Annotated in this window: 64 protein-coding genes (2 of these 64 running past the window's edge); 39 read left to right on the top strand and 25 right to left on the bottom strand. The window is 68.6% G+C overall.

Annotated elements, in window-relative coordinates; all coding sequences use genetic code 11:
- Window positions 1-1145 carry the 5' portion of an NYN domain-containing protein gene (locus HDA39_RS21070; RefSeq protein ID WP_184797585.1) on the bottom strand. The gene continues 25 nt to the left of window position 1, outside the view, so 1145 of the gene's 1170 nt are visible here — the first part of the coding sequence; the start codon lies at window positions 1143-1145; its stop codon lies beyond the left edge, outside the window.
- Window positions 1146-1554: 409 nt separating this feature from the next.
- On the opposite strand from HDA39_RS21070, the gene HDA39_RS21065 reads away from it, so the two are divergent.
- From HDA39_RS21065 to HDA39_RS21055, 3 genes are all read left to right on the top strand, one after another.
- The gene (locus HDA39_RS21065) at window positions 1555-2889 is read left to right on the top strand and encodes a PhoH family protein (RefSeq protein WP_184797584.1); all 1335 of its coding nucleotides are present in this window, start codon (window positions 1555-1557) and stop codon (window positions 2887-2889) included.
- Window positions 2890-3062: 173 nt separating this feature from the next.
- Entirely contained in the window at window positions 3063-3761 is a 699-nt protein-coding gene (locus HDA39_RS21060; protein WP_184797582.1) for an aggregation-promoting factor C-terminal-like domain-containing protein, read from the top strand.
- 20 nt (window positions 3762-3781) lie between these two features.
- Complete coding sequence (locus HDA39_RS21055) at window positions 3782-4417, top strand: spermidine synthase (RefSeq protein ID WP_337925831.1); 636 nt, start codon at window positions 3782-3784, stop codon at window positions 4415-4417.
- On the opposite strand, the gene HDA39_RS21050 is transcribed toward HDA39_RS21055, so the two are convergent.
- Complete coding sequence (locus tag HDA39_RS21050) at window positions 4402-4779, bottom strand: DUF3224 domain-containing protein (RefSeq protein ID WP_184797580.1); 378 nt, start codon at window positions 4777-4779, stop codon at window positions 4402-4404. The genes HDA39_RS21055 and HDA39_RS21050 overlap by 16 nt on opposite strands.
- A 109-nt stretch (window positions 4780-4888) precedes the next feature.
- Here HDA39_RS21050 and HDA39_RS21045 point away from each other — a divergent pair, with 109 nt between their 5' ends.
- Genes HDA39_RS21045 through HDA39_RS21035 form a run of 3 tightly spaced genes read left to right on the top strand, consistent with a single transcriptional unit; the run spans window position 4889 to window position 7822 of the window.
- Window positions 4889-6292, top strand: a complete 1404-nt coding sequence (locus HDA39_RS21045; protein ID WP_184797578.1) for a class II fumarate hydratase — start codon at window positions 4889-4891, stop codon at window positions 6290-6292.
- Window positions 6293-6351: 59 nt separating this feature from the next.
- Window positions 6352-6978 (top strand): DUF402 domain-containing protein, encoded by a 627-nt coding sequence (locus HDA39_RS21040; RefSeq protein ID WP_337925830.1) that lies wholly within the window; start codon window positions 6352-6354, stop codon window positions 6976-6978.
- Between the two features lie 43 nt (window positions 6979-7021).
- Window positions 7022-7822 (top strand): class I SAM-dependent methyltransferase, encoded by an 801-nt coding sequence (locus tag HDA39_RS21035; RefSeq protein ID WP_184797576.1) that lies wholly within the window; start codon window positions 7022-7024, stop codon window positions 7820-7822.
- On the opposite strand, the gene HDA39_RS21030 is transcribed toward HDA39_RS21035, so the two are convergent.
- The 3 genes from HDA39_RS21030 to HDA39_RS21020 form a co-directional block, all read right to left on the bottom strand.
- The gene (locus tag HDA39_RS21030; protein WP_184797574.1) at window positions 7808-8545 is read right to left on the bottom strand and encodes a dienelactone hydrolase family protein; all 738 of its coding nucleotides are present in this window, start codon (window positions 8543-8545) and stop codon (window positions 7808-7810) included. The two genes, HDA39_RS21035 and HDA39_RS21030, sit on opposite strands and share 15 nt — an antisense overlap.
- A gap of 177 nt (window positions 8546-8722) precedes the next feature.
- Window positions 8723-9217 (bottom strand): hypothetical protein, encoded by a 495-nt coding sequence (locus HDA39_RS21025; RefSeq protein ID WP_184797572.1) that lies wholly within the window; start codon window positions 9215-9217, stop codon window positions 8723-8725.
- Window positions 9218-9357: 140 nt separating this feature from the next.
- Window positions 9358-11028 carry a FumA C-terminus/TtdB family hydratase beta subunit gene (locus tag HDA39_RS21020; protein ID WP_184797570.1) on the bottom strand — a complete coding sequence of 557 codons (1671 nt, stop codon included), beginning with the start codon at window positions 11026-11028 and terminating at the stop codon, window positions 9358-9360.
- 164 nt (window positions 11029-11192) lie between these two features.
- Here HDA39_RS21020 and HDA39_RS21015 point away from each other — a divergent pair, with 164 nt between their 5' ends.
- Window positions 11193-11903 (top strand): DUF1707 domain-containing protein, encoded by a 711-nt coding sequence (locus tag HDA39_RS21015; RefSeq protein ID WP_184797568.1) that lies wholly within the window; start codon window positions 11193-11195, stop codon window positions 11901-11903.
- 137 nt (window positions 11904-12040) lie between these two features.
- Here the strand turns inward: HDA39_RS21015 and HDA39_RS21010 are convergent, their stop codons facing one another.
- The 4 genes from HDA39_RS21010 to glpX all read right to left on the bottom strand — a co-directional run bounded on the left by HDA39_RS21010 (window position 12041) and on the right by glpX (window position 15399).
- A complete protein-coding gene (locus HDA39_RS21010; RefSeq protein WP_337925829.1) occupies window positions 12041-12859 on the bottom strand; it encodes an ABC transporter ATP-binding protein in 819 nt (272 codons plus the stop codon).
- A gap of 65 nt (window positions 12860-12924) precedes the next feature.
- The gene (locus HDA39_RS21005; protein ID WP_184797566.1) at window positions 12925-13428 is read right to left on the bottom strand and encodes a hypothetical protein; all 504 of its coding nucleotides are present in this window, start codon (window positions 13426-13428) and stop codon (window positions 12925-12927) included.
- A gap of 1 nt (window position 13429) precedes the next feature.
- Window positions 13430-14368: a PfkB family carbohydrate kinase gene (locus tag HDA39_RS21000; RefSeq protein WP_184797564.1), complete on the bottom strand. Its 939-nt coding sequence runs from the start codon at window positions 14366-14368 to the stop codon at window positions 13430-13432.
- The gene (gene glpX, locus HDA39_RS20995; RefSeq protein WP_184797562.1) at window positions 14365-15399 is read right to left on the bottom strand and encodes a class II fructose-bisphosphatase; all 1035 of its coding nucleotides are present in this window, start codon (window positions 15397-15399) and stop codon (window positions 14365-14367) included. Before glpX ends, HDA39_RS21000 begins: the two co-directional genes overlap by 4 nt.
- A gap of 68 nt (window positions 15400-15467) precedes the next feature.
- On the opposite strand from glpX, the gene HDA39_RS20990 reads away from it, so the two are divergent.
- Entirely contained in the window at window positions 15468-16313 is an 846-nt protein-coding gene (locus HDA39_RS20990; protein ID WP_238356111.1) for a DUF4245 domain-containing protein, read from the top strand.
- 154 nt (window positions 16314-16467) lie between these two features.
- The gene (locus tag HDA39_RS20985; protein ID WP_184797560.1) at window positions 16468-17112 is read left to right on the top strand and encodes a nucleotidyltransferase family protein; all 645 of its coding nucleotides are present in this window, start codon (window positions 16468-16470) and stop codon (window positions 17110-17112) included.
- Between the two features lie 114 nt (window positions 17113-17226).
- Here the strand turns inward: HDA39_RS20985 and HDA39_RS20980 are convergent, their stop codons facing one another.
- Genes HDA39_RS20980 through HDA39_RS20970 form a run of 3 tightly spaced genes read right to left on the bottom strand, consistent with a single transcriptional unit; the run spans window position 17227 to window position 18909 of the window.
- The gene (locus HDA39_RS20980; protein ID WP_184797558.1) at window positions 17227-17895 is read right to left on the bottom strand and encodes a hypothetical protein; all 669 of its coding nucleotides are present in this window, start codon (window positions 17893-17895) and stop codon (window positions 17227-17229) included.
- A 16-nt stretch (window positions 17896-17911) separates the two neighbouring features.
- Complete coding sequence (locus HDA39_RS20975; protein WP_184797556.1) at window positions 17912-18232, bottom strand: DMT family transporter; 321 nt, start codon at window positions 18230-18232, stop codon at window positions 17912-17914.
- The gene (locus HDA39_RS20970; RefSeq protein WP_238356110.1) at window positions 18232-18909 is read right to left on the bottom strand and encodes a flavodoxin family protein; all 678 of its coding nucleotides are present in this window, start codon (window positions 18907-18909) and stop codon (window positions 18232-18234) included. The genes HDA39_RS20975 and HDA39_RS20970 overlap by 1 nt, the downstream gene beginning before the upstream one ends.
- Window positions 18910-18950: 41 nt before the next feature.
- Between HDA39_RS20970 and HDA39_RS20965 the strand changes: the two genes are divergently transcribed.
- Complete coding sequence (locus HDA39_RS20965) at window positions 18951-19580, top strand: TetR/AcrR family transcriptional regulator (RefSeq protein WP_184797554.1); 630 nt, start codon at window positions 18951-18953, stop codon at window positions 19578-19580.
- Window positions 19581-19705: 125 nt separating this feature from the next.
- On the opposite strand, the gene HDA39_RS20960 is transcribed toward HDA39_RS20965, so the two are convergent.
- Complete coding sequence (locus HDA39_RS20960; protein WP_184797552.1) at window positions 19706-19936, bottom strand: exodeoxyribonuclease VII small subunit; 231 nt, start codon at window positions 19934-19936, stop codon at window positions 19706-19708.
- Window positions 19933-21156 (bottom strand): exodeoxyribonuclease VII large subunit, encoded by a 1224-nt coding sequence (xseA, locus tag HDA39_RS20955; protein WP_184797550.1) that lies wholly within the window; start codon window positions 21154-21156, stop codon window positions 19933-19935. Before xseA ends, HDA39_RS20960 begins: the two co-directional genes overlap by 4 nt.
- 77 nt (window positions 21157-21233) lie before the next feature.
- On the opposite strand from xseA, the gene HDA39_RS20950 reads away from it, so the two are divergent.
- Window positions 21234-21707: an HAD domain-containing protein gene (locus HDA39_RS20950; RefSeq protein WP_184797548.1), complete on the top strand. Its 474-nt coding sequence runs from the start codon at window positions 21234-21236 to the stop codon at window positions 21705-21707.
- Here HDA39_RS20950 and HDA39_RS20945 read toward each other — a convergent pair.
- The gene (locus tag HDA39_RS20945) at window positions 21687-22232 is read right to left on the bottom strand and encodes a TetR/AcrR family transcriptional regulator (RefSeq protein ID WP_184797546.1); all 546 of its coding nucleotides are present in this window, start codon (window positions 22230-22232) and stop codon (window positions 21687-21689) included. The two genes, HDA39_RS20950 and HDA39_RS20945, sit on opposite strands and share 21 nt — an antisense overlap.
- 64 nt (window positions 22233-22296) lie before the next feature.
- Between HDA39_RS20945 and HDA39_RS20940 the strand changes: the two genes are divergently transcribed.
- Entirely contained in the window at window positions 22297-22890 is a 594-nt protein-coding gene (locus tag HDA39_RS20940) for a dihydrofolate reductase family protein (RefSeq protein WP_184797544.1), read from the top strand.
- Between the two features lie 158 nt (window positions 22891-23048).
- Window positions 23049-24077 (top strand): 4-hydroxy-3-methylbut-2-enyl diphosphate reductase, encoded by a 1029-nt coding sequence (locus HDA39_RS20935; RefSeq protein ID WP_184797542.1) that lies wholly within the window; start codon window positions 23049-23051, stop codon window positions 24075-24077.
- A gap of 181 nt (window positions 24078-24258) precedes the next feature.
- On the opposite strand, the gene HDA39_RS20930 is transcribed toward HDA39_RS20935, so the two are convergent.
- From HDA39_RS20930 to HDA39_RS20900, 7 genes are all read right to left on the bottom strand, one after another.
- Window positions 24259-25083, bottom strand: coding sequence for a PKD domain-containing protein (locus HDA39_RS20930; protein ID WP_184797540.1), 825 nt, complete (start codon window positions 25081-25083; stop codon window positions 24259-24261).
- The gene (locus HDA39_RS20925) at window positions 25073-25618 is read right to left on the bottom strand and encodes a SigE family RNA polymerase sigma factor (protein ID WP_184797538.1); all 546 of its coding nucleotides are present in this window, start codon (window positions 25616-25618) and stop codon (window positions 25073-25075) included. The genes HDA39_RS20930 and HDA39_RS20925 overlap by 11 nt, the downstream gene beginning before the upstream one ends.
- An 89-nt stretch (window positions 25619-25707) precedes the next feature.
- Window positions 25708-26382 (bottom strand): SRPBCC domain-containing protein, encoded by a 675-nt coding sequence (locus tag HDA39_RS41855; protein WP_202893079.1) that lies wholly within the window; start codon window positions 26380-26382, stop codon window positions 25708-25710.
- Entirely contained in the window at window positions 26379-26684 is a 306-nt protein-coding gene (locus tag HDA39_RS20915; protein ID WP_337925828.1) for an ArsR/SmtB family transcription factor, read from the bottom strand. Before HDA39_RS20915 ends, HDA39_RS41855 begins: the two co-directional genes overlap by 4 nt.
- Window positions 26685-28074: 1390 nt before the next feature.
- Window positions 28075-29262: a beta-1,3-glucanase family protein gene (locus tag HDA39_RS20910; protein WP_184797536.1), complete on the bottom strand. Its 1188-nt coding sequence runs from the start codon at window positions 29260-29262 to the stop codon at window positions 28075-28077.
- Window positions 29263-29525: 263 nt separating this feature from the next.
- Complete coding sequence (locus tag HDA39_RS20905; RefSeq protein WP_184797534.1) at window positions 29526-30764, bottom strand: DNA recombination protein RmuC; 1239 nt, start codon at window positions 30762-30764, stop codon at window positions 29526-29528.
- Between the two features lie 45 nt (window positions 30765-30809).
- Complete coding sequence (locus tag HDA39_RS20900) at window positions 30810-31586, bottom strand: polysaccharide deacetylase family protein (RefSeq protein WP_184797532.1); 777 nt, start codon at window positions 31584-31586, stop codon at window positions 30810-30812.
- A 227-nt stretch (window positions 31587-31813) separates the two neighbouring features.
- Between HDA39_RS20900 and HDA39_RS20895 the strand changes: the two genes are divergently transcribed.
- The 5 genes from HDA39_RS20895 to HDA39_RS43335 all read left to right on the top strand — a co-directional run bounded on the left by HDA39_RS20895 (window position 31814) and on the right by HDA39_RS43335 (window position 35156).
- Window positions 31814-32338, top strand: coding sequence for a GNAT family N-acetyltransferase (locus tag HDA39_RS20895; protein ID WP_184797530.1), 525 nt, complete (start codon window positions 31814-31816; stop codon window positions 32336-32338).
- A 78-nt stretch (window positions 32339-32416) separates the two neighbouring features.
- The gene (ychF, locus tag HDA39_RS20890) at window positions 32417-33511 is read left to right on the top strand and encodes a redox-regulated ATPase YchF (RefSeq protein ID WP_184797528.1); all 1095 of its coding nucleotides are present in this window, start codon (window positions 32417-32419) and stop codon (window positions 33509-33511) included.
- Between the two features lie 3 nt (window positions 33512-33514).
- A complete protein-coding gene (locus HDA39_RS20885; protein WP_337925827.1) occupies window positions 33515-33832 on the top strand; it encodes a hypothetical protein in 318 nt (105 codons plus the stop codon).
- Window positions 33833-33936: 104 nt separating this feature from the next.
- Complete coding sequence (locus tag HDA39_RS20880) at window positions 33937-34578, top strand: DUF5343 domain-containing protein (protein WP_184797526.1); 642 nt, start codon at window positions 33937-33939, stop codon at window positions 34576-34578.
- Complete coding sequence (locus tag HDA39_RS43335; RefSeq protein ID WP_184797524.1) at window positions 34575-35156, top strand: Swt1 family HEPN domain-containing protein; 582 nt, start codon at window positions 34575-34577, stop codon at window positions 35154-35156. The genes HDA39_RS20880 and HDA39_RS43335 overlap by 4 nt, the downstream gene beginning before the upstream one ends.
- Window positions 35157-35508: 352 nt before the next feature.
- Here HDA39_RS43335 and HDA39_RS20870 read toward each other — a convergent pair whose 3' ends face one another.
- A complete protein-coding gene (locus HDA39_RS20870; RefSeq protein WP_184797522.1) occupies window positions 35509-36084 on the bottom strand; it encodes an HD domain-containing protein in 576 nt (191 codons plus the stop codon).
- Window positions 36085-36099: 15 nt separating this feature from the next.
- Window positions 36100-37170 carry a helix-turn-helix domain-containing protein gene (locus HDA39_RS20865; protein ID WP_238356109.1) on the bottom strand — a complete coding sequence of 357 codons (1071 nt, stop codon included), beginning with the start codon at window positions 37168-37170 and terminating at the stop codon, window positions 36100-36102.
- Between the two features lie 301 nt (window positions 37171-37471).
- On the opposite strand from HDA39_RS20865, the gene HDA39_RS43785 reads away from it, so the two are divergent.
- The 9 genes from HDA39_RS43785 to HDA39_RS20820 all read left to right on the top strand — a co-directional run bounded on the left by HDA39_RS43785 (window position 37472) and on the right by HDA39_RS20820 (window position 44813).
- Window positions 37472-37723 carry a DUF6284 family protein gene (locus HDA39_RS43785; RefSeq protein WP_184797518.1) on the top strand — a complete coding sequence of 84 codons (252 nt, stop codon included), beginning with the start codon at window positions 37472-37474 and terminating at the stop codon, window positions 37721-37723.
- Complete coding sequence (locus tag HDA39_RS20855) at window positions 37720-37959, top strand: hypothetical protein (protein WP_184797516.1); 240 nt, start codon at window positions 37720-37722, stop codon at window positions 37957-37959. Before HDA39_RS43785 ends, HDA39_RS20855 begins: the two co-directional genes overlap by 4 nt.
- The gene (locus HDA39_RS20850) at window positions 37956-38762 is read left to right on the top strand and encodes an ABC transporter permease (RefSeq protein WP_184797514.1); all 807 of its coding nucleotides are present in this window, start codon (window positions 37956-37958) and stop codon (window positions 38760-38762) included. The genes HDA39_RS20855 and HDA39_RS20850 overlap by 4 nt, the downstream gene beginning before the upstream one ends.
- 1 nt (window position 38763) lies before the next feature.
- Complete coding sequence (locus HDA39_RS20845) at window positions 38764-40998, top strand: cell division protein FtsK (protein WP_184797512.1); 2235 nt, start codon at window positions 38764-38766, stop codon at window positions 40996-40998.
- Window positions 40999-41192: 194 nt separating this feature from the next.
- Window positions 41193-41564, top strand: a complete 372-nt coding sequence (locus HDA39_RS20840; protein ID WP_184797510.1) for a hypothetical protein — start codon at window positions 41193-41195, stop codon at window positions 41562-41564.
- Complete coding sequence (locus HDA39_RS20835; protein ID WP_337925826.1) at window positions 41561-41986, top strand: RRQRL motif-containing zinc-binding protein; 426 nt, start codon at window positions 41561-41563, stop codon at window positions 41984-41986. Before HDA39_RS20840 ends, HDA39_RS20835 begins: the two co-directional genes overlap by 4 nt.
- A gap of 26 nt (window positions 41987-42012) precedes the next feature.
- Window positions 42013-42900 carry a bifunctional DNA primase/polymerase gene (locus tag HDA39_RS20830; RefSeq protein WP_184797508.1) on the top strand — a complete coding sequence of 296 codons (888 nt, stop codon included), beginning with the start codon at window positions 42013-42015 and terminating at the stop codon, window positions 42898-42900.
- Entirely contained in the window at window positions 42897-44525 is a 1629-nt protein-coding gene (locus HDA39_RS20825) for a YfjI family protein (RefSeq protein ID WP_184797506.1), read from the top strand. The genes HDA39_RS20830 and HDA39_RS20825 overlap by 4 nt, the downstream gene beginning before the upstream one ends.
- A 99-nt stretch (window positions 44526-44624) precedes the next feature.
- Window positions 44625-44813, top strand: coding sequence for a hypothetical protein (locus tag HDA39_RS20820; RefSeq protein ID WP_184797504.1), 189 nt, complete (start codon window positions 44625-44627; stop codon window positions 44811-44813).
- Window positions 44814-44870: 57 nt separating this feature from the next.
- Here HDA39_RS20820 and HDA39_RS20815 read toward each other — a convergent pair whose 3' ends face one another.
- Window positions 44871-46253 (bottom strand): recombinase family protein, encoded by a 1383-nt coding sequence (locus HDA39_RS20815; protein ID WP_184797502.1) that lies wholly within the window; start codon window positions 46251-46253, stop codon window positions 44871-44873.
- 72 nt (window positions 46254-46325) lie between these two features.
- Here HDA39_RS20815 and HDA39_RS20810 point away from each other — a divergent pair, with 72 nt between their 5' ends.
- The 12 genes from HDA39_RS20810 to HDA39_RS20755 all read left to right on the top strand — a co-directional run.
- Window positions 46326-46970 carry a hypothetical protein gene (locus HDA39_RS20810; RefSeq protein WP_184797500.1) on the top strand — a complete coding sequence of 215 codons (645 nt, stop codon included), beginning with the start codon at window positions 46326-46328 and terminating at the stop codon, window positions 46968-46970.
- Window positions 46967-48181: a DUF6357 family protein gene (locus tag HDA39_RS20805; RefSeq protein WP_184797498.1), complete on the top strand. Its 1215-nt coding sequence runs from the start codon at window positions 46967-46969 to the stop codon at window positions 48179-48181. Before HDA39_RS20810 ends, HDA39_RS20805 begins: the two co-directional genes overlap by 4 nt.
- Before the next feature lie 22 nt (window positions 48182-48203).
- Window positions 48204-48509 (top strand): DUF5984 family protein, encoded by a 306-nt coding sequence (locus tag HDA39_RS20800; protein ID WP_184797497.1) that lies wholly within the window; start codon window positions 48204-48206, stop codon window positions 48507-48509.
- A gap of 106 nt (window positions 48510-48615) precedes the next feature.
- Window positions 48616-49164 carry a CbrC family protein gene (locus tag HDA39_RS20795; protein ID WP_184797495.1) on the top strand — a complete coding sequence of 183 codons (549 nt, stop codon included), beginning with the start codon at window positions 48616-48618 and terminating at the stop codon, window positions 49162-49164.
- 111 nt (window positions 49165-49275) lie between these two features.
- Window positions 49276-50070 (top strand): oxidoreductase, encoded by a 795-nt coding sequence (locus HDA39_RS20790; RefSeq protein ID WP_184797493.1) that lies wholly within the window; start codon window positions 49276-49278, stop codon window positions 50068-50070.
- On the top strand, window positions 50067-51038 hold the full coding sequence (locus tag HDA39_RS20785) for an AraC family transcriptional regulator ligand-binding domain-containing protein (RefSeq protein WP_184797491.1): 972 nt from the start codon (window positions 50067-50069) through the stop codon (window positions 51036-51038). Before HDA39_RS20790 ends, HDA39_RS20785 begins: the two co-directional genes overlap by 4 nt.
- A gap of 112 nt (window positions 51039-51150) precedes the next feature.
- Entirely contained in the window at window positions 51151-51330 is a 180-nt protein-coding gene (locus tag HDA39_RS20780; RefSeq protein ID WP_184797489.1) for a DUF5302 domain-containing protein, read from the top strand.
- A gap of 137 nt (window positions 51331-51467) precedes the next feature.
- On the top strand, window positions 51468-52169 hold the full coding sequence (locus tag HDA39_RS20775) for a UTRA domain-containing protein (protein ID WP_184797487.1): 702 nt from the start codon (window positions 51468-51470) through the stop codon (window positions 52167-52169).
- 127 nt (window positions 52170-52296) lie between these two features.
- On the top strand, window positions 52297-53430 hold the full coding sequence (locus HDA39_RS20770) for a TIGR03364 family FAD-dependent oxidoreductase (RefSeq protein ID WP_184797485.1): 1134 nt from the start codon (window positions 52297-52299) through the stop codon (window positions 53428-53430).
- Entirely contained in the window at window positions 53427-54128 is a 702-nt protein-coding gene (locus tag HDA39_RS20765; protein ID WP_184797483.1) for a phosphonatase-like hydrolase, read from the top strand. Before HDA39_RS20770 ends, HDA39_RS20765 begins: the two co-directional genes overlap by 4 nt.
- Window positions 54125-55147, top strand: coding sequence for a 2-aminoethylphosphonate ABC transporter substrate-binding protein (locus HDA39_RS20760; protein ID WP_184797481.1), 1023 nt, complete (start codon window positions 54125-54127; stop codon window positions 55145-55147). The genes HDA39_RS20765 and HDA39_RS20760 overlap by 4 nt, the downstream gene beginning before the upstream one ends.
- Window positions 55144-55217, top strand: the 5' end (the start) of a protein-coding gene (locus HDA39_RS20755) for an ABC transporter ATP-binding protein (RefSeq protein ID WP_184797479.1). Its footprint extends 952 nt past the window's final position; the window shows 74 of its 1026 coding nt (coding positions 1-74); it begins with the start codon at window positions 55144-55146; its stop codon lies beyond the right edge, outside the window. The genes HDA39_RS20760 and HDA39_RS20755 overlap by 4 nt, the downstream gene beginning before the upstream one ends.

Below are 55217 nucleotides of genomic sequence, written 5' to 3'. Positions count from 1 at the left end.
GCACTCGCCGGCCTGAGGGCCGGCTCGGCGCTCGGCTCCGGGGCCGGCTCGGCGCTCGGCTTCGGGGCCGCCTGCCGGCCCGGTGCGGACAGCAGGTCCCGGCCGGGATCTCCCTGGCCGCACCGGACACACGTCCCCCGCCGACGCAGGTAGTACGCGTACGCCGCGACGCCGAGCGCCGTACCCCAGACGACCCACAGCACCCCGGGCATCACCAGGCCCCAGGCCGACCCCGGGTTGTCGTCGATCAGCCGCAGGTTCATCAGCCCGGCCGGAATCAGCACCACCGCGACGATCGTGGCCGGGACGATCGCCCGCGACGGCGGCACCCGGCGGCCGGCCCGCCACCAGATCCAGCGCGGGTACACCTCACCCCACCGCTGCACCAGCCCGTGCGTGAGGATGCCCCCGCCGGCCCCGAGCAGGGCCATCGCCAGACCGATCTCCAGCATCCACGGGGTGTCGGCCATCTCCTGGCGGAACCCGTCGGAGATCCCCAGCGGCCACCCGAAGTACCAGGCGACGCGGGTGAACTCATACGGCACGTTCGACAGCACCGCGACCCAGACCGCCCGGCGCCCCCACCGCAGCGCCGATTCGGGCGTCGTCCAGGCCACTGGGCGCCCGTGCCGCCGTCCGCAGGACACACAGGCCTCCCGGGCCCGGCGGTGGTACGCGATCGCCGTAGCGGCCCACAGGAGGCCGCCGAGGAAGATCAGCAGCACGTTCACCCGGTGCCAGTACAGGATGTCCTCGAGGCCGCCCTGCGCGCCGGGGATCCCGGTGAACGCGAACACCAGCAACGCGGGGGACAGGGCAAGGACCGCGAGCGGCGTGTAGTCGGGGATCGCCAGCGCCAGCCCGACCGCCAGCACGGCCCCGAATGCCTGCGGCAACCACCCGCGCGGCCGTCGTACCGTCATCAGGATCGCGACCACCGCGCCGGTGAACCCGAGCACGGCCATCACCGGCGCCACGACGTCCACCGGAGCCCCCTCCAGCAGTGACGCCGTGGAGCGATCGTCCTCGACCTTCGCGAAGGGATAGCCCTCGCCGCCGGTCGTCCAGTAAACCCCGAGTACGCCGTACACGAAGGACCACAGGGCTGTCGCGCACCCGGTCCAGACCGGCCAGTTCTTCCGCATACCTCAAGGCTCGTCCGTACGCCGGGTGAGCGGATCCCTCCCGCGGGCGATCGGCCTCCCCCGCACGGGTGAACGGGCGGGTGGCAACGTGTAACAAGCCGTTAACCCCGTGGCCGGGCGTGTCGGGCTGCGGCGTTTCACGGACCGTCCTACTCTCGGTGGTGACGGTCGGAGGGGAAGCCGGCTGTCCTGGGAGGCCCGATCAGATGAGAATCGTTCGCCAGCCGGTTGCCCCATGAGGGGCAGAACGGAGTGCCCGAGACCTACGGTCTCGATCTTGCTGATCCCCGGCCACGTCACGGCGTGCCGGAGGGGGTCTGCACCAGACCTCCGGGCCTGTTCCCGGTCCACTACCTAACCACTGGTGGGCCGGGCGTGGTGCACGCTGCGGCCCGAGAGGACGTGCGACATGGCTGCCACCCACGCCAAGGCGTCAAGCACCTCATCCGTACCGGACCAGCGCACCTACGTGCTGGACACCTCCGTTCTGCTCAGCGATCCGCATGCGATGGAGCGGTTCGACGAGCACGAGGTGATCATTCCGGTCGTCGTTGTCACCGAACTGGAGGGCAAACGGCATCACCCCGAACTCGGCTACTTCGCCCGCACCGCGCTGCGCATGCTGGACGAGTTCAGGATTCTGCACGGACGACTGGACGCGCCCCTGCCAGTGGGCGAGAAGGGTGGAACCCTCAGGGTCGAGCTGAACCACACCGACCCCGAGAGCCTGCCGGCCGGTTTCCGGCTCGGCGACAACGACAGCCGCATCCTCGCGGTGGCCTGCAACTTCAAGGCCGAGGGCCGCGACGTCACGCTGGTCTCGAAGGACCTGCCGATGCGGGTCAAGGCCTCGGCCTGCGGCCTGGTCGCGGAGGAGTACCGCGCGGAGCTCGCCCTGGAGTCCGGCTGGACCGGGATGAGCGAGCTCGAGGTCGAGACCGCCGACGTCGACAGCCTGTACGAGGACGGCGTACTGGAGTTGCCGCAGGCCGGTGAGTTCCCGACCCACACCGGTCTGGTGCTGCTGTCGGACCGCGGCAGCGCGCTCGGCCGGGTGATGCCCGACAAGCGGGTCCGGCTGGTCCGCGGCGACCGCGAGGCGTTCGGCATCCGCGGCCGGTCCGCCGAGCAGCGGGTCGCGCTCGACCTCCTGCTCGACCCCGACGTCGGCATCATCTCGCTCGGTGGCCGGGCCGGCACCGGCAAGTCGGCGCTGGCCCTGTGCGCCGGGCTGGAAGCGGTGATGGAACGGCGGCAGCACAAGAAGGTCGTCGTCTTCCGCCCACTGTTCGCCGTCGGTGGCCAGGAGCTGGGCTACCTGCCCGGTTCGGAGTCGGAGAAGATGCAGCCGTGGGCGCAGGCCGTCTACGACACGCTGGGCGCGCTGACCAGCCCGGACGTGATCGACGAGGTGATGGACCGCGGCATGCTCGAGGTGATGCCGCTGACCCACATCCGCGGCCGCTCGCTGCACGACGCGTTCGTGATCGTCGACGAGGCCCAGTCGCTGGAGCGCAACGTGCTGCTCACAGTTCTGTCCCGGATCGGTGCCAACTCGCGGGTGGTGCTCACCCACGACGTCGCGCAGCGCGACAACCTGCGGGTCGGGCGGCACGACGGCGTGGTCGCGGTGGTCGAGAAGCTGAAGGGGCACCCGCTGTTCGCCCACGTCACGCTGACCCGGTCGGAGCGGTCGCCGATCGCCGCGCTGGTGACCGAGATGCTCGAGGACGTGCAGCTCTGAGCCGCCGTACCGGGGTGGTTCTGTAAAGGCAATTTAAAACTTCTGCGGTACACGGTGCGGCCACACGCGAGGTGGCCGCACCGTGTGTTGTGACCTGCTTGTGATCACGGTCTGTTTAGGTCAGAGTATGTTCCTGTTGCAGCCGACGGGGGTCGGGTATCTCGGAAGGACAGATGAAAGCGAAGCGCTCCGTCGCGATCCTCGCGGTCACTGGGATCGCCGTAGTCTCGATCGTCGCGAGTATCGATCTCTTCAGCTCCCCCAAGACCAGTGCGGCCTCCGACCCGGTCTCCGGGCGGGCCGAGCTCGCCGCGCTGAACAGTGAGAAGACGCGGGACGCCAAGAAGCCGACCGCCAAGCCGCAGAGCGCCGAGGAGCAGGCCGCCGAGGTCGTCCGGCTGCGGAACCAGATCGAGGCCGTCGAGACCGCCCGCAAAACCATGCAGGACCAGGCTGCGCTGCGCCGCAAGGCCAAGAACGCCGCCCTGGCCCGGTACGAGGCGCTGCAGCGGACGAACAGCGACTCCCGCAAGGAGCGCGCCAGCCGCGACGCCGCCCGCAAGGAGCTCGAAGGCACGCCGAGGGAGATCGCGCTCAACCTCCTGGACAACCACGGCTGGAAGGAGAGTCAGTTCTCCTGCCTGGACAAGCTGTGGACCAAGGAGTCCCGCTGGAAGGTCACCGCGGACAACCCGACGTCCAGCGCCTACGGCATCCCGCAGGCCCTCCCCGGCAGGCGCATGGCCGAGTACGGCTCCGACTGGCGCACCAACCCGGTCACCCAGATCAAGTGGGGCCTCGACTACATCGAAGACGCCTACGGCTCCCCCTGCGAGGCCTGGGCCCACTCGAGAGCCAAGAACTGGTACTGATTACCTCTGTGACTTCAGAGGTGGCTCGCGCTGTCAGTGAGCGCGGAGAGTTGGTACTGCGGCGGCGTCCTGACGGGGCGCTGGAGCTGCGGGTGAACGGTGTGTTCGTGATGGACGATCAGGAGACCTCCAGCGAGGAGTTGCTGGCGGAGGTGGCCTTGGTGGGTTCGCCGTCGCGGGTGCTGGTGGGTGGGCTGGGGCTGGGCTACACCGTCCGGGCGTTGTTGGCTTCCTCGGCGGTGCGCGAGATCGTCGTGGCGGAGATCGAGCCGGCGGTGGTGGAGTGGATGCGCGCCGGGCTGGTGCCCTCGGTGCTGAACGATCCGCGGGTGGTGGTTGCCGTCGGCGACGTTCGTGACGTGGTCGCCGATTCTGATGCGTACGACGCGATCCTGCTCGACGTGGACAACGGGCCGGACTTCCTCGTGTACGACGGGAACGCGGCGATCTACACCGACGGGTTCCTCGCTGTGTGCCGGTCCAGGTTGCGGCCGGGCGGCGTGCTGACGGTCTGGTCGTCGTCCGCGTCGGCCGCGCTGGAAGGGGCTATCGGCAACGTCTTCGGGGCGTGTGTCGTCTCGCCCGTCCCCGTGCGGCTGCAGGGGCGGGACGAGACGTACTACGTCTACCAGGGCTCGGTTCAGGCCAGCTCGTAGTCGACCGTCAGTCGCGGGCCCTGGTCGTCGTGCTCGAAGACGACCGTGCCGGTCAGGCCGGTGAGGTCGCCGGTCGCGGCGACGATCTTGCCGCGGGACACGGTCTCGTCGGCGGTCGCGCCGTGCACGATCACGAACGAGCCGTCGCGGCCCGCGAGGGTGCCGGTGAAGCGCTCGATCGCGGTGTACGCCGCGGGGCCGGCCGGCGTACCGGCCATCAGCAGCTCGGCCGAGCTGGTGCCGACCAGGTCGCCGTCGGCGAAGGACTTCGCCACCGTCGCGCGGCCGAGCTCGACACCGTCGGCCTCGTCGTACGTGGACTGGTCCCACTTGGTGATCTCGAACGACTGGGTGAACGGCATCGGTACTCCTCGGTGCGCCCTGGACGATGGAGGTGGGCTGGGATGTGGCGTTGTCCACAGACGTTCTACCAGCTCCGGCCGACAGGGCGGATCGACGTACTCTCAAGGCATGGGAGACAACGCGGAATTCAGGATCGAGCACGACACGATGGGCGAGGTCAAGGTGCCTCGGGACGCGTTGTGGCGGGCGCAGACCCAGCGTGCGGTGGAGAACTTCCCGATCTCCGGCCGGCCGCTGGCGCCGGCGCTCGTCCACGCGCTGGCCCAGATCAAGGCCTCGGCCGCGGTGGTGAACGCCGAGCTCGGGGTGGTGGACGCGAAGCTGGCCGAGGGGATCGTCGCGGCCGCCGACCGGGTCAGCGCGGGGGAGTACGACGCGGAGTTCCCGATCGACGTCTTCCAGACCGGGTCCGGTACGTCGACGAACATGAACGTCAACGAGGTGCTCGCGACGCTGGCGACCCGGGCGCTCGAGGCCGACGTGCACCCGAACGACCACGTGAACGCGAGCCAGTCGAGCAACGACACCTTCCCGTCGGCGATCCACGTCGCCGCGACGGCCGGAGTCGTGCAGGACCTGCTGCCTGCCCTCGACCACCTGGCTGAGTCGCTGGGGCGCAAGGGCGTCGAGTTCGCCGAGGTGGTGAAGTCCGGGCGGACACACCTGATGGACGCGACGCCGGTGACGCTCGGTCAGGAGTTCGACGGGTACGCCGCGCAGATCCGCCGCGGCGCCGACCGCGTGCGGGCGACGCTGCCGCGCGTCACCGAGCTGCCGCTCGGCGGTACGGCGGTCGGGACCGGGATCAACACGCCACCCGGCTTCGCCGCGAAGGTGATCACCGAGCTGAACCGGCGGACCGGGCTGGAGCTGAGCGAGGCCGCCGACCACTTCGAGGCCCAGGGCGCGCGTGATGCGCTGGTCGAGCTGTCCGGGCAGCTGAAGACGATCGCGGTCAGCCTGACCAAGATCTGCAACGACCTGCGCTGGATGGGCTCCGGGCCGCGGGCCGGGCTCGGCGAGATCGCGCTGCCGGACCTGCAGCCCGGTTCGAGCATCATGCCGGGCAAGGTGAACCCGGTGATCTGCGAGGCGACGCTGATGGTCGCGGCGCAGGTGATCGGCAACGACACCACGATCACGGTGGCCGGTGCCGGCGGCAACTTCGAGCTGAACGTGATGCTCCCGGTGATCGCCCGCAACCTGCTGGAGTCGATCGAGCTGCTGACCAACTCGTCCCGCCTGCTGGCCGACCGCTGCGTCGACGGCATCACCGCGAACGTCGAGCACGCCCGCGCCCTGGCCGAGTCGTCGCCGTCGATCGTCACCCCGCTCAACCGCTACATCGGGTACGAGAACGCCGCCGCCGTCGCGAAGAGCGCGCTGAAGCAGGGCAAGACGATCCGCGAGGTCGTGATCGAGAACGGCCACGTCGAGAACGGCGACCTCACCGAGGCCCAGCTCGACGCCGCCCTCGACGTCCTGTCGATGACCAGACCAGGCAAGCCGTGACGGCGGCCGCCGTACCGGAGCCTGAGAGGTACTGGGCACCGGGGACAACGATCGAGTGGGTGTACCAAGGGGCCGGGCTGCATCCGGAGCTGCCGAACGTCCGGCCGATGACGGTGGTCCAGGACGACGCCGACGGGCTGGTCGCGTGGCTCGCGCCTGGTACGCCGCTGATCAAGCCGGTGCTGACCGACGGCCGCGAGCTGCGGCACGCGGGGCCGACCGGGATGTTCACCGAGCCGCGGGTGCTCAAGCTCGACATCTGGCACGGCACGGGCATCCTCAAGGTCGCCCCGACCGGCAAGCCGTGGTCCCTGTGGCACTTCTGGCACGAGGACGGCTCGTTCCGCGGTTGGTACGTGAACCTCGAGGCCGAGCACCGGCGCGATGCGGCTGGTCGCAGTACGACCACGACGGACTACGTGCTCGATCTGTGGATCACACCCGACCGTGTGATCGAGTGGAAGGACGAGGACGAGCTGGAGGGCGCGGTCCAAGCCGGACGCTACACGCCCGACGAAGCGGACCGCATCACGAGGGACGCCCACGCCGCCGTCGAGGACATCAAGTCCTGGACGACCCCGTTCTCCGACGACTGGCACGAGTGGTCTGCCCCACCGACCTGGCGCCTCCCCGAGGCGCCGACCGGCTACGAGGTCGCCCACATCACGGAGGAGCTGCTGGGCTGAAACTCACTGGTTCCACGGCGCTCGGCGTGCTGAGCTGTCTCACATGGAGCACGCCGAGCAACTGGCCCGGGTCTACGGCCCGACGACCTGGGACCTGTACGCCGAGCTGGACCGCAGCCTCGCCCCACGCGGACCCGACTGGCTGCTGACCAAGGCCTCGGAGTACCTGAAGCCCGGCGACGTCGTACTGGACGCCGGGTGCCGGGACGCCGCCCACCTCATCCAGCTGGTCCGCGACAACAACGTGACGGGCTACGGCGTCGACCCGGTGCCGCTGCACATCGCCCGGGCTCAGGAGGCGGTCGACGCCGCCGACCTGACTGGCCGGATCGCCTTGCAGTGCACGGGGATGGAGGAAGCGCCCGCGCTGGGCGAACAGTTCGACCTGGTCTGGTGCCGCGACGTGCTCGAACAGGTCGCGGACCTGCCTGGCGCCCTCGCCGGCGTCTCCCAGGTGCTGAAGCCGGCTGGACACCTGCTGGTGTTCACCCAGGTCGCCACCGAGTTGCTCGACGCGCAGGACACCGCCCTGCTGGGCGCGCATCTCGGCAACGTCCTGAGCAACCTCGATCCGCACACCCTCGAAACCGCCTTCGGCCAAGCAGGCTTCGCGATCGAGGAGAAGGTTGTCATCGGTACCGAGTGGCGCGAGTACGCCGAAGAGCGCACTCAGCCCGTCTCCCGGGCGCTGCTGAGGCTCGCGCGACTTCGCCGTACTCGGGATCAGATCGTCGCGGTTCACGGGCAGGACGTGTACGAGCACGTGGAGGCCAACCTGCACTGGGAGGTGTTCCAGTTCCTCGGCAAGCTGGCCCCCACGGTCGACGTGCTACGCCGCCGGTAGGTGACGGCCGAAGAAGCTGACCGCGCTCTCGAACTCGAAGCGCGGCACCGCCTCGTGCGCGCCCGCGTTCGCATGCAGGGACTTCTCCGACGACGCGAACGCGTCGAACAGGGCGAGGCTCGACGTACGCGGGATGTGCTCGTCGTCCCACTGCAGCAGGAACTCCAGCGGCACGGTGATCTGACCGGCGAGCTTCGCCAGCACCTCGTCGTACCAGAAGATCCCGAGGACCGCTGCGGCGATCCTCGGTTCGGCGGCCAGGAGCGGTACGCCGATCGCCGTACCCATGGTGAGCCCGAAGTAGCCGACCGGTACGCCGGCCAGATCCGGCAGCTCCTGCAGCGCGTCGAGCGTCGCGACCCACTCGGGCACGGCGCGGTCGGCCAGGTGAAGGTTGTAGCGCACGACGATCGGCCCGACCGGTTCGCCGGTCGCCATCGCCTGCTGCATCGCGGCGATCTGCTGATCGTCGGTCGCGGTCCGCGGCCGACCGCCGTGACCCGGTGCGTCGATGCAGGCCACGCTGTAGCCGGCGACGACGAGACGATGAGCGCGCCCAACCATCGGCGCCGCCTTGCTGTCCCGCCCGCCACCGTGACCGAGCAGGATCAGGGGACCGGAGGCCGTGACCGGCGACCAGAGAACGCCGGTGATCTCGTCCAGGGCGAAAGGACGCGTCAGTACGCCGTCCGCCGAGGTCTGTGCGGTGAACTGAAAACTCACAGGTGAAGCCTTTCGGGAGTGCCTACAGATTCCAGGCGCTCCCGGCGAGACCTACGTCAATCGCCCGACCGTGACGAAGCGGGGAGCACCCACGCACAAAGCGTTCACAGCGCTCACCTCCTCGATCCGAACGGTCACCAGCGACTCTAACCACGCCCCGTCCCATAGGCCACCGATTTATTCAGAGCTGATCCAGCCCGCCCGTACGACGACCTCCCAGGCCACCTCCGCCGGCGGCCGGTCGTTGCTGATGGCAAAGTCTTCCAAACCCGCTCGTTCGATCCGCTCGTGCGAGGCGAGCGCGGCGCCGAGCTCCCACTCCGGCCCGCGGACGGTCCCCGCCGTACGGCGCTCGACCAGCGCCAGGGGAGTCGCGAGCCGCACCACCTGGACGTCGCACCCGACCAGGCACTCGCCGTACGCCGTGCGCCGCTCGGCGGTCTCGACCATCCCTGAAACAACCACGTACCGCGCGCCGATGCTGCGGTAGTTCCGCCAGACGGCGGCCAGGTTGCGGCGGCGCAACTCCTCGTGCACCGGTGGCCCGCCGCCGAACTGCGCCAGTGCGTCGAGGTCGACGACCGCCGTCGGGTGGGATCGGCCCGTCATCAGCGCGCCGATTGCCTGCCCGACGGCCGTCTTGCCGGCGCCGCCCCCGCCGATCAGGAGCAAGGCTCGCGCCCCGGAGCCCTGGCGGCCCGGCCTCGGCTCCGGGCCTGAGCTCGGCTCCGGGCCTGAGCTCGATTCCGGGCCTGAGCTCGATTCCGGGCCTGAGCTCGATTCCGGGTTCGAGTTCAACTGTGGGCCCGGGCTCAGCTCCGTGGGCGGACTGTCAGCGGGACCGGCTTGGCGGTTTCGGTGAAGAAGTCGTTGCCCTTGTCGTCGACCACGACGAAGGCGGGGAAGTCCTCGACCTCGATCTTCCAGACCGCTTCCATCCCCAGCTCGGCGTACTCGATCACGTCGACGGACTTGATGCAGTCCTGCGCGAGCCGCGCCGCCGGTCCGCCGATGGAGCCGAGGTAGAAGCCGCCGTGCTCCTTGCAAGCAGCCGTGACCTTCGCCGATCGGTTGCCCTTGGCAAGCATCACGAACGATCCGCCGGCCGCCTGGAACTGGTCGACGTACGCGTCCATCCGCCCCGCCGTCGTCGGCCCGAACGACCCGGACGCGTAGCCCTCCGGCGTCTTGGCCGGACCGGCGTAGTAGACCGCGTGGTCCTGCAGATAGGACGGCATCGGCTCGCCCGCGTCGAGGCGCTCCTTGATCTTCGCGTGCGCGATGTCACGCGCGACCACCAGCGGCCCGTTCAGCGACAGCCGGGTCTTCACCGGCAGCTTCGACAACTCGGTGCGGATCTCGCTCATCGGCCGGTTCAGGTCGATCCGTACGACGTCCGCGGTGTCGTCCAGGTGGGCGTCGGTGGTGTCGGGCAGGAACCGCGCCGGGTCCCGCTCGAGCTGCTCCAGGAACACACCCTCCGGCGTGATCTTGGCCAGCGCCTGCCGGTCGGCCGAGCAGGAGACCGCGATCGCGACCGGGCAGGACGCGCCGTGCCGCGGCAGCCGGATCACCCGGACGTCGTGGCAGAAGTACTTGCCGCCGAACTGCGCGCCGATCCCGAACTCCTGGGTCAGCTTGAAGACCTCTTCCTCGAGTTCGACGTCGCGGAACCCGTGCCCCAGCGGCGACCCGGTCGTCGGCAGCGCGTCCAGGTAGTGCGCGGAGGCGTACTTCGCGGTCTTCAGCGCGTACTCGGCCGAGGTCCCGCCGACGACGATCGCCAGGTGGTACGGCGGGCAGGCCGCCGTACCGAGCGAGCGGATCTTCTCGTCCAGGAACTTCATCATCCCGGCCGGGTTGAGCACCGCCTTGGTCTCCTGGAACAGGAACGACTTGTTCGCCGAGCCGCCGCCCTTCGCCATGAACAGGAACTTGTACGCCGGGTCGGCGGCAGCACTGCCCGGCGTCGAGTACAGCTCGATCTGCGCCGGCAGGTTCGAGCCGGTGTTCTTCTCGTCCCACATGGTCAGCGGCGCCATCTGCGAGTACCGCAGGTTGAGCTTGGTGTAGGCGTCGTACACGCCCCGGCTGATCCACTCCTCGTCGACCGCGCCGGTCAGCACGCCCTCGGACTTCTTGCCCATCACGATCGCCGTACCGGTGTCCTGGCACATCGGCAGCACGCCGCCGGCCGAGATGTTGGCGTTCTTGAGCAGGTCGAGCGCGACGAAGCGGTCGTTGCCGGAGGCTGCCGGGTCGTCGATGATCCGGCGCAGCTGGCTCAGGTGCGCGGTACGCAGGTAGTGCGAGATGTCGTGCATCGCCTCGGCGGTGAGCTGTCGCAGCACCTCCGGCTCCACCTGCAGGAACGTCCGGTCACCGGCGGTGAAGGTGCTGACTCCGTCGGTGGTGAGAAGCCGGTACTCCGTGTCGTCCTGGCCGAGCGGGAGCAGGTCGGAGTAGCTGAAATCGGCGGACACGCGGGCGTACCTCCTGGCAGGTGGTCTGAGATCTCCCCAGCCTAGAGCGGCCGCCGGCGCCGCGCACCGCGGGGCCGCAGCGGCCGCTCTCAGGGGTGGTGTCAGGGTCGATTGGGGGTGGTAACTCATCGGCGGGAGGTCTGCCGCACGCGTAGGATTTTCCTGTGGCTGAGCAAGAGGGACCCCAGGACCGCCCGCAGGACGTGCCGGCGACGGCGCAGCCGACCGGGGACGAGCTCGCGTTGCGGCGCCGGGTGTCCGACCTGGAGCGGGAGAACGTCGCGGAGCTGCTCCGCGAGTCGGCGGGCGAGGGCCGCTTGAGCTACACCGAGCTGGAGGACCGGCTCGAGGGCGTGTACGGCGCGAAGACCTACGGCGAGCTGGTCGAGCTGACCACAGACCTGCCCAACGGGCTGGTCCCACCGGGCTCCCAGCAGCGCACGACGCCGGAGTACGCAGCGCAGTCGCAGTACGTGCCGCAGTACAGCGGCGAGACCGTGCCGGTGATCAACGCGTTCCTGAGCGAGTCGAAGCGGACCGGCCCCTGGATCGCGCCGCAGCGCCAGGAGATCAACGCGGTGCTCGGCGACGTCACGCTGGACTACACCGAGGCGCAGATGGCGCACGACGTGATCTACATCGACGTGAAGTCGATCCTGGCCGACGTGAAGATCCGCGTCCCGCAGAACGCGATCGTGCACCTCGACAGCAACCCGATCCTCGGCTCGGTCAGCGAGCAGGAGGCCGGCTTCGGCGGCGTCGTCGAAGCGAGCACCGCGCCCCCGAAGACCTTCCACATCCGCGGCACCGCGATCCTCGGCGAGATCAAGATCAAGCGCGGCCCGCGCCTCAGCAAGCGCCTACGCCTGCACTGAGCTTTTGCCGTCGCCTCCGGCGCCGGGGGTCATCGGGCTTTGTCTCCCGGTCTTCCCTCGTCGGTCGGTCGCTGCGCTCCCTCCCTCCTCAGTCCAGACCGGGAGGCCCGATGACCTCCGCCTGCAGCATGTCGGGTTTAGTGGATGGTGGTGGCCAGTCGACCCGAGTGAGCGGCCCAGCGATCGCCCGTCCGGTGGATCCGGATCGGGTGGTCGAAGCACGCTGACACCAGCTCTGACGTCAGTACGTCGGACGCCCGGCCGGCGGCCTGCACGCGGCCGCCGCGGAGCAGCGCCGCGTGGGTGGTGGAGGACGGCAGCTCCTCCAGGTGGTGTGTCACCAGGATCGACGACAGCGTCGGCTGCGAAGCATGCACGACGTCGATCGTGTCCAGCAGTTGCTCGCGAGCAGCGACGTCCAGGCCGGTCGACGGTTCGTCCAGCAGGAGCAGTCGCGGTTCCGCGACCATCGCGCGGGCGATCAGCGCCCGGCCGCGTTCACCCTGCGACAAGGTGGTCCACGGGTCGCGAGCGCGGTCCGCGATGCCCAGCAGGTCGACGAGCTGCGCCACTCGCGTCTGCTGCGCGGCGGTCGGCTGCCAGCGCGGCATCAGCTCGATCGTGCCGGTGATCCCGGTCAGCACGACCTGCTCGATCGTCAGCGGCGACCGCAACGGGTGCCGGGGATCCACGTGCCCGATCGACTCGCGCAGCTCCCGGATGTCCACCGTCCCCAGCCGCCGGCCGAGCACCTCGACGGTCCCGCGCGTCGGGTGAGCCGTCGCCCCGGCGAGCTTGAGTAACGTGCTCTTGCCGGCGCCGTTCGCACCGAGCAGCGCCCAGCGCTCACCCTCCCGGACGGTCAGCGCAACGTCCTGCAGCAGCGCTTTCCCGTCCCGGACCAGGCTCACGTCCCGCAGATCGAGCACTGGCAACGGCAAGCGATCAGTCGGCACGCTCCCGACCGTACCAACCCGAACTCCTCAGACAAGCTGAGGGGTTCGGCTGGTGGACAACCGCGTCACGGCGTCAGCTTGTCGGCGTGGACGCCGCGGAGCCAGGCGGACAGCTCGGCGAGGTCCTCGACGTTGTCCTGGGGGATCCCGATCGCACCGGACCGGAACCCGGCCGCGTGGATCTGGACCGTCCGGAGACCGGGAAACCCGGTCGGGTCGTTGATCCGGCTGATCTGGTGCCACGGGATCAGGCCGCGGTCCGAGCGACCCAGCTGGACGCCGCGGGAGTCGACAGTGACCTCCGGCCGCCGGGTCGCGAGCTGCCAGGTGGTCAGCCCCACGCCGTACACGAAGGCGAGCAGCGCGGTGACGCGCAGGATGCCGAGTGCGCCCGCCACGTCGTCCTGGCGCAGGTGGTCGATGTTCGACCAGAGCGAGCTGACCATCAACAGGGCGAACAGAGCCAGCCGGACCAGCAGCCGGTTGCGCCGGGGTGGGAACACCACCCGCCCGGACGCTGCCAACTCAGCCGACCAGGCGGTCGCCGTACTCATGCTGTCCCCAGTCATCTCAGCTCCAGTACGACGTGTGCTCGGCCGCGGTGGGCGGGTCGGCGCCGTGGCGCGTGCAGGTGATCGCTGCGGCCTTGACCGCGTAGTCGACGACTGCGTGCAGCGCCTCCTCGTCCAGCCCTTCCAGCCGGGCCGCACCGAGCAGACCGCGCGCCTGCAGCCCAGCGATCAGTGCGGACATGAACGAGTCGCCGGCACCGACCGTGTCGACCACCTGGATCTCCGGCGCGGTCACCTCGACCCGGCCGGCTCTGGTGACGCCGATCGCGCCGTCGCCGCCGCGGGTGATCACCACGCACTTGGTCCGGTCCACTGTCAGCAGCTCGGCGGCGATCTCGTCCGGCGTCGACCCGGCCCGCAGGAACTCGCAGTCCTCGTCGCTCAGCTTCACCAGGTCCGACAGCGCGGCCAGCGCCCGTACGGCGGCCCAGGTGGACACGGGGTCGGGCGTGATCGTGGGCCGCGCGTTCGGGTCGAGGGTGACCGTGACGGGCTTGTCGGCCAGCCCCGTCAGGAACTGGTGAATCGCCTCCGCACCCGGCTCCAGCACCGTCGCGATCGAGCCGGTGTGCACCGCGGGGCAGCCCCGGTTGAGCTTCAGCGCCGGCGGCTCCCAGCTGATGTCGAACTGGTACTTCGCGACGCCCGCCGCGTCGAGCGTCGCGGTCGCCGTACTGGTCCGGAAGCCCGGGTCCACCGACCCCGGCGCCAGCTGCACGCCGTTCCCGAACAGGTGCGCGCCGAGCTGATCGCCGTACGGGTCGGTCCCGAAACGCGTGACCAACTCGGTCGGTACGCCGAGCCGCGCCAGCCCGACCGCGACGTTCGCGGGCGACCCACCGGGCGTCGCCTTGCTCCCGTTCCTGCCGTTCCTGGGCTTCCCGTTGCTGACGATGTCCACAAGAGCCTCGCCGACCACGAGGACGGGTGCGGTCACCGGGCGTGCTCGAAGTCGATGGCGGAGTAGGCGCGGAGCTTCTCCAGCTGGTGCACGCTCTCGATGCTGCGGATCGTGCCGCTGCGGGACCGCATCACCAGCGAGTGCGTGCGGGCGGTCGAGCCGCCGTACCGGACGCCGCGCAGGAGTTCGCCGTCGGTGATGCCGGTGGCGACGAAGAAGCAGTCGTCACCGCCGACCAGGTCGTCGGTGCTGAGCACCCGGTCGAGGTCGTGACCGGCGTCGAGTGCCTTCTGCCGCTCGGCGTCGTCGCGCGGCCAGAGCCGGCCCTGGACCAGGCCGCCGAGGCACTTCATCGCGCAGGCGGCGATGATGCCCTCCGGCGTACCGCCGATGCCGATCAGCATGTCCAGGCCGGTGTCCGGGCGGGCCGCCTCGACCGCGCCGGCCACGTCGCCGTCGCTGATGAACTTGATCCGGGCGCCGGTGGCGCGGATCTGCGCGGTCAGGTCCTCGTGCCGCGGGCGGTCGAGCAGGACGACGGTGACGTCCTCGACGCTCGAGCCCTTCGCCTTGGCGACCCGGCGGATGTTCTCGGCGACCGGGAGCCGGATGTCGACGTGGTCGGCGGCCTCCGGGCCGACCACCAGCTTCTCCATGTAGAAGACCGCGGACGGGTCGTACATGGTGTTGCGCGGCGAGACCGCCATCACGGCGATGCCGTTGGCCATCCCCTTGGCGACCAGCGTCGTCCCGTCGACCGGGTCCACTGCCACGTCGCAGTCGGGTCCGTGACCGTCGCCGACCTGCTCGCCGTTGTAGAGCATCGGGGCGTTGTCCTTCTCGCCCTCGCCGATCACCACTACGCCGTTCATCCCGACGGTGCCGATCAGGGTGCGCATCGCGTTCACCGCGGCCCCGTCGGCGCCGTTCTTGTCGCCCCGGCCGACCCACCGGCCGGCCGCCATCGCGGCGGCCTCGGTGACGCGGACCAGCTCCAGAGCCAGGTTCCGGTCGGGTGCGTGCTCGTCGACCTCGAGATGGGCGGGGGGTGTGCTGGCGTCGCTCATGCCACGGATCGTAGCCAACGCCCGACGGGGGTGATCGAGCGAGATCGGCCCCGCGAGACACTGGTGCCATGAGCCCGACAGGTCACGAGCCGACGCACCCCGCGACGAACGCAGAGGAGAACGCTTCCCAGCAGCCGACCGACGCCCCTGCCGGCGGGGCGGACCGGCGTACTGGGGACGCTGGAGAGCGGGGCTCGGCAGTGGGCGGTACGGCGGGCTCGGCCGCGCCCGGCACGGCGGAGGACACTGCGTCCGGCACGGCGGAGGACGCCGCATCCGGCACGGCGGGGGAGCAGGGCGCCGCGGACGGCGTACCGGCGCAGCCGCCGCTCGACCCGGCGGCGCGCGAGCGCGCCCGGGCGCGGGCCGAGGCGATCGCGTACAAGGCCCAGGACCGGGCGAACCGCGCCAAGGCCCGGACGCTGACGAACATGTTCTGGGCGTTGCTGGCGACGTTCGTCGTGGTCGCGTTCCTGATGACGGTGACGTGGCGGCCGAAGGAGGAGAAGGTCCGCGCCGTCGAGTACACCGCGCAGCTGGAGGACGGCCGCAAGCTCGCCCCCTGGATCCGCGGTCCGGAACCGATGCCCGACGGCTGGACGGCGACGAACGTCGAACTCCGCGCGCCCGAGCAGCGACCGATCACCTGGCACCTCGGCACGGTGACCACCGAGAAGAAGTACGTCGGCCTCGAGCAGTCGAACCAGACCAACCCGCGGTACCAGAACGACGAGCTCGGCAAGACCGAGGACGACGGCACCTCGACGATCGGCGGCGTGGTCTGGCAGCGCAAGACGCTGCTCGACCGCAAGGACGAGAACGCCCTGGTGCTGATCGGTTCCGGCGTCACCACGATCGTCACGGGCAACGCTGGCTACCCGGCGCTTGAAACGTTCGCTGCAACCCTGCGCTGACCCGGTGGTGCTCAGGTGAGCACGAAAACCCTTGCAGGGCTGGAAGTTGTGCAGCTGTTGACAGGGTGTTCGCCTTCGGGGTTCGATCAAGGATCGGGAGTCGGCGAAGGAGCCTGGTGTGAACCTCACGGACCAGGTCGGGGGTTGATGCCGCATGTTCGTCACCGGACTCGTCCTGGCCGCCGATGGATCGCCACGGCTCGGCGTTCCCCGGCAGTTGCTGGCCTACCGCGGTGAAACCCTGCTCGGTGCCGCCCTCGACACCGCGCGCGACTGCGGCTTCGACCAGCTCGTCGTGACGCTCGGCACGGCGGCCGACCAGATCCGCGACCGCATCGACCTGGACGGCGTTCGCGTTGTGGACACTCCTCACGCCGACACCGGAAGCTCGTCCATCGTGCCCGCTCTGGACGCGGTCGACCGCCGTACCGACGGGCTGGTCGTCCTGCGCGGCGACCAGCCCGGCATCACCTCAGCGGCCGTCTGGTCCCTGGTCGCCGAAGCCGCCACGCCGATCGGCGTCACCCGGTACGACGACGGCCGCGGCTACCCGTGCTGGTTCGGCCGGGAGACCTTCGGGTCGCTCCGCTCCCTGCGCAGCGACCAGGACCTGTGGCCCCTGATCGAGACCGGCCCTCACCCGGTCACCGATGTGGATGCCCTAGGCAACCTTCCGCTGTCGGTCGACACCTGGGACGACTACCAGACCCTGGTCGGCCACTACACCGCCGAACCCGCCCCGCCCGCCCCGATCTCCACCCGCGCCCGCCGCCCTAGCCACACCCGGACGAACCTCTAGGGCGGTACCGCGGATTTGGGGCTCAGCCTGCCGCGCCCTCCGATCGGGACGGCGGGCTCATCCCGCTCTGGCCCCGGCCACCCCGCACGCTCTGGCCCCGGCCACCCCCACGCCCTAGCGCCGGCGGCCCTGCTTCTTCTGCTTCGACGGTTTCGGGGTGAGCGTCTCCAGGTGGGCCTGGAGCTCGGTGGTCCGGCCGGCCGGGAGCTTGCGGAGCAGGCTCGTCGCCTCGCGCGGATCGATCTGGCCGTAGACGTCGTACGCCGCCCACTCCAGCGCGTGCAGAACCGCCGAGTCCCAGAGCGGCCTGCCGGCCAGCCGCTTGAGCAGAGGCGCCTTCGCCGACCAGGGCACCGGGCCCGAGACCTCCAGCAGCCGCCGTACGCGCAGGTCCGGGGCGTTGGCGACCAACTGCTCGAACAGCGCTCCGCTGACCGTCGCCTCCTCGAACGGCCCGCACCAGAGCCAGTACTGGACGGGCGCGGCGAGCCGGTCGTCGGAGTCGTCGAGCAGTGCGCTGATCGCGCTCCAGAACGCGTCGTCGCGGGGTTCGTGGCCGACGTACATGAGGACGCCGTAGCAGGGCATCCTCCGGTAGACCTGGAAGCCGAACGCCGCGTCGCCGGCGAAGTGGTCCGCGATCGTGTGCGGGACGTCGGCCTCGTCGGCCGGCCAGGGGTCCTCGGGCCCTCGGCCCGTGGTCAGGGCGGTGGCCCAGGCGCGTTCGCAGGTCCGGCGAAACAGCTCCGGGCCGACCTCCGCTTCCAGTTCGTCGATCGTCACGCCGCCACGATAGGGGTCAGTGGCTGCCCGACAGCCGCAGGCCGAGGACGCCCGCGACGATCAGCGCGATGCAGGCCAGGCGGGTCGGAGTGAGGGGCTCGTGGAACAGGATGATGCCGAGCGTCACCACCCCGACCGAGCCGATGCCGGTCCACACCGCGTACGCCGTACCGACCGGAAGACGGTCGAGCGTCTTGGCCAGCAGGACCACCGACGTGATGCCGAAGACCAGGACGGCGAGGGTCGGCCAGAGGCGGCTGAAGCCTTCACTGGGTTTGAGACTGAGGGCGAACGCGATCTCGAAAGCCGCGGCGGCCAGCAGGATGATCCACGCCATTACGCGGCCAACGCGCCACGCAGGTGGCGAAGGGTGACGATCGCGACCCGGCTGCCCAGTGCGGCAGCGGTCCGCAGGTCGGTCTCCGGCGGTGCCTTCTCGGCCGAGAGGTCGGCGTCGGACTGCGCCATCGCACCGAGCCAACTGCCGAGCCGGTTGAGGTCCTCGATGCTGGCGGTCGACTCGGCCCAGCCCGGGTAGATGTCCAGTCCGACCCAGATCATGCCGTGCTGAGCGGCCAGTACGGCGAAGTCGACCAGGCTGTTGAACTTGTCGCCCGACATCGCCTTGGAGTTGGTGAACCCCGCAGCGATCTTGTCGCGCCAGCCGAGGTTGTTGGCCCAGACGTCGGAGCTGGCCTCGGCGAACGCCTTGAAGACCGCACTCGGGCTGCCCATGTAGGTCGGCGCGCCGAAGATGATCGCGTCGGCAGCCGCGAGACGGTCCCAGATGTCGTCGGTCAGCTCGTCGAGCGGGACAAGCTCGGCAGTCGCTCCCCGTACGGCGCCGGCGCCGGCTGCGACAGCCTCGGCCTGACGAGCGGTGTGCCCGTAGCCGGAGTGATAGGCGACGGCGATCCGGGCGGTGCCGGGCTGCACAGGCTGGAGCTGGGCGGAGTGGGTCTGTACGGGCTGGGCGTCGGCGAGGGGCTGGTGGGCAGGGGGAGTTGCGGTCATGGTGCTACCTCCGGGCATGGAATCGGACTACAGTCCGTCTTATGAACGACAGTAACGGACCGCGGTCCGTTTCACAACGCGATCTTCCGGTCCTCGGCGAACCACGCCCGGAACGCGCCGACGCCCGCCGCAACCGCCTGAAGGTCCTGGAGGCGGCCGACCGCCTGTTCGCCGAGCGCGGCGTGAAGAACATCTCCCTCGACGCGATCGCCGCCGAGGCCGGCGTCGGCAAGGGGACCGTGTTCCGCCGCTTCGGCGACCGCGCCGGCCTGGCGGTCGCGCTCCTCGACGAGCGCGAGCGCGAACTGCAGGAGAGGATCCTCACCGGCCCGCCCCCGCTGGGCCCGGGCGCCCCCGCGGTCGACCGACTGACCGCCTTCGTCGACGCCTACCTGGAGCTACTCGACCGGCATGTGGAGCTGTTCATCGACAGCGAGAACGCCTCGGACGGCGCCCGCTACCGCATCGGCTCGTACTGGCTGTGGCACCGCCACGTAGTCCTGCTGGTCGAGGAAGCGCGACCAGAGTTGGACGCCGCGTACGTCGCGCACGCCGTACTGGCTCCGCTCGCCGCAGACCTGCACCAGGCGCTGCGCTCCGAAGGATTCGACCTGGACCGCATGCGCACCGGGCTGAAGTCCGTGGTGGAACTGCTCCTCAGACGTCCATGAAGAGCCGCACCTCAGGCAGATCCCCCAGCGAGGAGTAGGTCCGGTCCACGGTCTCGACGACCCCGTACCGGCTGTAGAAGCTGCACGCCCGCGCGTTGGGGCGAGTGGCTGCTCTGCGGCAGCGATCAGTCGGACTTCTTCTTCTCGTCCGTCGTCGTGTGGGCAGCCTGGGCCTCGGCCAAGCGGGTGCGGGCGCCTTCCAGCCACTGATGACAGGTGGTGGCGAGTTCTTCGCCGCGTTCCCACAGGGCGAGGGACTCCTCGAGCGTCGTACCGCCGGCTTCGAGTTTGCGGACGACGTCGACCAGCTCCTCGCGGGCCTGCTCGTAGGAGATGTCCGGTCGGGGGTCGCTCACTTGCTGGTCTCCTTTGAGGTCACTTCGACGTCGAACCGTCCGTCGGTCACGCGGGCGTGCAGGGTGTCGCCCGGCGTGACCTGGTCGAGCTGGCGGACCGCGGTGCCGTCGGCGAGCTGGAGCACCGAGTACCCACGCTCGAGCGTCGCCTTCGGGGACAGGGCCCGCACGCTCGCCAGGCGATGCGCCAGGTCGTCGCTCGCCCGGTCCAACCGGTGCAGCAGCGTCCGGCGGTTGCGATCGACCAGCGCGGCGATCTCCTCCGAGCGCCGCTGCAGATCGGTCGCAGGGGCAGCCAGCGCAGGCCGGCTGCGAATCGCCGCGAGCGCATGCGCCTCCCGATCGATCCAGCTCGTGATCGCCCGCAGCCCGCGGTCACGCAGCAGCCGTACGCCGTCAAGCTCTTCCCGTACGTCGGGAACGATGCGCTTCGCCGCATCGGTCGGCGTCGACGCCCGCAGATCCGCAACCAGGTCGAGCAGCGGTGAATCCGGCTCGTGCCCGATCGCACTGACCACCGGCGTCTTCGCCTGCGAGACCGCGCGGATCAGCCCCTCGTCGGAGAACGGCAGCAGATCCTCCAGCGAACCACCGCCACGCGCGATCACGATCACCTCGACCGACTCGTCCGCGTCGAGCTTCCGCAGCGCCGTCATCACCTCGCCGGCCGCGGCCGGGCCCTGCACCGACGCGTGCTCGACCCGGAACGCGACCGCCGGCCATCGGCGCTTCGCGTTCTCCAGCACGTCGCGCTCGGCCGCTGAGTCGCGCCCGCAGATCAGTCCGATGGTGTGCGGCAGGAACGGCAACCGTTTCTTGCGGTGCGCCGCGAACAGGCCTTCCGCGCCGAGTAGTTGCTTCAGGCGCTCGATCCGCGCGAGCAGCTCGCCGATGCCGACGTGCCGGATCTCGCTGACCGCCAGCGCGAGCGTGCCGCGGCGGGCGAAGAAATTGGGCTTGGCGTTGACGACCACGCGCGAACCGTCGGTGACCGGCGGATCGACGGCCTCGAAAACCCTGCGGTTGCAGGTGAAACGCAACGAGATGTCGGCGTCGGTGTCGCGCAGGGTGCCGAACACGGTCGTCGTACCGCGCCCGATCGAGACGTCCGTCAGCTGCCCTTCGACCCAAACGGCGCCCAGCTGATTGATCCAGCCGGCGATCCCGTTCGCGATCGTCCGCACAGCAGCCGGCGCGTCCGGCGAGGTCTCCAATGCCACCCTCAGACCCTACGACCCCGCGCCGACATTCCCACGCACCCCATCCACAGGCCGTCGGTACGCCGTACCGTTGACCGATGGCCGACCGCCCGTACCTGCTGCTCGACATCGACGGCCCGCTCAACCCGTACCGCGCGAAGTCGATCCCGCCGGGCTACGCGCAGCACGAGATCCAGGAAGGCGAGAAGACCTGGACCTTGCTGCTCAGTCAGCAGCATGGAGTCGAGTTGAATGCCCTCGCCACGTCGTACGAGCTGGTCTGGGCGACTTCGTGGGAGCACGGTGCCAACCGCCTGATCGCACCACGCCTCGGCCTGCCAGAGCTCCCGGTGATCATCTGGCCGCCGGACGCGCGCTCGAACCCAGGGCAAAACTCCTGGAAGAGCAGGCACATTGCTCGCTGGGTAGGGGAGCGGCGATTTGCCTGGGTGGACGATGAAGTGAGCAGCTTCGATCAGGCTTATCTGCCACAGGGGCTGGTGCACCGAGTTGATGCGAGCCGTGGGCTGACCGCCGAGGACTTCGCCGTACTACGTGCCTGGGTGGACTAGCGCCTGAACAACATCCTCCAGTGCGCCCTCCGGCAGCACACCAGGCAGCGTCAGCTGCTCGAGCATCAACCCGCCGACCGCGCAGTACAGCACCAACGGATCCCCCGGCAGCCCATGTGCCTCGTGGAGCGCCCTGTTCTCCTCCAGATTCGCCCGCACCCGCTCAGTAAGCGCCTGCTGCAGCGCCGGCCGCCGCGTGGCTTCCAGGCGAAGCTCCAGCAGCGCCAAGTACCCCGTCCGGTCAGCGGTCAGCCGATGGCGGAGCAACTGCAGCAGCGCGGTGAGGAACTCGGCCGACGGCGGCTGATCCAGGTCGGCCGGGTTGGGCCCCAGCCGGTCATGGATGCGCAGGCCCGCCTGAGTGAGCAGGTCGTCGCGGTTGGCGAAGTAGTTGGACGCCGTGCCGTTCGGTACGGCGGCCGCGGTGTCGACCGCGCGGAAGGTCAGGCCGCGGGCTCCTTCGGCGGCCAGGACCTCGATCGCGGCGTCGACGAGGGCGGTACGGCGTTCAGGGTTGCTGCGCATCTCGGTTGCCTCCTTTGAACCACTATGCTTAGAGTACTACGAACAGAGTGGTTAGGAGCCGAAGATGCGAGAACTGACCTATTTCGTGGCGTCGACGCTGGACGGATTCGTGGCGGACCCGTCGGGAAAGGATCCGACCGACGTGAGTCCGGGCGGGTTCTTCCTGTCGCAGGGAGACCATTCGGTGCCGCTGCTCACGGCGTACCCGGAGACGGTGCCGGGCGCCGTCCGGGAACGGCTCGGGCTCGACGCCGAGAACAAGGTGTTCGACACCGTGCTGATGGGACGGCGCACGTGGGAGCTCGGGCGGGACACGGGCGCGCCGGATCCGTACCCGCGGCTGCGGAGCTACGTATTCTCGCGGACGATCGCCGAAAGTCCTGTGCCCACGGTGAATTTCGTGCGGACGGACCCCCTCGAGAAGGTCCGGGAGCTCAAGCAGGAGGACGGTCTGGGCATCTGGCTGTGCGGCGGCGGCGTGCTCGCCGAAGCACTCTGGCCGGCGATCGACCGCCTGGTGGTGAAGGTGAACCCGGTCGTCATCGGTGCCGGGGTCAAGCTTTTCCACAGCGACGAATTCGCCCTCCGGAAGCTGCGGCTGGACGGGCACCATGTCTACGAGAGCGGCGTGGCCGTACTGACCTACTCGAAGGAGTGAAAATGCCTTTGCGCAAACGGTTTTCCGGCTCGCATCCTTGGGGATGTGAAGCACCTCCTAGGGGGAGCCGCCCGGACAGGGCGGGCGGCTCCCTTGCTTCGCCGGTGCGAGGTGAGCTGCGCCACGGCCGTCCGGGCTGCCGCGCGTCGCCCCGTACGATGGGGTACGTGACTGCCCAGCCTGAGACCAGTGGTTCGACCGCCGTGAAGACCAAGCGGGTGCTGCTCGCCGCGCCGCGGGGGTATTGCGCCGGCGTGGACCGCGCGGTGGTCGCGGTCGAGAAGGCGCTCGATCTGTACGGTCCGCCGGTCTACGTGCGCAAGGAGATCGTGCACAACAAGCACGTCGTGCAGACCCTGCAGGCGCGCGGCGCGATCTTCGTCGACGAGACCGACGAGGTGCCCGAGGGTGAGACGGTGATCTTCTCCGCGCACGGTGTCGCCCCGGTGGTGCACCAGGAGGCGGCCGCGCGGCAGCTCAAGACGATCGACGCGACCTGCCCGCTGGTGACCAAGGTGCACCACGAGGCGAAGCGGTTCGCCGCGACCGACTACGACATCCTGCTGATCGGTCACGAGGGCCACGAAGAGGTCATCGGGACCAGCGGCGAGGCGCCTGAGCACATCCACCTGGTCGACGGCCCCGGTGACGTGCCGAACGTCGAGGTCCGCGACCCGGAGAAGGTCGTCTGGCTGTCCCAGACCACGCTGTCGGTCGACGAGACGATGGAGACCGTACGGCGGCTGCGCGAGCGGTTCCCGAAGCTGCAGGACCCGCCGAGCGACGACATCTGCTACGCCACCCAGAACCGCCAGGCCGCGGTGAAGAAGCTCGCACCGGACGCCGACCTGATGATCGTCGTCGGCTCCCGCAACTCGTCGAACTCGGTCCGCCTGGTCGAGGTCGCCGTCGAGCACGGCGCCAAGGCCGGGTACCTGGTCGACTACGCCGACGAGATCGACGAGACCTGGCTGAACGGCGTCGACGCGGTCGGCGTGACGAGCGGCGCGAGCGTCCCGGAGATCCTCGTCCGCGACGTGATCGACTGGCTCGCCGCCCGCGGCTACGCCGAGGTCCAGGAGATCAGCACCGCGGAGGAGACCCTGGTCTTCTCCCTCCCCCGCGAACTCCGCACCGACCTCAAAGCCGCCGGCATGGCCACCACGGGCACGTCCGACCACGCCTGAACCGACCTCAAAGCCGCTGGCATGGCCACGACGGGCACGTCCCGACCACGCCTGAGTCGGCTGCGCCTCGGCGGGCCTCGGCGGATGGCTCCGCCTCGACCCGGAGCGGCTTGCCGAGGACGGACGCGATCGGCACGCTGATGCGGCCGGCCGGCGTCGGCCTCGAGGCCGGCTGCCGGCATCACGGTGACGCGGTCGGACCCTTCACCGTGATCTTCACGGTCTTCTTGATCTCGACCTCGCCGTTCGGCCCGCAGTACGTGATGAGGTAGCTGAACGTGTAGGTCCCGGGCTTCTCGTAGGTGTGCGTCTGGGTGCGGCCGGACCACGAGCCCGACACTCGCTTGCTCGCTCCGTCGCAGGTCAGCCCGAAGCCGTTCTTCCCGGTCGGGCCCTCCTCTGGATTCCAGTGGTTGTCGCCGTAGTCGTAGTCGAAATTGAACGAGTTCTCCGCGAGTCCGCTCCCGGCGTCGATCGGCCTGCCTTCGGACCTCATCATCGGAGTGAGCAGCGAGCCGGTCCAGCGGAACTGGACCGAGGCCTTCAGGCCGTTCACCGTGACGTTCGACAGGGCCAGGTTGAGCTTGACCGGCGCTGGGACCTCGGGCTCCTCGGTCTTCGGGGACGACGGCTTGTTCGGCGGCGGCGAATCGGGCCCGTCGGTCTTGCCGGTCTCCTCGTTGTTCGGCTCGATGGTCCGGGCCGTGACCGCGATCGACGACTTGGGGCCTGTCGGCGTACTGGTGGGCGTCGTCGTCGCGACCGCCGTCGGGGTCGGGCCGTTCGGGGTTTCGGTGACCGGGGGAGCGGAGTCGACGCCGGTGAGGTTACCTGCGGCAAGGGCGATCGTGGCGACCGCCGCGGTGGCCAGGCCGGCGACCAGGCCGGTCGTGCGGCGACGGCGTACGGTCTTGATCCGGGCGTACACGGCGTCGCTCGGCAGGCCGGTCGGCTCGGGGGCGTCCTTGACGAGGGCCTGGAACTTGGCCTTCAGTTCATCGGTCATAGGTCAGCCCTCCAGTCGGGCGGGGGGCGGGTGTCAGGGGATCGGACTCGGCGAGCAGTTGGTGCTCGCGGAGCTTGGCCAGACCGCGGGACACGGTGCTCTTCACCGTGCCGACCGAGCAGCCCATGATCTTCGCGACCTCGGCCTCGGGCAGGTCCTCGAAGAATCGCAGCGCCAGCGCCGCCCTCGTTCGGCGGGGGAGCGTGGCCAGCGCGCGGAGCAGCCGGTCGCGCTCGTCGATGGTGCCGAACTCCGACGGCGCGGCCGGCTCGGGCAGCGTCTCGGTCGGGGTCTCGCCCTTCCACTTGCGGCGCCACCACTGCGTACTGGTGTTCACCATCACCGTCCGGGTGTAGCTCTCCAGGGCGTTGCCGCTGCGCAGCGACTTGCGGTGAAACCACACCTTCGTCAGCGAGGTCTGCACGAGATCCTCGGCCAGATGCCACTCGCCGGTGAGCAGGTAGCCGAACCGCTGCAGCGCGGTGAACCGCCCGTTCACGAACTCGGCGAACTCCTCGTCAAGCCCTGGATCCATCCCGTTGTCCCCTGCCCCCAGCCCCGGTGCCGGCTTGCCAGGCCGACCTTGTCAGCAGTGAGATGGCGGAGTCGGGGCGGAAAGTTGAGTCAGGGACGAAATTGCACGAACTGACGAAGAACGAAGTCCCAGCCGCTGTCGTAGTTCACCCGCGCCCGCACCCCGTCCGTCCGGCGCTCCCAGCCGGAATGAGTCAACTCGACCAGGGTGCCGCCGCGGTCGCCGTCGCTGCCGCCATCGCCGCCGACGCTGCTGCCGTCGCCGTTCTCGCTGGCGCCGCCCTCGCCGCTGCCGCTGGCGCCGCCCTCGCCGCTGCCGCTGGCGCCGCCCTCGCCGCTGCCGCTGCCGCTGCCGCTGGCGTTGCTCTCGCCGCTGGCGTTGCTCTCGCCGCTGGCGCTGACCGCGCCGGTGCCGCCGCCCTCGCCATTACCGCCGTCTGTGCTGTTCGCCGTGAAGCGGACCGTCACGTGGCCGGCCTGTTTCGGGTCGCTGCCCGGATGCCAGCTGAAGCTGACCGTGTGCGGCGGATCCCAGTCGGACACCGTGCCCCACGAGCCGACCGGCCCGCTCGCGTCGTACTCGACGATCTGTCCACCCACCGCACCCTCGAGCCGTACGTCGGTCGCCTCTTCCCCGCGCACCGAGTGCGTAGCGAGCGGCCACCATCTGCCGAACTCCGCGGTGAACAACCTGAACGCCCGCTCCGGTGTGGTCGGCACGACCACCGACTTCACCAGCGCTTCCAGCCCTTGCTCGATGCTCATGATTCCCCCTCTTCCTCAGTACGGCGTACGTGCTCCGCGAACGCACCCAGCGCCTCGTCCCAGAACTGATCCATCCACCGCCGAACAACGTCCAGCCCGGCAGTGTCGACCCGATAGATGTTGCTGGTCCCACGCGCCTCGTGCTCAACCAGCCCCGCCCGCCCCAACACCTTCAAATGCTGCGAAATCGCCGGCCGACTCACCGGCACTCGCCCCGCCAGCGCCCCGACCGAACTGGGCCCACCCCGCCGCAACGTCTCCAAGATCACCCGCCGCGTCGGATCCCCCAGCGCGTTCAGCACCGGCCCAACCACCTCGAGTCCTCCGTAAGTCCCCACGAACGGTAAGTTCCCACTAACCAACTAAAGAGTCAAGAGCAACCACCCCGGAAGCGAACACACCAGGCCAGACTCCACCCCAAACCGAGCCCACCCCGCCGAAGCGAGATGGTGCCGGCCGGGCGGCCCACTTTGCGCGGCCCGTGGCCCGTGGCCCGCGGTGGGCGGTCCGCCCATGCGCTTTGCGCGGTCAGCGGCCCACGGCCCATGGCCCGCGGTGTGCGGGTGTGCTGTGTGCCGTCAGCAGCCCGTGGCCTGCGGTGCGTGGCCTGCGGTGCGCGGCCCGCTGTGCGCGGTCAGTGGCCCGCGGCCCGTGGTGCGTGGCCCGCGATGAGCGGCCCGCCGGTGCGCTTTGCGCGGTCAGCGGCTCGTGGCCTGCGCGGTCAGCGGCGCGTGGTGGGCGGTGCCCTGTGCGCGGTCAGCGGCCCATGGCCGGCGGTGTGCGGTGTGCGGTCAGCAGCCCGTGGCCTGCGGTGCGTGGCCGGCGGTGCGTGGCCCGCGATGAGCGGTCCGCCGGTGCGCTGTGCGCGGTCAGTGGCCCATGGCCGGCGGTGCACTGTGTGCGGTCGGCAGCCCGTGGCCCGCGGTGCGTGACCCGCGATGAGCGGCCCGCCGGTGCGCTGTGCGCGGTGGGCTGTGTGCGGTCAGCGGCCCGTGGCCTGCGGTGCGCGGCCCGCTGTGCGCGGTCAGTGGCCCGCGGCCCGCGGTGCGTGGCCCGCGATGAGCGGCCCGCCGGTGCGCTGTGCGCGGTCAGCGGCTCGTGGCCCGCCGGTGCGCGGTGTGCTGTGTGGTCAGCGGCCCGTGGCCTGCGGTGCGCGGTCCGCTGTGCGCGGTCAGCGGCTCGCGGCCTGCGGCCCGTGGCCTGCGGTGCGTGGCCCGCCGGTGCGCTGTGCGCGTCAGCGGCCCGCGACCCGTGGCCCGCGACCCGTGGCCCGCGGCCCGCGGCCCGCGGCCCGCGGTGGGCTGTGTGCGGTCAGCGGCTCGTGGCCGCGGTGCGCGGGTGCGCTCCGGCGGGCGGCCGGGCTTGTGCGCCGCGATGTTGTCCAGGGCTCGAACAGCTCGTTGCGGAACGGGTCGAGGGCCAGGGGTGGAAGCGGACCTCGTCCTGTGGACGAGCCCTCCCACCTCTCCGGGCCGGCACGGGGCAGGAGAGGCGGGGTTGGGGGCGGTAGAGAGGCGGGTGGATGTACTCCCATCACTCACCAAGGTGCTTGGCTTTGGGTGGCGTGGGGAGTTGGTGAGTGGTGGGAGCTCGTGCAGGCCGGCGCAGGAAGAACCCCGGGTCCCGCCGCGGCAGCTGCGGGGGACCCGGGGGCTGGGAGAGGAGCGCCGGGGGCGGCGCTCCGGGGGAGGGTCAGTTGAAGGGGTCGAGGGTGATGCTGGTCTGGGTGGGGTTGCCGTCGTGGACGAGGGACTCGTGGGCGCCGACGTCGTCGAAGGCGAAGCCGTAGGCCTTGCCGTCGGCCATTTGGGCGTGGACGAGGCGGGAGTAGTGGTTGGTGACGCCGTCCTGGTAGAAGTTCGCGTTGCTGGCGTCGGGCTGGTTGGGGTTGATCAGCAGCGTGGAGCGGTTGAAGCCGGCGCACAGGGTGCGCGAGATCGGGCCGCGGACCAGGTCGTTCGGGGCGTCGAGCAGGCCGGCGCAGCCGAAGATGCTGGTCGAGTTCGGCTTCTGGAACGACGTCACCACCTGGCCAGAGGTGTTGGTGAAGTTCATCGTGTTGCCCGACACCCGGCCGAAGTACTTGATGTTCGGCTGGTCGGTGAACGGCGTGACGGTCAGGTTCTCGTTGGTGTACTTCGACCAGACCCGGTTCACGTAGTCGTCCATCACCGAGCCGGGCAGGGCACCGGTCTCAACGCCGTACGACGGCGCGAGTGCCCGCAGTACTGAACCGTCAGGCGCTGTCTTGATCAGGTTCGACCAGCCGCCGGACTGGCCGCGCAACGCGTTGAAGAACGCGTTGTACCCGCCGGCCTTCAGGTGCCCGGTGGTCTTCGTGCCGGCCGACGACTGCACGCCGACGGCGTAGGGCGCGGAGAACATGTCGACCTGGGTGCTGTTGATCCACACGCCGGAGTCGTTCAGCGTGTATTCGGTCCAGTTGAACAGGATGTTCGCGTTCGGGTCGCTCGGGTTCTGCACCGCGGGCTGGACCAGCCCGCCGGTGGTCAGCTTGAAGACGAGCTTCTGGCCGTACGAGAAGTAGACCCGGCCGGAGAACTTCGGCATCTGGATCGTGATCGACTGGCCGTTGCCGGGCCCGGGGATGGAGGCGTCCGGAGCCGGTGTCGGTGGGTTGCCGCCGGCCGGCCAGGCGTGGAACGTGCCGTTGGCGTCGGCCCAGCCCTGCTGGCCGGTCGCGAGGTTCGTGCCCAGGTTGTAGATGTAGACCGCGTCGCCGCGGCCCGAGTTGTTGGTGATCTTCAGCGGTACGGTCGGCGGCACCGCTTGGGCGGGCGCCGAGATGACGGTGGTCAGCCCGGCCGCGACGGTGGCCGCGGCGGCGAGTACTGCGAACAGCTTGGTTTTGATGCGCACAACTCCTCCTCAGGTCTGTCCCAGTGCGAGAGAAGGCGGAGCACCGGCCGGTCCAACGGCAGTCGCGTCACCAGGGCGCAGTCGCGCCGGACCACAGTGAAAACACCGGTGCTCCCGGGCCCATCCGGTGAGGGACGGTAGACCACCGAATGGGGTGAGAGCGCTCTCATCGTTGGACAGCGTTCCAACGATGTCAATGCCGAACCGCAGACAGCTTTCGTTAATTCGGCACTGAGTGCTGGTCGGCCGTCACTGTCTGTGGATCAACCGGTCTGGGAGTCGAAGCCCGGGAGCGGCGGCGGGGTGTCGTCGCGGCGGGTCCGATCGACAGGCGGTGTCGGGACCCAACGGCGCGTCGCGTCGTCGGGAGCGGGCTCGTCGAGGGCCAGGAGCTCAGCCGCGGCCAGCGGGCGGACCGAGGCCTCGATGGTTTCCATCGCCTCGAGCTCGGCCTCGGTGACGTGCAGGTCGCGGAGCTTGCGGGCGGTCGTGAAGACCCGGCTCTCGAACGAGCCGACGGTCCGGTTGTACGCGTCGACGGCCGAGGTCAGCGAACGGCCGACCCGGCCGAGGTGGTCGCCCATCGTGCTGAGCCGTTCGTACAGCTCGCGGCCGAGCTCGAACACCTGCTGGGCCGACTCGGTCAGCGCCGACTGGTTCCACGCGTACGCCGCGGCGCGCAGGGTCGCGATCAGCGTGGTCGGTGTCGCCAGGATGACGCGGCGCTCGGCGGCGTACTCCAGCAGGCTGGGCTCGACGTCGAGCGCGGCGGACAGGAACGACTCACCCGGCACGAACAGGATGACGAACTCGGGCGTGGACGGCAGGCGCGACCAGTACGCCTTGGCGGACAGTTGGTCGACGTGCGTCCGCAGGTGTCGCGCGTGCGCCCGGAGCCGCTCCTCGCGGAAGTCGGCGTCGTCGCTCTCGGCCGCTTCCAGGAACGCGGCCAGCGGGACCTTCGAGTCGACGACGAGATTCTTGCCCTCGGCAAGTCTCACCACGAGGTCCGGCCGGAGCAGCCCGTCGTCGGTGACGGTCGAGGTCTGCTCGGTGAAGTCGCAGTGCGCGACCATGCCGGCCAGCTCGACCGTACGCCGCAGGTGCAGCTCACCCCACCGGCCGCGAACCTGCGGCTTGCGCAACGCGGTCGACAGCGACGCCGTCTCCCGGCGCAGCGCCTCGCCGCTCATGCGGACCTCGTTGACCTGCTGGTGCAGCTGGGACTGCCAGGCCGCGCGGCCCTTCTCCAGCTGACTGAGCTCGACGTGCAGCCGGTCCAGCGCCTCCTTCACGACCGCCTGGCCGGACATCTGCTGCCCGACCGACGTCCGCTCCTGCACCAGCTCGACCACCCGATCCTCGGCGGCGTCGCGCTCGGCGGTGATCCGCGCCAGCTCGGCGCCGTCGCGCCCGCGCGACCAGAGCACGCCGAAACCTGCCCCGAGCAACAACCCGATGACGAGGAACAGCAGCACCAACAACAGCGTCGTACCGGTCATGCCACAGACAGTGACACAGGCCTCCGACAATTTCTGGAAGGCGGGTCAGCAGTCCATCGCGGGGAAGCTGTAACCCTGGGCCTTGAGCAGCGGGAGGACCTTGTCCAGGGCCGCGACGGTCTGCGCGCGGTCGCCGCCGCCGTCGTGCATCAAGACGATGTTGTGGCGGTGGGCGTGCGTCATGATGTTGTGCGCGATCGCGTTCGTGCCCGGCTTGGCCCAGTCGCGCGGGTCGACGTCCCACAGCACCTGTGCCATCCCGGCGGCCTTGATGTCGGCGCGCACCTTCGGGTTCGACGCGCCGTACGGCGGGCGGAAGCACTTCGACCGCGGCCCGTCGAAGATCTCGTGGTGGCGCTTGCCCGCCGAGATCGCGGTCAGCTGCGGGTGCGTGATCGAGTGGCTGCCGATGGTGTTGCCGTCGGCAAGGATCTGGTCGCGTAGCCCGGGGTACAGGGCCTGGTTCTTGCCGAGCTGGAAGAACGTGGCGTGGGCGCCGTGCTTCTTCAGTACCTGCAGGACTTTCGGCGTCCAGACCGGGTCCGGGCCGTCGTCGAAGCTGAAGAAGATCACCTTCTTGTTGCCGGTGATCAGCGACGCCGTCGGGTCGGCGACCGGCGTACCGGGTGTGTGGGCAGGGGTTTTCGCCGGAGTCGGTGTCGTGGCCGGCGTCGACGGCGGCGGCACCGAGCCCGCCGTACTGCCGGCCGCGGCGGTGGGCTTCGGTGCGGTCGAATGTCCCAGCGCGACGGCAAACAGCCCGCCGAGAACGAGTGCGGCGGCAGCGGCGGTGCCGATGACGGCAGCAAGCTTTCGGGACATGATGCTCCCTTGCAGATCAGGCGGATGGTCCCCAGTTCGCTCCCCCTCAGGAGCTGTCACACCAGGGAGACGCGGCGATCCGTGCCCTGGTTGGCATCGTCGTGTTGCAAGGAGATCTCGGTGACTTCCGCGTCAGGCAACAACGGTGTGATCACGCTTGTCCTGATCCCTTGCCGCCGGAGTGGTGGGCCGGGTAGATCAACGTCACAAGGGCGAGGGGAGGCGCGATGGACGCCAAGGTGGTCTTCGAGACCGAACGGCTCGTGGTCCGTGACTGGGCCGACGCCGACGGTGATCGGGTGTACGACATCTACCGGCGCTGGGAGGTGTCGCGCTGGCTGGGCGCCACGCCGCGGGCGATGACGGACCGGGACGCCGCGTCGCGGTCGATCGAGAGGTGGAACCTGCGCAACGCCGATCCGGTGCACGGGGTGTGGGCGGTGGAGGAGAAGGCGACGGGGGTCGTGGCCGGGACAGTGCTGCTGGTGCCCTTGCCGTCGGGTTCCGAACCGGGGCGTGGCGAGGTCGAGGTGGGATGGCACTTCCATCCCGACGCGTGGGGTCGCGGGCTGGCGACCGAGGCGGCGCGTGGGGCGATCGGGCACGGGTTCAAGGCCGGTTTGCCGGAGATCTACGCGGTGGTGCGGCCGGACAACCAGGCGTCGCTCGCGGTCTGCCGGCGGCTGGGGATGCGGCCGCTGGGGCTGACCAAGCGGTGGTACGACGCGGAGCTGGCGTCGTTCGTGATCTGAGGGTCGCGGCGGGTACGGCGTACGGCGTACCGGCTGTGGATTGGGGTCCGGCCGGACGGACGCGTAGTCTTGGCGCCCGTGGCACTCTCCATCGGAATCGTCGGGCTCCCCAACGCGGGCAAGTCCACGCTCTTCAACGCGCTGACCAAGAACAACGTGCTCGCGGCGAACTACCCGTTCGCGACGATCGAGCCCAACGTCGGTGTGGTGGGGGTGCCGGACCCGCGGCTGGGCAAGCTGGCCGAGATCTTCTCCTCGGCCAAGCAGCTGCCGGCCACCGTCCAGTTCGTCGACATCGCCGGGATCGTGCGCGGCGCGTCGGAGGGTGAGGGGCTCGGGAACAAGTTCCTCAGCCACATCCGCGAGTCCGACGCGATCTGCCAGGTGACCCGGGTGTTCGTCGACGAGGACGTCACCCACGTCGACGGCAAGGTCTCGCCGGCCGACGACATCTCCACCATCCAGACCGAGCTGATCCTGGCCGACCTGCAGACCGTCGAGAAGGCGATCCCGCGGCTGGAGAAGGAGTCCCGGCTGAAGAAGGAGAGCGTCGCCGTACTGGAGGCCGTGCGCGAGGCGCAGAAGCACCTCGAGGCCGGTACGCCGATCATCGCGACGAACGTCGACCGCGACGCGATCCGCGAACTGATGCTGATGACCGCCAAGCCGTACCTGTTCGTCTTCAACTGCGACGCCGACGAGCTCGCCGACGAGGGCCTGAAGGCGAAGATGCGCGAACTGGTCGCGCCGGCCGAGGCGATCTTCCTCGACGCCAAGTTCGAGGCCGAACTGGTCGAGCTCGGCGACGAGGACGAGGCCCGCGAGATGCTGTCGGAGATGGGTGTCGAGGAGCCCGGCCTGGACGTCCTGGCCCGCGTCGGCTTCGAGACCCTCGGCCTGCAGACCTACCTGACGGCCGGCCCGAAGGAATCCCGTGCCTGGACCATCAAGAAGGGCGCGACGGCTCCCGAGGCCGCCGGCGTCATCCACACCGACTTCCAGCGCGGCTTCATCAAGGCCGAGATCGTCTCGTACGCCGACCTGGTGGAAGCCGGCTCGATGGCCGCGGCCAAGTCCGCCGGCAAGGTCCGCATGGAGGGCAAGGAGTACATCATGGCCGACGGTGATGTGGTCGAGTTCCGCTTCAGCCCAACGTCTACGCCCAAGAAGTAAGCCGTGGCCCGGCGGCTGATGTTCGTGCAGCTGAAGTCGGGCCATCAGATCGATCGTGGCCCGTCCTGGATCGCCTGGGTGGACTTCAACAAGACGTGGAAGACGGCCCGGGTGCATGGCCGGGAGTTGAGGCGGTTCCAGGGGTGGGACGCGAACTTCTACGACGTCGCGACGGGCGAGTGGTTCTGGCTGTCAGGTCCGAAGCGCGACCGCACGGACCTCCGGTACGGGCCTGGGTCGCCGCACGTCGACGAAGATGCCCGTGAGGCATACGAAGCGTTCCTGGACGGAGCGCCACTCCCGGGCCGGGAGGATGGATAGCGCTATGGTCGAGTTCCGCCTCAGCCCAACGTCTGGATCAGCAAAGAAGTAGCCATGGCCGTGTGGCTCGTGGTCAGCCAACAGGAGAGACTGGAGGTGGGCAAGTGACAACTGATCTGCCGTACATGCCTTCCATTGGTAATGTCGCCGCAATCCTCCAGAAAATTCGAGGCGCAGGAACACCGCCGAAGTTCACTGTAGAATTCGTGAAATCAACGTTAGGTTTCACCGGCTCCCAGGATCGATCGTTCCCTAGGATGCTCAAGCAATTGCGTTTTATCAGTGAAGATGGAACGCCTTTGCCTCGCTATAATGAGTTCAAAGCTGCTTCCAGCGGTGGACGTGCGATGGCTGATGGGCTTCGCGAAGGCTGGGCTCCAATCTTTCTCGCCGATCAGATGGCGCACTCTCGATCTTCAGGGGAGTTGACCGATACCTTCAAGACTGTCACTGGTCAAGGCGATGCCGTTGCAAAGAAAATGGCAGCAACATTCAAAGCATTCGCTAGTCACGCTGATTGGTCGTCGGTTCCAGTTGAACTGGAAGTCCAGCCGGACAAGTCACCGAAGGAAAGCGAAACTGCTGACTCTGAGGTGGTGAGCGAGGAGCAAACCGCATCGCTTGTCGCGGCGGCATCTGGTAGAGGCCTCAGCCTCCACCACGACATTCACCTGCATATTCCTCCGACCTCCGACGTTGCTGTCTACCGGGCCATTTTTCGTGCGCTGCGCGAGGAGCTTCAGTGACGCACGAACACTCGGTTCGCGATTGGCTTTTCAAAGGGATGGCTGTCGAGGATCTGCTTAATAGCTTAGAACTGGACGGCATCTCAGTGCGAGCGGCCGAGGATCCAGGCGCTGTGCAGCGTGTGCTCCCCTTGGAAGACTTCTCGCCCTCGATTCGGCGGAGCGCAGTGCAAGCCCTGCCTGCCTACCTCGCCCTGTTCTGTCTAGAGAACTCAATTCGCGAACTCGTCGCTGAGCGCATGCAGGACTCTCTTGGGGCGGAGTGGTGGGATAGCGGTACCTCAACCGAGCTGCGCAAGAAGGTTGGCGGGCGGCAGGAGAAGGAAGGTGCGAATCGGTGGCACATTCGTCGTGGTGCTCAGGAGATTTACTACACCGACTTCGGTGACCTGATCGCGATTATCCGGCGAAACTGGGAGGCTTTTGAAGACCTCTTTCCTGACCAGAATTGGGTCATCAATCGGTTGACCGAATTGGAGGCATCGCGCAACATCGTCGCTCACAACAACATTCTCGACGAGCGCGAGCTGTTGCGCATCCGGATGTACTTGCAGGATTGGACCCGGCAAGTGGGGTAGTGCCGACGCCACGGATGATGCTTCTTCAGTCCCAATGTCTGAATCAGTGAAGAGTAACGCTGCATTCGCATTCAAATGATCCGGGGGCCGGTCGCCATAGCGACCGGCCCCCGGGCAGGTTTAGATGCTGTCGGTCACTGCGCGGGCCGCGATTTTCGCGGCCGGGCGGCGTGCCATGCCTGGATGGTCTTAGGCTTCCAACCAGGCGACCGACCGAACATGCGGTCTGGCGCCGGGATCTGCTGTCGAGCGACGTAAGACCGGACGGTTGAGTCAGAGACCTTCAGGAAAGCGGCGACATCGTCGGTCATCCACCAGTCAGTGGGTAGATCGGCCTTTTCGTCAGCCATGGTTACTTCTCGCGCCAACTGAGCGGGGAGATCTCTAGCGCCTCATCAGCCACCCGACGTGCGGTCTCTGTCTTGAGGGATGCGTAGGACGAGTCGATCCAGCTTTGAACTCGCTGGACGCCGAGGTCTCGGTACTCGACGGCCTGAATTAGGCATTCGAGCTTGTCGGCATCGCGTGCGCAGATCGCCTCTAGCGAGGTCTTTTCCTCGTATTCTTCCACGGCTTTGATGACAGAGTTTGCGAGCGGCTCGGCCATCCCGGCGACCTGGTCTACGGTGATGCCGACGTTCGGGGCAGCCTCTACGTAGGGGCGGGCGCTGTGCGGGATGTCTCCGATCCGGGTCTCTTGCGAGTCGTGCCAAAGACCCATGTACGCAGCCTTAGCGGGGTCGCCTCCCTCGGCCGCTGCGATTAGGCCGGCCAACTGCGCGACTCGCAAGCTGTGCTCCGCGATCGACTCGGGATCGCGAACGCCCGCATGCCACCAACCCGAACGTCGCTGGCGCTTGAGCACGCCCATTTCGAAGGCAAAAGCTGCGACGGCGGCCGCTTCCTTCTTCTTCTGCTCATCACTCATCGCATGCTCCTCTTTTTAGCGCCCGGCGAGCTGTGTCGCAAAGCGTAGATTGGCCAACTCATTTCGAGCATGCCGCCCGAGTTCGGTAGTCTCCGCACACTCAATCGCCAAGGCGGTGCGGTGGCGTAGATCTGCGTCGGACTCAAGTAGTTCCTTCCTTGCCATAACCAAGCACAGGAGGCTATGGATGTTCATTTCTGCATTCCGTGGATCGTCTAGATGAGTGATCAGGTGCTCGATCAAGCGACGGCCGGACCACGTGTTAGCGCCTAGTGTGACCATGTCGCCGTCGTCGGCATAGGTGTCAGGAATTTCGCCTAACCAGTATGCCCAGTATGTCAGGCTGGCAAGTGTCTGATCATTGTTTGAAAGTGTTCCTTGAATGAAGTGCCTAACAGGGTCGAGATCCCCCTGTCGAGCAATTGCCAGCGACGCTGTTCGGCTAAGGATTCCGGATGGTAGGTCACGTTCATCAATAGAACGCGCAGCAGTGCGACGATGTTCCCCCGCGAGCCATTGCGCGGATTCTTTGCGCTGATCGAACGCAAGCATGTAGGTAGCTTGGCGGCGAAGCAATGTCGCGTTATTTCCAGCTACTTCAGCCGAAGTGAGCATTTGGTCAAAGAATTGCTGCTGCATCGTCTTGGAGAGCTGGGGGCGATCAGCGACCGGACCACGCCCCTTCGGCAGGGGAAGGTGCCTTACCGATGAGGGGATTATTCCGGTGAATGGCCATGTGACCAGGGCGACGAAACTTCGGCGGTGAACGCTGCTTGCCAGCGGGTTTTCCCACAGCGGGATCTCCGAACTCCCCGCCCGTATGGCAGTCGTCAGGAACCCGTCAGCCTCGATAGCGGACGGCAGCATGGCCGTCGCGACCGCCGGTGCTCCGAGCATCATCAGGCGCTGGCTCAGGCGAGTTACGTCGACCGCGCGCAAGGCGGAGAGTGGGCGCCTGCCGCTCTCCCAGCCCTGGATCGTGTTGTCGTCGACGCCGAGCCGCTCGGCTAGGTCCACTTGCGTGCACCCAATGGCGCCGCGCATGAGCTTGAACAGGAAGCCGGAGACGGCGCCCAGCTCGGGCATGTCGGCGGAACCCTTCACGCCAGTCAGGGTTTGTCCCCTGCTCATCCGCTCAGCACCTCCGCTCGGGGTTCTGTAGGCCCGTCGTTACCCGTACCGCTGGTCAGTTCATCACGAGTCGGCTGCCCAGCACAGTTGAGACATGCCGACGAGCCAAGTCTTGCAATACAGCGCGATCGCTGTAAAGCTATACAGCGTGGGCGCTGTATTCAGTGAGTCTGGCCAGCCCACACAGCGACGCCCCGGCGGGTGCAACCGCCGAGGCGTCCGGGTCACATCAACCAGTCCTAGAGGAGAGCAACCCGTGAACATCATCCACCTTCGTGCCGGTGACAACGTAGAGCCGACTGCTGCTGACCTCGCCGCGATCGAACGCGAAGACGAGGTCATCAGCGCTGGACTGAGCCTGCTGGATGCCGAGATCGCGTACATCAACGCTGGTCCGGCCGCGACGGCTCTGGATCGGCGCCGCATCCGACGCGCTGAGGCGCGGGTGTTGGGCGCCGAACGGAGCCTCGCCAACCGCGAGATCATCGCCACGGATGGCGCCGCGTGAAGCGCCCCCGCCGGATGAGCCTGCCTGAAGCGCAGGCGGTACGCCTGGGGGTTACCCCGGCCGCTGTGCCTGCCGAGTTGGAAGCCCGGCTGCTGGCCCTACTGGCCACCGTAACCGGAGACCTGCCGCCCGCCGATTCGGCTGAAGCCGCCGTCGCCGCTGGTGACCTCTGGGCGTTGACCGGATTCCTGATCGATGCCCGCCACGTACTTGCAGGCAAGGAGATCGCAGCATGAGCACTCCGCTTCGCACGGCCTACCCGGTGCCGGTTGAGGACCTGATCCCGGCCGCTCGCAAGCTCGCCGCCGACCTGGGCGCGACGCCGTCACAGAACCGGATCAAGAGTGAGTTTCGAATCGGTGCCGACAAGGCTCGCGCTGTGCTGGCTGCCCTCACCGAGCCGACGCACGATCGAGCGCCCGACTCCACCCCGGCACCGGCTGAGGCTCACCTGCACGTTGTCCAGGATCAGCCGGACGCTGAGCACAGCACTAGCGCTGTAGAGATGCCCCCCGCGCCGGGGGAGGGGGCATCTCCGCAGGTCAGGCCGGATACGGAACTGGACACGGCCACCGCCCCGGCCGCTGCCGAGGCTGTTCGGCCAGTACGCACCTGGCCGGTGCTGTTGCTCGCACTGCCCGCGTTCATCGCTGTCTGGTCCGGCTGGGTCGGACTCGGTGAGCTGACCGGATTCGGGGTGGTTCACCCGCTGCCGGGCATTGCCGACAACTTCACCATCAACTCTGCGATCACGCTGCCGATCGGGGTCGAGACGTACGCCGCGTTCGCGCTGCGCGTTTGGCTGTCCGGCCGGGTCCCGGCGTCGGCCCGCCGGTTCGCCAAGTGGTCGGCCTTGAGCGCCCTGGGTCTGGGTGCGCTCGGTCAGGTCGCCTATCACCTGTTGGAGGCGGCCGGGGTCACTCAGGCGCCCTGGCAGATCACCACCGTCGTCGCTTGCCTGCCGGTCGCCGTGCTCGGCATGGGCGCCGCGCTGGCCCACCTGATCCACGCCCGCCCCACCGAGGCCGAGGGGAACTGACATGACCGAGCTTCCGAACGAGAACCCGACCGACGACGTGGCCGCGCCGATCGACCTTGACGCCCGCCGCGCCCGCCGCGACGACCAGGCCCACACCGAGCCGACCGAAACGGCCGGCACTGTGGTCCCGCTGTCCGTGGGCGAGGTCGAGCGGATGGGCACCGCCTACGAAATCGCCCTCGACGAGGACCGGACCGACGACGACCCGGCTACCGGCAAGGTGCTTGTCCCGGTGGACGTTCCCGGTCTGGCCGTACCGGTCCAGGAAGGCTCACGGCAGCCGATCATCCCGGTGCACCTGCTTCCGGGCAACCTGCGCGGCACCATCCGCCGCGCGCTGGGCCGCTCGGGTCACGTGGCGCTGTTCCACACGGTCCGCTCGCCGTGGTACGGGCTCAAGCTGGCCTGGTTCGCTGGGCGTGGCTTCACGCGGCTGGTCCGTACGCAGATCCGCTGGTGGTGGGTGCCGGGCGCGGAAACCCTTCACCAGAAGGCCGCTGACGAAAAGGCGTTCAAGGAGTGGAGCCAGATCCACCGCCAGGTGAAGGCGACCCGTGCGTGGCGTGGTGGCGTTCTGGCGGCCCAGAACGTCGGCCTGGGCATTAGTGTGCCGGTCGCGCTGAGCATGGCTCCTACGGCCGCTCTGGCGGCTGCTGGCGCTACTGCGGTGGCTGCGCTGGCGCACTATGGCCGCCCGGCTGGTCAGACGCTGGTTGGTACCGCTGTGGTCGCGCCCCGGTTCCGGAAGCTGAACTCAGACATCGTGCTGCGCGCCTACTACGCGGCCGGTCTGGGCAACCCGGACAAGACCGACAAGCAGGTCAACTTCGGCTCGACGATGTCGCGGGACCGCTCCGACACCGGCAGCGAGGTCGTGATCGATCTGCCGTGGGGTTTGGGCTGGTCAGACGTGCTGAAAGCCCGGGAGCGGATCGCTTCGGGCCTGGACGTGCACGAGCGTCAGGTGTTCCTGTCCCCGGACGATTCATCGTCGCGCCGTCACAAGCTGTTCGTGGCCGACGTGGACCCGCTGGGCATCCCGGCCGGGCGTACCGACATGCTCGACGGCAAGCGCCGCTCGGTGTGGAACCCGGTCCGGTTCGGCCTGGACGAGCGCAACAACGTGGTCTGGTTGTCGCTGCCGTGGTTCTCGGTGCTGGTCGGTGCGCAGCCACGCAAGGGCAAGACGTTCTCGGCTCGCCTGATCGCCTTGCACGCCGCGCTCGACCCGCACGTCAAGCTGATCATTGCCGACGGCAAGAACTCGCCGGACTGGCTGGGCTTCCGCAAGGTCGCGCACCGGATCATCTTCGGTGAGGTCCCGAACGTGAACGACTCCGACCCGATCGGGCACCTCCTGGCTGCTCTGGACGAGATCCTCGACCACATCGTCAAGGTCAACGACCTGCTGACCACGCTGCCGGTCGAGGTCTGCCCTAACGGCACGCTGACCGAGGAACTGGCCCGCGATCCGCGCTACCCCGAGCTGCGGGTGTGGGTGCTGGTGATGGAGGAGTTCCAGAAGTACTTCGAGACCGAGGACCAGGAGGTCAACAAGCAGGTTGCCCGCAAGCTGTCCACGATCCAGGCCGTCGGCCCGAGCGCTGGTGTGTGGCTGCTGTCCAGCTCGCAGAAGCCGTCCGGTGTCGGTGCTGGGGCCGACGTGCAGCGGCTGTTCAACCGGTTCCGCGACAACCACACGATCCGGTTCGCGCTCAAGTGCGGCAACCGTGACGTGTCCATGGCTGTCCTGGGCGGTGACGCCTACCAGGAGGGCTACGACGCCTCCTCGCTGCCAGTCGGGGACAAGTTCAAGGGCGTCGGCTACCTGTACGGCGCGACCGACGCGACGCCGACCGTGCGGACGTTCCTGGCCGATGCCTCCGACGCCGACAAGATCCTGACCGCCGCCCGTAAGCAGCGCGAGGCGCTGAACCTGCTGACCGGCGAGGCGGCCGGGGAAGAGATCGAGCGGTCCAGCCGTGACGTGCTGGCCGACATCCTCACCGTGCTCGGTGCCGACACCGCCGCGCACTGGGAGGCGATCGCCGGACGGCTGGCTGAGCAGATGCCCGAGCAGTACGACGGCACGACCCCGGACGCGATCTCGGCTCAGGCCCGCGCGCTGAAGGTCCCCAGCCGGGACGTGAAGCGCGACGGCGTGAACCGCAAGGGTGCCCGCGCCGACGACATCCGCGCCGCGATCGAGCGCCGAACCAACCCGGCCGGCACCTAAGCCGCGGCTAACGCAGAGTAATCAACTGTACGGGGTGGCGGGACGGATGAGGTAGCGGCCCGGCCGCTACTGGTAGCGGGAACGCTACCCGCCCCGCTACCCGACAAATCCACCCTGACCAGGCCGTATCTCCGCGGGTAGCGGGTCGCGGCTCAGGCTCCTCACGCCCAAAAACAGCCCTCTGGAGGCTTTCCGTGTCCAGCACTCTCGCTACCTCTACCCTCACCGCCGCTACCCACGGTAGCGGCCAGGGTAGCGGCTGGCTGCCCCTGTCGGCCGACCTGACCGCCACCGTCCACACCATCACCCAAGCCGCCACGGTGACACTCATCGTGACCGGCGTCGTCGCCTTCTACCTCCTCACCTGCCTGATCTGGCCGTTCGGACGCTGCCGCCGCTGCTCCGGCGCGGGCAAGTTCAAGGCCCCGATCGGCAAGGCCTACCGCCACTGCGGACGCTGCAACGGCTCCGGCATGCGGGTCCGGATCGGGCGACACGTCATCAACTACATCCGCGCCGCCCGGGGTGCCGGGATCAACACCGTCAGCAAGGGCGACAAGAAGTGACCGGCCGCGTGATGGACAAGGCGAGTCTGCACCCCGCCGCGTCACGCTGGGTCGAGCTGTGGAACGGCAAACAGGCCCTTGGCTGGGACCACTACGGAACCCCGGTGTTCAAGTTCCGCTGGGCACCCGCAGGACTGGCCACCCGCCGCCAGCTCCGCGCGCTGCACATGTGCCCGGGCGGCCACGAGCCGTACGCCCTGCTGGTGTGGCGCAACGGGCAGCGCTGGGCATGGCTGTACCGGCTCGACCTCGCCCGGCCCTCCCGCGTCCCGTCACCGGCCCAGCTCAACGCACTGGACAAAGCCATGACAGCCCGCAGGACCTGCGGGCAGTGCCGCCAGGTCACCGACTACTGCATCCCGACCTCTGACGGCCGCTGCCACCTGTGCATGACCGCCGACAGCTACGCCACCGCCGCCTAGTCCCAACCACAGAAGGGAGAACGACGATGACCACACCGACGCCGATCCTGACGGCCGCGCTCGACGCGGCCGGGCGTGGCTGGCCGGTGTTCATGCTCGGACGCTCCAAGCGCCCGGTAGCCAACTGCGAGGACTGCCCGAAAGACGCCCACGACCCGGCGACCTGCGGGCACCTGACCTGCCACGGGTTCTACGCCGCCACCACCGACCCGGCCCGGCTCGCCGCCATCGTCAACGCCGTCCCGGGCGGTCAGCTCGCCGTACGCACCGGCGCCGTGTCCGGGCTGGCCGTGATCGATGTGGACCCCGCGCACGGCGGCGACGCCAGCCTGTCCGAGCTGATGACGGCCGGGCTCGTGCCGCGCACCCTGCACGTTCACACCGGATCCGGTGGCCTGCACCTGTACTACCGCCACCCCGGCCACGAGCTGCCGTCGCGGCCGATGCCGAACCGGGCCGGGATCGACTTCAAAGCAGACGGCGGGTACGTCGTCCTGCCGCCCTCGCTGCACCACCGCACCCACCTCCCGTACCGCTGGGGAACCGCCGCCGACCACGTGGAGGAGATGCCCCCCGCGCTGATCACCGCGTGCCTGCCTGCGCCTACGCCGGCCGAATTGCACCCGCACCCGACCACGGCCGCCGCGACCACTCCGGGAGGGGGCATCTCCCACCCGGACAAGCTCCTCAGCGCCCACCTGGACGCCGTCCGGCACGCACCCAAGGGGAAGCGCCGCACGACGCTCTACGGGGCTGCCAGAGGCGTTGCGCGGATGGTCGCGGCCGGAGCAATCGACCGGACCGACGCCATCACCGCACTGACCGACGCAGGACACCGAGCCGCCCAGACACCACGCGACATTCAGGCCGCCATCACCGGCGGTTTCCGTGACGAAGGGATCGCCGCCGCATGAGCGCCGCCGAGCTGCCCGACTGGCTGCCACCGCTGACCGAGCCACCAGACGATCCCTGGGGGCCGATCGAACCACCGACCCCGATCCGGCCGCATGTAGTCCGTCCGGGCGCCATGGATTCGCGCAGCGGCTCGCCTGCGTTGTCCGAGCCGGTCTGGGACGGCCCGCCGGTGCCGCTAAAGGCGGATCGGTTGCTTCGACCGTTCCCCGTCGAGGTGTTCCCCGGGTGGCTGGCCGACCAGGTGACCGCCGTCGCGGAAGCGACCCAGACGCCTACCGATCTCGCCGGGTCAGTCGCGCTGGCATGTCTGTCCACGGCAGCAGGCGGGAAGGTGCTCGTGCAGGTCGATCGGTCATGGGTCGAGCAAGTCAACCTCTACACCGTCACTGCGCTACCGCCCGGCTCGCGCAAGTCGCCGGTGTTCCGGGCGCTGACCGGTGCATTGTCGGATGCCGAGGAGGCGTTGCAGTTGGCGACGGCACCGCAGCGAACCGAGCTGGAACTGGCCGCGCGGATCGCAGCCGCGCGCGCTGAAGACCTTGCCAAGAAGGCCGAACGCGCCACCGCCAACCCACAAGCGGCGCTGGCTGATGCAACCGCTGCCGCGAAGGAGGCAGCCGAGATCGTCGTTCCTGAGCTGCCCCGGCTGATGACTGACGACGTGACTCCGGAGTCCTGCGTCTCGCTCATCGCCACCCATGGCGGCCGGATCGCGGTGCTGTCGGCCGAGGGCGATGTGTTCGCCACCCTCACCGGCACCCGCTACTCCGCAGCCCCCAACCTCGGGGTGTTCCTCAAGGGCCACGCAGGCGACAAGATCCAGGTCGACCGCAAAGGTCGTGAAGCCGAATCGATCGACCGGCCCGCGCTGACGCTCGGAGTCACCACTCAGCCCGGAACCCTGCAGGGCTTGGCCGCACAGCCCGGCTTCCGTGACCGAGGCGTACTCGCACGCATCCTCTACAGCCTGCCTGTCAACACCGTTGGCCGACGCAACAACCGGGCCGAAGCGGTCCCTGAAGCAATCGGGACCACCTACAGCGATGCCCTTCGCGCCCTCGTGCTGCTTCTGGCCGACCATGACACCCCGCACCACCTCGAGCTCACCCCCGACGCCCGGCAAGTCCTCCTCGACTTTCAAGACTGGATCGAACCCCGGCTCCACCCCCAGACCGGTCAGCTTGCACCCATCACTGACTGGGCATCCAAGCTCGCCGGAGCCGTCGTGCGGATCGCCGCACTACTTCACCTGGCCCACACCTTCACCACCGGCTACGCCACCCCCATCACCGCCGACACCATGCACGCCGCCGAACGCATCGGCCGCTACTACCTAGACCACGCTCTAGCCGTTTATGACCTCATGGGCCGGTCTGATCCTGACCTGGACGATGCCCGCGAAGTGCTTGCCTGGATCAACGAACAGGGCAACGACACCTTCACTCGTCGCGACCTTCTGCGAGCGAAGAACGGCCGGAGTGGCCTGAACACGGCGGCAGACCTAGAAGCCCCTCTGCGTGTCCTCACTGAACACGGCTACATCCGGCTCCGGGAGAGCAAGCCGGGACGCGGCCGCCCGTCAATCGCTTACGACGTCCACCCGGCAGCCCTCCAGACCCCCTGACAAAAATGACAAAAATGACGAAACCCGAGATCTGTCATTTTTGTCATTTTTGTCAGGATCCTCACCGACGCAGGGAGACCTAGCACTGTGAGTCAACTGATGAGCGACGAGCTGGCGGCGCACATACAAGCGGTTGTCGCTGCCGCCCCGCCGCTGACCGATGAGCAGTTGAATACGATCGTCTCAATACTCGCACCGACGCCGGTTACCGCCCCCGGCCGGACCCGGATCAAAGCCGCGATGGGTGGGCCGAAGCTGAACCACTACGCTGCCGAGGCGGCGGCGTAGCCATTAGCCACATTGCTGTAGGTCCGGCCGCTCGGTTGAGCGGCCGGACCTACGCTTTCAGGCGAGAGCAGTCGCTCCGTTCCATAGAATCGGGACGGTTACCGGGTCAAATTTCCTGCTTCCGTGCCGTCCTGGTCTCAATATCACGGTCATGAGACTTTCGAGAACGGTTCTCTGAGCCATCAATTTCAGGTCATCGAATGCGGCGGCCGGGTCAGGTTTGTTGAGAAGCTCGACGAGCGGCGCGTTTCCGCTGACGGCTGCGAGGCGACGTTCGATATCTTGGATTTCAATCCGGACTTTCTCCGTGGCGACCGCATATCGACGCCCGTCGATATGCCCGGCGTCATAGTCGCTCTCAATTCGCCCGAGCCTGGCGCGTAGTGCCTTGGCTTCAGCCTCCAAAGGGGCGGCGGACTCGACCGGCGCACGGCGCATTCTTGCGAGTACGTCGGTCAGGCCGAGCCGTGCCTTGATTACGGAATTCAGGTAGGCGTCCACAGGTGCGATAGAGCGAACCAGGCACGCATTAGGGCAGCGATAGCGGTTACCTGACCAGGCGTAGATCCGTGAGCCGCAATCGCAGCACAAGAAGAGTCCGCTGCCCAGATGGCGGCGATGCGTGCCGACCTTGTTCGTCTTCCGGCGCGGATCAGCGAGCCGTGCCTGCACTAGGGCGAATTGGTCTTCTGATACCAGTGGTTCCCAATTGCCGGGCTTCCCTGTGACTTCGCCTCTGTAGATCGCCAAACCGGCATAGCGCGGGTTGCGAAGGATTGAGGCGATGGACGAAGAACTCCAGCGCCCGCCGCGTCGTGTCTTGATCTCCTCGGATTCAAACCGTGTTGCAATTCCTTTGAGTGATTCACCGTGGCCGAAATCGCGGAAAATACGCCGAATGATGACGGCCTCAGATTCGATCACTTCACCGGCCGTGGTATATCCGGTGAGCCGGACTCCGAGAGGCGGGCGGCCCATATCGGCCCGCTGCTGAAGGGCGCGCTTCTGCCGGGCGCTTTTACGGTCAACTTCTCCCCGGGCAACAGCGAGTTTGATTCGAGCGAAGAGCATGCCGCCGTCTGTCGAAAGATCAGCCTCGCCGTTGGCCGTGACGATCAGCAGTTGGCCGGTTTTCGCGCGGTCAATCCAGTCTTCGAGCTGGCGAGGCTGGCGGGTTAGGCGGTCCAGGTCGTAGCAGACCAATGCATCGAACGCTCCGGCATCGTAGGCGTTGATCAGCGCGTCATATCCGGGTCGCTTCTTGCGGGCATCGCTGGCGCTGACGCTGTTGTCGACGTACTCGCCGACGATCGTCCATCCGCGCTCGTCGCAGATACGCCGGCAGTCCTCCCGTTGGCGGTCGATGGCCAGCATCTCGCCGGTGGCGTCCAGGCTGATGCGTAGGTACAGTGCCGCGCGGCGGCTAAGCTTCAGCGTCACATGTTGGATGGTAGCGGAACTGGGTGGAGTTCCGCTTCAACGTCTAGGTTTTCACCGTTTCGAAGGACGCAGATGGCCCGCCCCTACAGCCCTGGTCCCAAAGAGTTCGTCTTCGGTGGTGGAGACGGCGGCGACCAGCGGGTCGTCGTACCTGACGCTCAGGAAGCGTACGTGGCGTTCTCCACGTTCTTCCGGGTCCAGGACGGTGGCACCTGGACCATCGACGACGAGCCGGCGGGCCAGCGGTTGGTGCTGATGCCCGGTCAAGCGGTGCTCGCCCGGAGTACGGCGGGAAGCCTCGAGTACCTCAAGGTCGACCGGCCGAACCGCTACCTGCCGGGCGCGATGCTGTTCTTCGAGAACGGGTACGCCGGACTCGATCACTTCGGCCCGTGGCTGCCGAACCTCGCGGACCTCGACGCGACGCCGGAGGCCCGCGGTGCCACCCGCGCCGCGACGATCACGACCGAAGCCGCGGCGCTCGAAGAAGCCGGCCGGATCTGGGCGGATTCGGGGATCGTCGACCCGAGCGACCAGTGGTACGTCTTCTTCGACTCGCACGGTGCCGAGGACGACCGGGCTGAACGCGCCGCCCTGCTGGTCCTGATCGAGTTCCTCGGGCTCGAACGGGTCGACGCCCCGGCCGAGGCCGCCGACGGCGAAGTCTGGGTGCGCAGGGACGCGCGCCTCGACACCGAATTCGAACGGTGGTCATGAGAGACGTCGTCTTCGCCCGTGACGGGTGGATTCCGAAGGTGGTCCGGGACGACGGCGTACTGCGGATCGAGCTTGGTGCCGGGGCCGATGCCAACCACGATCCGCGGACGTTCACGTTCCCGATCGAGGACGCCCATCTTGCGGTGATCGAGGACGATCTGCGGAGGCACCTGCTGCTGTGGAGCGCGATTCTGCCGCTGTGCGACGCGGCCGGGACTAGGGGGCTCCTGGACGAAGATGCTGCTGTCGCGCTGCTGGATCCGATCCTCTTCGGTGCGCCTGCTGACCTCGAGGCGTTGTTCCGGCGCATCCGGTGGGACAGGAGCCGGCTCGTTGCCCACGGCGCCGACCTCGACCTGCTCGATCGCGGCCAGGTCTGGGCCGCGATGGGCGCGGCGACCTCGTCGGCTGACTGGCCTCGGGTTCAGGAGCACGACGCGGACCGTCGACGCACTGAGCGTGGGGTGACGCTGGCTCCGCTCGACGCCGCGATCCTGAAGTTCACCGGGCGGTACCTCCATGGCGCGACGATCCCGCAGCGTCGTCCCGAGGCGGTCGATCCGGCGCTGCTGCCCGGCGTACTGCGGGTGATCGCGACCGCGGAGCGAGCGTGCGCCGGTCTGCGGATCAATCGCGATCCGCGCCGGGGCGGACGTGCCACGGACAAGCGCGACTGGGACCGGATGGCGGCGGCGGTCGATGCGGCGGTACGCCGTACGCACCCTGAGCTCGTCGAGGACGCGGTGGCGACCGTGAAGTTCCTGCTGTGCTCGGAGGCCGCGAGCCGCGCCAGGAGCCTGCCGATCGAGGACGACGGCGGCGTTGCCGAGAGACCGCTGATCTTCACCGACGACAAGGACGGCGAGGTGACTTGGCTCCCGGGCGGTCCCCGGACTGCGACCGCGGAGTTCTGGGAGTTCGTCAGCGAGCGCTCGGCTGCGAACAACGAGGTGTTCACGATCGAGGACGAGGAGTTGGGGGAAGGCCTCCAGCTCCACTTCTACGCGGACTCGAGCGCGCGGATCACAACGCTCTCCGGAGGCGGACACCGCGTCGAGTACAGCCTGGTCGACGGGCTGGAGGGATACCGGACGATGGTCCGAGCCTTCGTCACAGGCGGCTACACCGCGCTGGATGGGCACGGCCCGTGGCTGACCAGCGTCATCGATTTCGAACAGGCCCGCCGCCAACGCAACGCCGACAAGCGCTGACTGGCAACGTGGCCGAGATCTGGTGGGCTCGTTGATCCACTTCCTCGACGTCGGCTACCTGCGCAACGCGCTCCGGATCCGTTGCCGGCGCGAGGGCGATCAGGTCACGATCAGCTGGCAGAACTCCGATCCGAGCCTCTTCACGGCGCCACCGTCCGGAGAGGTCACAGTTGGCGTGCCCGAATTCCTCGCCGCTGTTGACGAGTTCCATCAGGCGTTCATCTCGGCGATGGACCTTCGCGTCGCCGAGGTCGTCGCTGCTCCGCCGCTCGGCCTCGCCGTAGACCTCGTTCACCTGCACGTCGAACAAGCTGAACGCGCGACATGACTCTCCCGTGCGTTCGCCCGAAAAAGCGGCGACCGACTGGGCCAGTATCCGGACCGCGGGCCCGCCTCAGCGCACCGAGGCTTCACGGTTCGCCGACAATCGAGTCGTGACCTCGATTCCTGCCTTCCGCTACCACCCGGATCCGATCGCGACCGGCTCCGCGGTCGCCGACGGTGGCGCATGCGAGCTGTGCGGTGAGGTGACCGGCGCTCGCTACGCCGGCCCGATCCTCGGTCGGCAGGCCGAGCGGCTCTGTCTCGGGTGTATCGCCGACGGGACGGCTGCCGAGCGCCTCGGACGACCCGATGGATCGGCTGAGTTCAGCGACGGGTTGCGGAGACAGTCCGACAGTCTTCCGAGTGCGGTGCTGGAGGAGATCCTGCGTCGCACGCCGGGGTACTTCTCGTGGCAGGAGTCGTACTGGCTCACGCACTGTGGCGACGGGGCCGCGTACCTCGGCCGGACGGGGTGGGACCAGATCAAGGACGACGATGAAGCCCTGAAAGCCCTTCGGGACGAGGCTCAGGAGCTGGGCATGGATACTGCTGCGGCGCAGGAGTGGATCAGCCGGCTCTCGCCTGATGGTGACATGACGGCGTACCTCTTCGAGTGCCTGCATTGCGGCGTGCACCTGGCATACTCCGACGCCAACTGAGGCCTGGCGTGATCGGGAAGCAGGTTGGCGGGATCGGTTAGTGCTGTGGCGGGGTTGGCGGAACTAGCGTCGGGAGTGGCGGTCAGTGGGGCCGTTGTTGAGGAGGGCTTGATGACGACCGTGCTGGTGACTGGGGCTTCGTCCGGGATGGGTAAGGCGACGGCGGAGAAGCTGCTCGAGGACGGTTACACCGTGTACGCCGTGGCGCGGCGGGTTGAGTTGATGCGGGACCTGGAAGAGCGGGGCGCCACGGTTGTTGGGGTGGATGTGACCAACGACGACGAGCTGGTGAAGTTGGTGGAGTCGATCGACGGTGGCGTGGACGTGCTGGTGAACAACGCTGGGTTCGGGTTGTACGGCGCGGTGGAGGACACCTCGATCGACGATGCGCGGTACCAGTTCGAGGTGAATGTGTTTGCGATGGCTCGGCTGACGCAGTTGGTGTTGCCGGGGATGCGGGCGCGGAAGAACGGGCGGATCGTCAATCTGTCGTCGATGGGTGGCAAGGTCTACACGCCGCTCGGGGCCTGGTACCACGCGTCGAAGCATGCGGTGGAAGGGTGGTCGGACTGCTTGCGGATCGAGGTCAAGCCGTTCGGGATCGATGTGGTGGTGATCGAGCCGGGGATCGTCGCGACCGAGTTCGGGTCGGTGCTGGCGGGGCCGGTGATGGAACGGTCGGGGCAGGGTGCCTACGCCGATCTCGCGGGCCGGATCGCGGCGGCGTCGGCCGGGGGCTCCGGTGCGACGTCGCCGGCGAAGCTTGCGGACGTGATCGTCAAGGCGATCGGGGCGCCGCGGCCGCGGACCCGGTACGTCGCGGGGCAGTACGCGCGGCCGTTGCTGTTCGTGCGGAAGTGGTTCGGTGACCGGGTCTACGATCGCGTGCTGATGAGCCGGGTGTGAGCACGGATCGCTACACCCTCGGCCCGTCGGCGCGGGCGCTGCTGGCCGATCTCGAGGTGTCGGTGCCGGCGGTGCTGCAGCGGGCTCGCCTGCCTGAGGGGCTGTTGTCCGGCGGCACCGTCGAGCTGACGCCGCCGGAGTACCACGCGTTCTGGCGGGCGCTCGCCGAGGAGCTGGACGATCCGGTGCTGCCGATCACGGTCGCGCGGTTGCTGTCGGCGGAGGTGTTCGATCCGCCGTTGTTCGCGGCGTTCTGCAGTCCTTCGCTGCTGGTCGCCGCCGAGCGGATGGCGCAGTACAAGCGGCTGGTGGGACCGATGCGGCTTGAGGTCAGCGGTTCGAGGATCGAGCTGGTCTGGCCCGACGACGAGCAGCCGCCGGACGAGCTCGGCCTGGTGGAGCTGCTGTTCTGGGTGGCGCTCGCGCGGATCGCCACGCGGTACGACGTACAGCCGCTCGGTCTGACCGCGCCGGTTATCGTGCCGGTGCCCGATCAGTACGCCGAGTACGTCGGGGTGCCGGTCGCCCGTGGGTCCCGATGGTCGATCACGTTCGCCGCCGCCGATGCCGAGCGGCCGTTCCTCACCGCGAACGAGCGCATGTGGGACTACTTCGAGCCCGAGTTCCGCCGCCGGCTGGCCGACCTCGACCAGGGCACGCCGACCGTGGAGCTGGTGCGTACGGCGTTGCTGAAGCTGCTGCCCGCGGGTTCCGGTACGGCGGCCGCGGTGGCCGGCGAGCTTGCGATGAGCGTCCGCACCCTCCAGCGCCGGCTGCAACTGGAGTCCACCGGCTTCCAGACCGTCCTCCGCGACACCCGCGAGTCGCTGGCCCGCCACTACCTGACCACGTCGACGATGACCGCCGCCGAGATCGCCTATCTCCTCGGGTACGACGACACGACGTCGTTCTACCGAGCCTTCCACGCGTGGACGGGGCAGACCCCAGAGGTTGCGCGCGGCGGGTAGTGGGGCTTGTGGGGGGCCGCGAGGTGTGGACCCGGTGATATTGGCTGGCGCGGGGGTGGTCACACTTGGTTAGGTAGAGGTGTATGCCCTGACGGTTTGTTAAGGAGACGGTATGAGCGACAAGTCCAGCAAGCCGGCGAAGGACGATCTGCAGGCGAAGTTCCGTGAGGCGCTCGCGAAGAAGAACGCGCAGCACGAGTCGCATCCGGGGAGTGGGCCGCGGCACGAGGGTGTCGGCGAGGCGCACAACGACAAGCAGAAGCGTCAATTCCGGCGGAAGTCCGGTAGCTGATCCAGCAGGCGCACGTCCGGTAGCTGACACAGCCGCCCATCCATCCGTTCCGAGCCCCGGGTTGCCGCCCGGGGCTCTAGCTTTTGTCAGGCGGTACGGCGAAGGAAGCGCGGTTTCGACCGTCTAGAGTCGGCCGCGTGGACGTGCCGCTGCATTTTGCCGTGAAGACCCGGCTGGTCGATCTGTTGGAGCGGTTGGGGGAGGGCGCGGCGCTGCCGCCCGAGCGGACGTTGGCGGCGGAGTTCGGGGTGTCGCGGTGGACGATGCGGCAGGCGATTCGTGAGCTGGTCGCCGACGGGCGGCTGCGGGCGCGGCAGGGGCAGGGGACGTTCGTTGCCACTCCGAAGCTGATTCAGCCGTTGGCGCTGGTGAGCTACACCGAGGCGCTGCGGGCTCAGGGGCATGAGCCGGCGCGGGAGGTGGTGGCGTTCGAGGAGGTCGACGCCGACGCGGAGCTGGCGGACGGGCTCGGAGTGGCGGTCGGCGCGCCGGTGCATCGGTTGGAGCGGGTGCTCTTCGCCGATGGGCAGCCGATCGGGCTGGAGATCACGTACCTGGCGGTCGAGCGGTTTCCGACCTTGCGGGCTGTACTGCGGCCGACGGGCTCGCTGTACCGGTGCCTGACCGATGAGCTCGGCGTGCGCTTCGGGGAGGGCGAGGAAGTGGTCGAGACGGTGATCGCTTCGCCGCGGGAGGCTGAGCTGCTGCAGGCGACGCAGTCGATGCCGATGTTCTTGCTGCACCGCCGGAGCCGCGACGTCGACGGTCGGCCGATCGAGGTGGTCCGGTCCTTGTATCGAGGGGATCGGGTCGCCTTCCGCGCGACGCTGCGGCCCTGAGCACCGGCCGCGCTGCGGCCCTGATCCCCAATTGTTCGCTTTCGCTTCACCCTGCTGACAGCTGATCGCTCAGCCTCTTTAATTGGTCCGGACCAATCTTGGTCGCGACGGACACGAGGAGGCAGTTGTGCGGGTGGTTGTTGTAGGTGGCGGAGTCCTGGGCACGTTCCACGCCTGGGAGGCGGTACGGCGGGGTGACGAGGTCGTGCACCTCGAGCGGGAGGCGGGACCGCGCGGGGCGACCGTGCGGAACTTCGGCCTCGTCTGGGTGAGCGGTCGCGCTGACGGTCCTGAGCTGGAGACGGCGGTCCGGGCCCGCGAGCTGTGGGAGCAGGCGAGCGAGAAGGTCGCCGGGCTGGACTTCCGTCCGGCCGGGTCGCTGACGGTGTGCCGGACCGAGGAGGAGCTGGCGGTCGCGAAGGAAGCCGCCGAGCGGGACGCCGGCGAGCAGAGCGTGGGAGGTGCCGGCCGGGGGTTCGAGTTTCTGGACGCCGAGCAGGCGCGGAAGCTCAACCCGGCGCTGAGGGGAGAGATGCTCGGAGCGCTCTGGTGCCCGCGGGATGGCGTAGTTGAGCCTCGTGAGGTGCTGGCTGCAGTGCGCAAGCAGCTGGAGAGTTCTGGTCGGTACTTGTTCGTGCCGGGGCGTGAGGTCCGGGACGTGAGGGATCGGCAGGTGCGGACCGACGACGGCGTGGTCCACGCGGCCGATGAGGTCTGGCTCTGCACCGGCGCCTGGCACAGCGGGCTGATCCGTGAGCTCACCGACGACCTCCCCGTACGCCGGGTCCGCCTGCAGATGATGCAGACCGCGCCCCTCGACGAACAGCTGACCACAGCGATCGCCGACGCGGACAGCTTCCGTTACTACCCGGCGTACCAGGGCCCGGCGCTCGATGCGCTCAACCAGGTGCCGCAGGCAACAGTTGCCGACGACCACAAGATGCAGCTGCTGATGGTCCAGCGGACCCACGGCGGCCTGACCATCGGGGACACCCACGAGTACGCCGAGCCCTTCGGGTTCGACGTCCAGGAAGATCCGTACGACTACCTCAAGACCGCTGCCGAACAGATCCTCGGCCGAGAGATCCCCAAGGTCGTCAGGCGCTGGGCCGGGGTCTACTCCCAGGCGACCACTCCCGGCGAGGTCGTCGTACGGCGGACGGTTGCCGACGGCGTGCACCTGGTCACCGGCCCCGGCGGCCGCGGCATGACGATGGCCCCGGCGATCGCCGAGGCAAGCTTCGCGGCGGTGAACCGATGACGGAACAGGCGCGGATCCAGCTCGTGGTCCTCGACATGGCCGGTACGACGGTCGCCGACGACGGCCTGGTCGAACAGGCCTTCACCACCGCGATCGGTGCCCAAGGCATCGAACCCGGCAACCCCCGGTACGACGCCATGCTGGCGCACGTCCGCGCCACCATGGGCGAGTCCAAGATCACCGTCTTCCGGCACCTGCTCGACCACGACGAAACCAAGGCCCAGCAGGCGAACCAGGCCTTCGAGACGGCGTACGGCCAGCTCGTCGACGACGGTCACTGCCGCCCGATCGACGGCGCGCACCAAGCCATCCAGGAACTCAAGGACGACGGCCTCAAGGTCTGCCTCACGACCGGTTTCGCCGCGACGACGCAGCAGCGCATCCTCGCCGCACTCGGCTGGGGCACGCTCGCCGACCTCACCCTCTGCCCGGCGCAGGCAGGCCGCGGCCGGCCGTACCCGGACATGGTCCTCAAGGCCCTGCTCCACCTCCGCGCCGACGCCACCGCGAACGTCGCGGTGGCCGGCGACACGGCGTACGACATGACCTCGGGAACACGCGCCGGTGCCGGCGTCGTGGCCGGGGTCCTCACCGGCGCCCACGACCGGTCGCAGCTCGCGGCCGCGGGGGCCACCCACGTGATTGAGTCGGTCCGGGACCTGCCCGGGCTGCTCCGCGACCGAAAGCTGGAGAAGTGAAGGCACTCAAACCCCTGCTCGCCGCCGCCCTGCTGCTGACCGTGCTCGCCGCCTGTGGCGGGACCGGGGCCGCGTCCACCGGCGATGCCAAGACCGTGACCGTCTACACCGCCGACGGGCTGGCCGAGTGGTACCAGACCCGGTTCGCCGCGTTCACCGAGAAGACCGGGACCAAGGTCCAGGTCGTCGAGGCCGGATCGGGCGAGGTGGTCTCCCGGCTGCAGAAGGAGAAGTCCAACCCGCAGGCCGACGTCGTCGTGACGCTGCCGCCGTTCATCCAGAAGGCGGCGGCCGACGGCCTGCTGCAGCCGTACGCCGTACCGGGCTCGGACCAGGTGAAGGGTCTCAAGGCCGACAACTACGTGACGGTGGTCGACAACTACCTGAACTTCATCGCGAACCAGAAGGCCGGCGGCCCGAAGACGTTCGACGACCTGCTGGACCCGCGGTTCAAGGGCAAGGTGCAGTACTCGACGCCCGGTCAGGCCGGCGACGGTACGGCGGTGCTTCTGCTGCTGCAGCATCTGCTCGGCAAGCAGGGCGCGCTCGACTACCTCGGCAAGCTCGAGGCGAACAACGTCGGTCCGTCGGCGTCGACCGGCAAGCTGCAGCCGAAGGTGAGCAAGGGCGAGATCTGGGTCGCGAACGGCGACGTCCAGATGAACCTGGCCTCGATCGCGAACGACAAGTCCGCGTTCGGCCTGTTCTTCCCGGCGACCAAGGACGGCAAGCGCACCACGGTCTCGCTGCCGTACGTGATGGGCCTCGGGGCCAACGCCCCGAACGCCGACGGCGGCAAGCAGCTGATGGACTACCTGCTCTCCGCCGACGCGCAGCAGACCGTCTCCGGCGACGCGTTCGGCATCCCGGCGCGCTCCGACGTGAAGCCGGCCGACGCGAACTACCAGGCGGTCGAGAAGGCTGTCGACGGGGTCGAGATCTGGCAGCCGGACTGGAGCGCGGTGCTCGCCGACCTCGACGCGGACGTTGCGGCGTACACGAAGGCCGTGCAGGGATGACCGTCCAGCTGGACGACGTCACGGTGCACTTCGGCCGGACGTGTGCGCTGGAAGGGCTGAACCTGACAGT

Origin of the sequence: Kribbella italica, assembly GCF_014205135.1 — a bacterium.
Lineage (GTDB): Bacteria > Actinomycetota > Actinomycetes > Propionibacteriales > Kribbellaceae > Kribbella > Kribbella italica.
The sequence above is the reverse complement of the archived record's forward strand: the minus strand, read 5'-3'. Positions and strand labels throughout refer to the sequence as shown.

Coding starts and splice junctions, on each gene's coding strand:
- HDA39_RS20805 (WP_184797498.1), top strand. CDS start 46,967: ATGAGAGACGTCGTCTTCGCCCGTGACGGGTGGATTCCGAAGGTGGTC.
- HDA39_RS21005 (WP_184797566.1), bottom strand. CDS start 13,428: ATGACTGGGGACAGCATGAGTACGGCGACCGCCTGGTCGGCTGAGTTG.
- HDA39_RS20970 (WP_238356110.1), bottom strand. CDS start 18,909: ATGACCGCAACTCCCCCTGCCCACCAGCCCCTCGCCGACGCCCAGCCC.
- HDA39_RS20975 (WP_184797556.1), bottom strand. CDS start 18,232: ATGGCGTGGATCATCCTGCTGGCCGCCGCGGCTTTCGAGATCGCGTTC.
- HDA39_RS21050 (WP_184797580.1), bottom strand. CDS start 4,779: ATGCCGTTCACCCAGTCGTTCGAGATCACCAAGTGGGACCAGTCCACG.
- HDA39_RS20765 (WP_184797483.1), top strand. CDS start 53,427: ATGACGGAACAGGCGCGGATCCAGCTCGTGGTCCTCGACATGGCCGGT.
- glpX (WP_184797562.1), bottom strand. CDS start 15,399: ATGAGCGACGCCAGCACACCCCCCGCCCATCTCGAGGTCGACGAGCAC.
- HDA39_RS20830 (WP_184797508.1), top strand. CDS start 42,013: ATGACCACACCGACGCCGATCCTGACGGCCGCGCTCGACGCGGCCGGG.
- HDA39_RS20925 (WP_184797538.1), bottom strand. CDS start 25,618: ATGGATCCAGGGCTTGACGAGGAGTTCGCCGAGTTCGTGAACGGGCGG.
- HDA39_RS20825 (WP_184797506.1), top strand. CDS start 42,897: ATGAGCGCCGCCGAGCTGCCCGACTGGCTGCCACCGCTGACCGAGCCA.
- HDA39_RS20985 (WP_184797560.1), top strand. CDS start 16,468: ATGTTCGTCACCGGACTCGTCCTGGCCGCCGATGGATCGCCACGGCTC.
- HDA39_RS20965 (WP_184797554.1), top strand. CDS start 18,951: ATGAACGACAGTAACGGACCGCGGTCCGTTTCACAACGCGATCTTCCG.
- HDA39_RS21035 (WP_184797576.1), top strand. CDS start 7,022: ATGGAGCACGCCGAGCAACTGGCCCGGGTCTACGGCCCGACGACCTGG.
- HDA39_RS20905 (WP_184797534.1), bottom strand. CDS start 30,764: ATGACCGGTACGACGCTGTTGTTGGTGCTGCTGTTCCTCGTCATCGGG.
- HDA39_RS20950 (WP_184797548.1), top strand. CDS start 21,234: ATGGCCGACCGCCCGTACCTGCTGCTCGACATCGACGGCCCGCTCAAC.
- HDA39_RS41855 (WP_202893079.1), bottom strand. CDS start 26,382: ATGAGCATCGAGCAAGGGCTGGAAGCGCTGGTGAAGTCGGTGGTCGTG.
- HDA39_RS20895 (WP_184797530.1), top strand. CDS start 31,814: ATGGACGCCAAGGTGGTCTTCGAGACCGAACGGCTCGTGGTCCGTGAC.
- HDA39_RS20945 (WP_184797546.1), bottom strand. CDS start 22,232: ATGCGCAGCAACCCTGAACGCCGTACCGCCCTCGTCGACGCCGCGATC.
- HDA39_RS20790 (WP_184797493.1), top strand. CDS start 49,276: ATGACGACCGTGCTGGTGACTGGGGCTTCGTCCGGGATGGGTAAGGCG.
- HDA39_RS20900 (WP_184797532.1), bottom strand. CDS start 31,586: ATGTCCCGAAAGCTTGCTGCCGTCATCGGCACCGCCGCTGCCGCCGCA.
- HDA39_RS20820 (WP_184797504.1), top strand. CDS start 44,625: ATGAGCGACGAGCTGGCGGCGCACATACAAGCGGTTGTCGCTGCCGCC.
- HDA39_RS20810 (WP_184797500.1), top strand. CDS start 46,326: ATGGCCCGCCCCTACAGCCCTGGTCCCAAAGAGTTCGTCTTCGGTGGT.
- HDA39_RS21065 (WP_184797584.1), top strand. CDS start 1,555: ATGGCTGCCACCCACGCCAAGGCGTCAAGCACCTCATCCGTACCGGAC.
- HDA39_RS21045 (WP_184797578.1), top strand. CDS start 4,889: ATGGGAGACAACGCGGAATTCAGGATCGAGCACGACACGATGGGCGAG.
- HDA39_RS20865 (WP_238356109.1), bottom strand. CDS start 37,170: ATGCCCGAGCTGGGCGCCGTCTCCGGCTTCCTGTTCAAGCTCATGCGC.
- HDA39_RS20780 (WP_184797489.1), top strand. CDS start 51,151: ATGAGCGACAAGTCCAGCAAGCCGGCGAAGGACGATCTGCAGGCGAAG.
- HDA39_RS20870 (WP_184797522.1), bottom strand. CDS start 36,084: ATGAGTGATGAGCAGAAGAAGAAGGAAGCGGCCGCCGTCGCAGCTTTT.
- HDA39_RS20935 (WP_184797542.1), top strand. CDS start 23,049: ATGGGGTACGTGACTGCCCAGCCTGAGACCAGTGGTTCGACCGCCGTG.
- HDA39_RS20930 (WP_184797540.1), bottom strand. CDS start 25,083: ATGACCGATGAACTGAAGGCCAAGTTCCAGGCCCTCGTCAAGGACGCC.
- HDA39_RS21060 (WP_184797582.1), top strand. CDS start 3,063: ATGAAAGCGAAGCGCTCCGTCGCGATCCTCGCGGTCACTGGGATCGCC.
- HDA39_RS20990 (WP_238356111.1), top strand. CDS start 15,468: ATGAGCCCGACAGGTCACGAGCCGACGCACCCCGCGACGAACGCAGAG.
- HDA39_RS20850 (WP_184797514.1), top strand. CDS start 37,956: ATGAGCACTCCGCTTCGCACGGCCTACCCGGTGCCGGTTGAGGACCTG.
- HDA39_RS20940 (WP_184797544.1), top strand. CDS start 22,297: ATGCGAGAACTGACCTATTTCGTGGCGTCGACGCTGGACGGATTCGTG.
- HDA39_RS20845 (WP_184797512.1), top strand. CDS start 38,764: ATGACCGAGCTTCCGAACGAGAACCCGACCGACGACGTGGCCGCGCCG.